The sequence below is a fragment of the Ramlibacter sp. genome (assembly GCF_036676645.1).
GTDB lineage: Bacteria > Pseudomonadota > Gammaproteobacteria > Burkholderiales > Burkholderiaceae_C > Ramlibacter.
Map to the genome: position 1 here is coordinate 1 of NZ_JAKFCM010000042.1, position 54,895 is coordinate 54,895.

General features: G+C 71.3%; 52 protein-coding genes, 1 pseudogene and 1 riboswitch (1 of these 54 cut by a window edge). Of the genes and pseudogenes, 26 read left to right on the forward strand and 27 right to left on the reverse strand.

The window, feature by feature from the left end; all coding sequences use genetic code 11:
• The 4 genes and pseudogenes from V6M57_RS06985 to V6M57_RS07000 all read left to right on the forward strand — a co-directional run.
• Window positions 1–134 (forward strand): annotated as a pseudogene (locus tag V6M57_RS06985) (ABC transporter ATP-binding protein); the annotation flags it as partial.
• A gap of 12 nt (window positions 135–146) precedes the next feature.
• A complete protein-coding gene (locus V6M57_RS06990; protein ID WP_332814270.1) occupies window positions 147–962 on the forward strand; it encodes an ABC transporter permease in 816 nt (271 codons plus the stop codon).
• Window positions 959–1,486, forward strand: a complete 528-nt coding sequence (locus tag V6M57_RS06995; protein WP_332814271.1) for a nitrous oxide reductase accessory protein NosL — start codon at window positions 959–961, stop codon at window positions 1,484–1,486. The genes V6M57_RS06990 and V6M57_RS06995 overlap by 4 nt, the downstream gene beginning before the upstream one ends.
• 93 nt (window positions 1,487–1,579) lie before the next feature.
• Window positions 1,580–3,106, forward strand: a complete 1,527-nt coding sequence (locus tag V6M57_RS07000) for a YifB family Mg chelatase-like AAA ATPase (protein ID WP_332814272.1) — start codon at window positions 1,580–1,582, stop codon at window positions 3,104–3,106.
• A gap of 18 nt (window positions 3,107–3,124) precedes the next feature.
• Here the strand turns inward: V6M57_RS07000 and V6M57_RS07005 are convergent, their stop codons facing one another.
• From V6M57_RS07005 to V6M57_RS07015, 3 genes are all read right to left on the reverse strand, one after another.
• Window positions 3,125–4,105 (reverse strand): YihY/virulence factor BrkB family protein, encoded by a 981-nt coding sequence (locus V6M57_RS07005; RefSeq protein WP_332814273.1) that lies wholly within the window; start codon window positions 4,103–4,105, stop codon window positions 3,125–3,127.
• Window positions 4,106–4,178: 73 nt separating this feature from the next.
• Window positions 4,179–6,902: a methionine synthase gene (gene metH, locus V6M57_RS07010; protein ID WP_332814274.1), complete on the reverse strand. Its 2,724-nt coding sequence runs from the start codon at window positions 6,900–6,902 to the stop codon at window positions 4,179–4,181.
• A 39-nt stretch (window positions 6,903–6,941) separates the two neighbouring features.
• Window positions 6,942–7,016, reverse strand: a riboswitch (S-adenosyl-L-homocysteine riboswitch).
• A 79-nt stretch (window positions 7,017–7,095) separates the two neighbouring features.
• Window positions 7,096–7,416, reverse strand: coding sequence for a hypothetical protein (locus V6M57_RS07015; protein WP_332814275.1), 321 nt, complete (start codon window positions 7,414–7,416; stop codon window positions 7,096–7,098).
• Between the two features lie 349 nt (window positions 7,417–7,765).
• Between V6M57_RS07015 and V6M57_RS07020 the strand changes: the two genes are divergently transcribed.
• On the forward strand, window positions 7,766–8,752 hold the full coding sequence (locus V6M57_RS07020; protein WP_332814276.1) for a Bug family tripartite tricarboxylate transporter substrate binding protein: 987 nt from the start codon (window positions 7,766–7,768) through the stop codon (window positions 8,750–8,752).
• Window positions 8,753–8,779: 27 nt separating this feature from the next.
• Here the strand turns inward: V6M57_RS07020 and V6M57_RS07025 are convergent, their stop codons facing one another.
• Complete coding sequence (locus tag V6M57_RS07025; RefSeq protein WP_332814277.1) at window positions 8,780–9,229, reverse strand: Lrp/AsnC family transcriptional regulator; 450 nt, start codon at window positions 9,227–9,229, stop codon at window positions 8,780–8,782.
• 188 nt (window positions 9,230–9,417) lie between these two features.
• The gene (locus tag V6M57_RS07030; RefSeq protein ID WP_332814278.1) at window positions 9,418–10,464 is read right to left on the reverse strand and encodes a homocysteine S-methyltransferase family protein; all 1,047 of its coding nucleotides are present in this window, start codon (window positions 10,462–10,464) and stop codon (window positions 9,418–9,420) included.
• A 61-nt stretch (window positions 10,465–10,525) separates the two neighbouring features.
• Here V6M57_RS07030 and recQ point away from each other — a divergent pair, with 61 nt between their 5' ends.
• Window positions 10,526–12,379 carry a DNA helicase RecQ gene (recQ, locus tag V6M57_RS07035; RefSeq protein ID WP_332814279.1) on the forward strand — a complete coding sequence of 618 codons (1,854 nt, stop codon included), beginning with the start codon at window positions 10,526–10,528 and terminating at the stop codon, window positions 12,377–12,379.
• Between the two features lie 13 nt (window positions 12,380–12,392).
• Here the strand turns inward: recQ and V6M57_RS07040 are convergent, their stop codons facing one another.
• Window positions 12,393–14,693, reverse strand: coding sequence for an ATP-binding protein (locus tag V6M57_RS07040; RefSeq protein WP_332814280.1), 2,301 nt, complete (start codon window positions 14,691–14,693; stop codon window positions 12,393–12,395).
• A gap of 119 nt (window positions 14,694–14,812) precedes the next feature.
• Between V6M57_RS07040 and V6M57_RS07045 the strand changes: the two genes are divergently transcribed.
• From V6M57_RS07045 to V6M57_RS07060, 4 genes are all read left to right on the forward strand, one after another.
• Window positions 14,813–16,012: a threonine ammonia-lyase gene (locus V6M57_RS07045; RefSeq protein ID WP_332814281.1), complete on the forward strand. Its 1,200-nt coding sequence runs from the start codon at window positions 14,813–14,815 to the stop codon at window positions 16,010–16,012.
• A gap of 51 nt (window positions 16,013–16,063) precedes the next feature.
• Window positions 16,064–16,468, forward strand: coding sequence for a PaaI family thioesterase (locus tag V6M57_RS07050; protein ID WP_332814282.1), 405 nt, complete (start codon window positions 16,064–16,066; stop codon window positions 16,466–16,468).
• 63 nt (window positions 16,469–16,531) lie between these two features.
• Window positions 16,532–16,684: a hypothetical protein gene (locus V6M57_RS07055; RefSeq protein ID WP_332814283.1), complete on the forward strand. Its 153-nt coding sequence runs from the start codon at window positions 16,532–16,534 to the stop codon at window positions 16,682–16,684.
• Between the two features lie 336 nt (window positions 16,685–17,020).
• Window positions 17,021–18,871, forward strand: a complete 1,851-nt coding sequence (locus tag V6M57_RS07060; protein ID WP_332814284.1) for a phosphoenolpyruvate carboxykinase (GTP) — start codon at window positions 17,021–17,023, stop codon at window positions 18,869–18,871.
• Window positions 18,872–18,931: 60 nt separating this feature from the next.
• Here V6M57_RS07060 and V6M57_RS07065 read toward each other — a convergent pair whose 3' ends face one another.
• Window positions 18,932–19,087: a hypothetical protein gene (locus V6M57_RS07065; RefSeq protein WP_332814285.1), complete on the reverse strand. Its 156-nt coding sequence runs from the start codon at window positions 19,085–19,087 to the stop codon at window positions 18,932–18,934.
• A gap of 5 nt (window positions 19,088–19,092) precedes the next feature.
• Window positions 19,093–19,536 carry a hypothetical protein gene (locus V6M57_RS07070; RefSeq protein ID WP_332814286.1) on the reverse strand — a complete coding sequence of 148 codons (444 nt, stop codon included), beginning with the start codon at window positions 19,534–19,536 and terminating at the stop codon, window positions 19,093–19,095.
• A gap of 118 nt (window positions 19,537–19,654) precedes the next feature.
• Here V6M57_RS07070 and V6M57_RS07075 point away from each other — a divergent pair, with 118 nt between their 5' ends.
• Window positions 19,655–20,614, forward strand: a complete 960-nt coding sequence (locus V6M57_RS07075; protein WP_332814287.1) for a LysR family transcriptional regulator — start codon at window positions 19,655–19,657, stop codon at window positions 20,612–20,614.
• A 60-nt stretch (window positions 20,615–20,674) separates the two neighbouring features.
• On the forward strand, window positions 20,675–21,487 hold the full coding sequence (locus tag V6M57_RS07080) for a metallophosphoesterase (protein ID WP_332814288.1): 813 nt from the start codon (window positions 20,675–20,677) through the stop codon (window positions 21,485–21,487).
• 3 nt (window positions 21,488–21,490) lie between these two features.
• On the opposite strand, the gene V6M57_RS07085 is transcribed toward V6M57_RS07080, so the two are convergent.
• Entirely contained in the window at window positions 21,491–22,405 is a 915-nt protein-coding gene (locus V6M57_RS07085) for a LysR family transcriptional regulator ArgP (RefSeq protein WP_332814289.1), read from the reverse strand.
• Window positions 22,406–22,480: 75 nt separating this feature from the next.
• On the opposite strand from V6M57_RS07085, the gene V6M57_RS07090 reads away from it, so the two are divergent.
• Together V6M57_RS07090 and V6M57_RS07095 are read left to right on the forward strand one after the other, a co-directional pair.
• The gene (locus tag V6M57_RS07090; RefSeq protein WP_332814290.1) at window positions 22,481–23,806 is read left to right on the forward strand and encodes a D-amino acid dehydrogenase; all 1,326 of its coding nucleotides are present in this window, start codon (window positions 22,481–22,483) and stop codon (window positions 23,804–23,806) included.
• Window positions 23,807–23,965: 159 nt separating this feature from the next.
• Complete coding sequence (locus V6M57_RS07095) at window positions 23,966–24,976, forward strand: metal-dependent hydrolase (protein ID WP_332814291.1); 1,011 nt, start codon at window positions 23,966–23,968, stop codon at window positions 24,974–24,976.
• 16 nt (window positions 24,977–24,992) lie between these two features.
• Here V6M57_RS07095 and V6M57_RS07100 read toward each other — a convergent pair whose 3' ends face one another.
• The 4 genes from V6M57_RS07100 to V6M57_RS07115 all read right to left on the reverse strand — a co-directional run bounded on the left by V6M57_RS07100 (window position 24,993) and on the right by V6M57_RS07115 (window position 30,576).
• Window positions 24,993–27,329: a xanthine dehydrogenase family protein molybdopterin-binding subunit gene (locus tag V6M57_RS07100; protein ID WP_332814292.1), complete on the reverse strand. Its 2,337-nt coding sequence runs from the start codon at window positions 27,327–27,329 to the stop codon at window positions 24,993–24,995.
• Between the two features lie 125 nt (window positions 27,330–27,454).
• Entirely contained in the window at window positions 27,455–28,711 is a 1,257-nt protein-coding gene (locus V6M57_RS07105) for an acyl-CoA dehydrogenase family protein (RefSeq protein WP_442968789.1), read from the reverse strand.
• A gap of 36 nt (window positions 28,712–28,747) precedes the next feature.
• Window positions 28,748–29,536, reverse strand: coding sequence for an alpha/beta fold hydrolase (locus tag V6M57_RS07110; RefSeq protein WP_332814293.1), 789 nt, complete (start codon window positions 29,534–29,536; stop codon window positions 28,748–28,750).
• Complete coding sequence (locus V6M57_RS07115) at window positions 29,533–30,576, reverse strand: peptidase M29 (RefSeq protein ID WP_332814294.1); 1,044 nt, start codon at window positions 30,574–30,576, stop codon at window positions 29,533–29,535. The genes V6M57_RS07110 and V6M57_RS07115 overlap by 4 nt, the downstream gene beginning before the upstream one ends.
• Window positions 30,577–30,612: 36 nt before the next feature.
• On the opposite strand from V6M57_RS07115, the gene V6M57_RS07120 reads away from it, so the two are divergent.
• The 3 genes from V6M57_RS07120 (at window position 30,613) to V6M57_RS07130 (ending at window position 32,575) form a co-directional block, all read left to right on the forward strand.
• Window positions 30,613–31,137: a flavin reductase family protein gene (locus V6M57_RS07120; RefSeq protein ID WP_442968790.1), complete on the forward strand. Its 525-nt coding sequence runs from the start codon at window positions 30,613–30,615 to the stop codon at window positions 31,135–31,137.
• Between the two features lie 6 nt (window positions 31,138–31,143).
• On the forward strand, window positions 31,144–31,572 hold the full coding sequence (locus tag V6M57_RS07125) for a MarR family winged helix-turn-helix transcriptional regulator (RefSeq protein WP_332814295.1): 429 nt from the start codon (window positions 31,144–31,146) through the stop codon (window positions 31,570–31,572).
• Between the two features lie 103 nt (window positions 31,573–31,675).
• Window positions 31,676–32,575 (forward strand): DMT family transporter, encoded by a 900-nt coding sequence (locus tag V6M57_RS07130; RefSeq protein WP_332814296.1) that lies wholly within the window; start codon window positions 31,676–31,678, stop codon window positions 32,573–32,575.
• Window positions 32,576–32,578: 3 nt separating this feature from the next.
• Here the strand turns inward: V6M57_RS07130 and V6M57_RS07135 are convergent, their stop codons facing one another.
• From V6M57_RS07135 to V6M57_RS07150, 4 genes are read right to left on the reverse strand one after another with little or no spacing between them, the layout of a single operon-like run.
• Window positions 32,579–33,307 (reverse strand): hypothetical protein, encoded by a 729-nt coding sequence (locus tag V6M57_RS07135; protein ID WP_332814297.1) that lies wholly within the window; start codon window positions 33,305–33,307, stop codon window positions 32,579–32,581.
• 60 nt (window positions 33,308–33,367) lie between these two features.
• A complete protein-coding gene (locus V6M57_RS07140; protein WP_332814298.1) occupies window positions 33,368–34,351 on the reverse strand; it encodes a Bug family tripartite tricarboxylate transporter substrate binding protein in 984 nt (327 codons plus the stop codon).
• 44 nt (window positions 34,352–34,395) lie between these two features.
• Complete coding sequence (locus V6M57_RS07145; protein ID WP_332814299.1) at window positions 34,396–35,361, reverse strand: PDR/VanB family oxidoreductase; 966 nt, start codon at window positions 35,359–35,361, stop codon at window positions 34,396–34,398.
• Between the two features lie 7 nt (window positions 35,362–35,368).
• Complete coding sequence (locus tag V6M57_RS07150; RefSeq protein WP_332814300.1) at window positions 35,369–36,481, reverse strand: aromatic ring-hydroxylating dioxygenase subunit alpha; 1,113 nt, start codon at window positions 36,479–36,481, stop codon at window positions 35,369–35,371.
• Between the two features lie 110 nt (window positions 36,482–36,591).
• Here V6M57_RS07150 and V6M57_RS07155 point away from each other — a divergent pair, with 110 nt between their 5' ends.
• Window positions 36,592–37,497: a LysR family transcriptional regulator gene (locus V6M57_RS07155; protein WP_332814301.1), complete on the forward strand. Its 906-nt coding sequence runs from the start codon at window positions 36,592–36,594 to the stop codon at window positions 37,495–37,497.
• 12 nt (window positions 37,498–37,509) lie between these two features.
• Here V6M57_RS07155 and V6M57_RS07160 read toward each other — a convergent pair whose 3' ends face one another.
• Complete coding sequence (locus tag V6M57_RS07160) at window positions 37,510–39,522, reverse strand: acetoacetate--CoA ligase (RefSeq protein ID WP_332814302.1); 2,013 nt, start codon at window positions 39,520–39,522, stop codon at window positions 37,510–37,512.
• A 108-nt stretch (window positions 39,523–39,630) separates the two neighbouring features.
• Here V6M57_RS07160 and V6M57_RS07165 point away from each other — a divergent pair, with 108 nt between their 5' ends.
• From V6M57_RS07165 to V6M57_RS07175, 3 genes are all read left to right on the forward strand, one after another.
• Window positions 39,631–40,233 (forward strand): TetR/AcrR family transcriptional regulator, encoded by a 603-nt coding sequence (locus tag V6M57_RS07165; protein WP_332814303.1) that lies wholly within the window; start codon window positions 39,631–39,633, stop codon window positions 40,231–40,233.
• 211 nt (window positions 40,234–40,444) lie between these two features.
• Window positions 40,445–41,335, forward strand: coding sequence for an alpha/beta hydrolase (locus V6M57_RS07170; RefSeq protein WP_332814304.1), 891 nt, complete (start codon window positions 40,445–40,447; stop codon window positions 41,333–41,335).
• A gap of 72 nt (window positions 41,336–41,407) precedes the next feature.
• Window positions 41,408–42,724, forward strand: coding sequence for a solute carrier family 23 protein (locus V6M57_RS07175; RefSeq protein WP_442968791.1), 1,317 nt, complete (start codon window positions 41,408–41,410; stop codon window positions 42,722–42,724).
• Window positions 42,725–42,733: 9 nt separating this feature from the next.
• Here the strand turns inward: V6M57_RS07175 and V6M57_RS07180 are convergent, their stop codons facing one another.
• Window positions 42,734–42,859 carry a hypothetical protein gene (locus V6M57_RS07180; protein ID WP_332814306.1) on the reverse strand — a complete coding sequence of 42 codons (126 nt, stop codon included), beginning with the start codon at window positions 42,857–42,859 and terminating at the stop codon, window positions 42,734–42,736.
• Between the two features lie 173 nt (window positions 42,860–43,032).
• The gene (locus V6M57_RS07185) at window positions 43,033–43,602 is read right to left on the reverse strand and encodes a cob(I)yrinic acid a,c-diamide adenosyltransferase (RefSeq protein WP_332814307.1); all 570 of its coding nucleotides are present in this window, start codon (window positions 43,600–43,602) and stop codon (window positions 43,033–43,035) included.
• A 158-nt stretch (window positions 43,603–43,760) separates the two neighbouring features.
• Here V6M57_RS07185 and V6M57_RS07190 point away from each other — a divergent pair, with 158 nt between their 5' ends.
• Window positions 43,761–44,507 (forward strand): hypothetical protein, encoded by a 747-nt coding sequence (locus V6M57_RS07190; RefSeq protein WP_332814308.1) that lies wholly within the window; start codon window positions 43,761–43,763, stop codon window positions 44,505–44,507.
• Between the two features lie 77 nt (window positions 44,508–44,584).
• A complete protein-coding gene (locus tag V6M57_RS07195) occupies window positions 44,585–46,009 on the forward strand; it encodes an FAD-binding oxidoreductase (protein ID WP_332814309.1) in 1,425 nt (474 codons plus the stop codon).
• Window positions 46,010–46,100: 91 nt separating this feature from the next.
• Here the strand turns inward: V6M57_RS07195 and V6M57_RS07200 are convergent, their stop codons facing one another.
• The 6 genes from V6M57_RS07200 to mnmG are packed head-to-tail and all read right to left on the reverse strand — an operon-like array spanning window position 46,101 to window position 51,709.
• Window positions 46,101–47,084 carry a ParB/RepB/Spo0J family partition protein gene (locus V6M57_RS07200; RefSeq protein ID WP_332814310.1) on the reverse strand — a complete coding sequence of 328 codons (984 nt, stop codon included), beginning with the start codon at window positions 47,082–47,084 and terminating at the stop codon, window positions 46,101–46,103.
• Window positions 47,074–47,634, reverse strand: coding sequence for an RBBP9/YdeN family alpha/beta hydrolase (locus V6M57_RS07205; protein ID WP_332814311.1), 561 nt, complete (start codon window positions 47,632–47,634; stop codon window positions 47,074–47,076). Before V6M57_RS07205 ends, V6M57_RS07200 begins: the two co-directional genes overlap by 11 nt.
• Before the next feature lie 52 nt (window positions 47,635–47,686).
• The gene (locus V6M57_RS07210) at window positions 47,687–48,457 is read right to left on the reverse strand and encodes a ParA family protein (RefSeq protein ID WP_332814312.1); all 771 of its coding nucleotides are present in this window, start codon (window positions 48,455–48,457) and stop codon (window positions 47,687–47,689) included.
• A 7-nt stretch (window positions 48,458–48,464) separates the two neighbouring features.
• Window positions 48,465–49,079, reverse strand: a complete 615-nt coding sequence (locus V6M57_RS07215) for a LysE family transporter (RefSeq protein WP_332814313.1) — start codon at window positions 49,077–49,079, stop codon at window positions 48,465–48,467.
• A gap of 39 nt (window positions 49,080–49,118) precedes the next feature.
• Window positions 49,119–49,763, reverse strand: a complete 645-nt coding sequence (gene rsmG / locus V6M57_RS07220; RefSeq protein WP_332814314.1) for a 16S rRNA (guanine(527)-N(7))-methyltransferase RsmG — start codon at window positions 49,761–49,763, stop codon at window positions 49,119–49,121.
• The gene (mnmG, locus tag V6M57_RS07225) at window positions 49,760–51,709 is read right to left on the reverse strand and encodes a tRNA uridine-5-carboxymethylaminomethyl(34) synthesis enzyme MnmG (protein WP_332814315.1); all 1,950 of its coding nucleotides are present in this window, start codon (window positions 51,707–51,709) and stop codon (window positions 49,760–49,762) included. Before mnmG ends, rsmG begins: the two co-directional genes overlap by 4 nt.
• 128 nt (window positions 51,710–51,837) lie before the next feature.
• Here mnmG and V6M57_RS07230 point away from each other — a divergent pair, with 128 nt between their 5' ends.
• Window positions 51,838–52,419, forward strand: a complete 582-nt coding sequence (locus V6M57_RS07230) for an NADPH-dependent FMN reductase (RefSeq protein WP_332814316.1) — start codon at window positions 51,838–51,840, stop codon at window positions 52,417–52,419.
• Window positions 52,420–52,510: 91 nt separating this feature from the next.
• Window positions 52,511–53,266 carry a class II aldolase/adducin family protein gene (locus V6M57_RS07235; RefSeq protein ID WP_332814317.1) on the forward strand — a complete coding sequence of 252 codons (756 nt, stop codon included), beginning with the start codon at window positions 52,511–52,513 and terminating at the stop codon, window positions 53,264–53,266.
• A 21-nt stretch (window positions 53,267–53,287) separates the two neighbouring features.
• Here V6M57_RS07235 and V6M57_RS07240 read toward each other — a convergent pair whose 3' ends face one another.
• Window positions 53,288–54,514 carry a hypothetical protein gene (locus V6M57_RS07240; protein ID WP_332814318.1) on the reverse strand — a complete coding sequence of 409 codons (1,227 nt, stop codon included), beginning with the start codon at window positions 54,512–54,514 and terminating at the stop codon, window positions 53,288–53,290.
• A gap of 101 nt (window positions 54,515–54,615) precedes the next feature.
• On the opposite strand from V6M57_RS07240, the gene gstA reads away from it, so the two are divergent.
• Window positions 54,616–54,895, forward strand: partial view of a glutathione transferase GstA gene (gene gstA / locus V6M57_RS07245; RefSeq protein ID WP_332814319.1) — the beginning only. The gene runs 329 nt beyond the window's last position; only the first 280 of its 609 coding nucleotides appear in the window; the start codon lies at window positions 54,616–54,618; its stop codon lies beyond the right edge, outside the window.

The following is a 54,895-nucleotide window of genomic DNA, read 5'->3' on the forward strand; positions in this document are numbered from 1 at the left end:
CGCTGCAGGCGCAACTGCCGCGCGAGGCCAAGATGCCGGTGCTGGCGGCGCTGGCTGCCCTGGGCAGCACGGTGGCCGACCTGCGCATCCACGAGCCCTCGCTCGAGGACGTCTTCTTCGGTTGTTCCGCTTGAAGGAGGTAGGCCATGGAATTGCGACAGATCGCCACCATCGCCGCCAAGGAACTGCGCGACCGCCTGCGCAACCGCTGGGTGCTGGCGGTGGCCCTGGTGTTCACCGCCTTCGCGCTGGTCATCGCCTACTTCGGCGGCGCGCAGCAGGGCGCGGTCGGCCTGCGCTCGATCGAGTTCACCATCACCAGCCTGGTCAGCCTGGTGATCTACCTGATCCCGCTGATCGCGCTGCTGCTCGGCTTCGACGCCATCGTCGGCGAGCGCGAGCGCGGCTCGCTCGACCTGCTGCTGGCGCTGCCGATCACGCGGCTGGAACTGCTGCTGGGCAAGTACCTCGGGCTGGCCGCCGCGCTGACCCTGTCCACCGTGGCCGGCTTCGGCCTGGTCGCCATCGTCCTCGCCACCCAGGCCGGCACGGCGGGGCTGGCGGCCTACGCCGGCTTCATGGGCAGCTCGGTGCTGCTCGGGCTGGCCTTCCTCAGCCTGGCGGTGCTGCTGTCGGTGCTGGCCAGGGACCGCACCCGCGCCTCGGGGCTGGCCATCGCCACCTGGTTCTTCTTCGTGCTGGTGTTCGACCTGCTGCTGCTCGGGCTGCTGGTGGGCACCGGCGGCGAACGGGGCGCCCAGGCTTTCCCCTACCTGCTGCTGCTCAATCCCGCGGACGTGTTCCGCATCCTCAACGTCTTCTCGCTCGACGACGTGCGCAGCCTGTACGGCCTCACCTCCATCGTGCCGGCGGCGCTTGCCAAGCCCTGGCTGATGGCGCTGGTCATGCTGGGCTGGATCGCCGCGCCGCTGGGCCTCGCCACCTGGAGATTCAAGCCATGAACCGCCGCCACCTCCTGCTCGCCACCTGCGCCGTGCCGTTCGCCGGCCTGCTCGCCTGCAGCCCGGAATCCGGCGGCAGCGCCGCCGTCGCTGCCCCGGTGGAAATCGATCCCGCCACCACCTGCGACCTGGACGGCATGCTGCTGGCCGACTACCCCGGACCCAAGGCCCAGATCCACTACGCGGGCGTGGCCGCGCCCGTGTTCTTCTGCGACACCACCGAGTTGTTTGCCCAGTTGCTGCGGCCCGAGCAGGTGCGCCCGGTGCGCGCCGCCTTCGTGCAGGACATGGCCAGGGCCGACTGGAACAACCCGCGTGGCCACTGGATCGACGCCCGCAGCGGGTTCTACGTGGTCGGCAGCAAGCGCCATGGTTCCATGGGCCCGACCTTCGCCAGCTTCGCCGCGCGCGACGCGGCCGAAGGCTTCGCCCGGGAATTCGGCGGCCGCGTCCATGCCTATGCCGAGATCAAGCCCGAGATGGCCGACCTGAGCGGCGGCGCCCAGCACGACCAGCGCATGTGAGCGCCAATTCCTGTGCGCTAGCGCACAGGAAGTCCGGCCGTCGTCGGCTCCGGGGGCGCGCGGCGCGTTGACGCGCCACGAAGGGAGTCCCGCATGAGCTTGTCGCTGGTGCGCAGCCGCGCGCTGCTCGGCCTGGAAGCCGCCCGGGTCGAGGTCGAGGTCCACCTGGCCAACGGGCTGCCCAATTTCTTCCTGGTCGGCCTGGCCGACACCGAGGTCAAGGAGGCGCGCGAGCGGGTGCGTGCCGCCCTGCTGACCAGCGGCTTCGACTTCCCACACAACAAGCGCATCACCGTCAACCTCGCGCCGGCCGACCTGCCCAAGGACTCCGGCCGATTCGACCTGCCGATCGCACTGGGCATCCTGGCGGCCAGCGGCCAGCTCGATGGCGAGCGGCTGGGCGCTTTCGAATTCGCCGGCGAGCTGTCGCTGTCCGGCGAATTGCGGCCGGTGCGCGGCGCGCTGGCCATGAGCCTCGCGCTGCAAGCGGCGGGCGCCGGCGCCGCCCAGCTGGTGCTGCCGCCGGGCAGCGCCGAGGAGGCCGCGCTGGTGCCCGACGCGCGCGTCTGGCGTGCCCGCCATCTCACCGATGTGGTGGCACAGTTCCAGCGCGGCGAACCGGCCGATCCGGGCGAGGGCTGGCAGCGGGTGCAGACGCAGCCACCGGTGGCGCCGGCCAGCTACCCCGACCTGGCCGACGTGAAGGGCCAGGGCGCCGCCCGGCGCGCGCTGGAGATCGCGGCGGCCGGCTCGCACAGCCTGCTGCTGGTCGGCCCGCCGGGTTCGGGCAAGTCGATGCTGGCGCAGCGCTTCGCCGGCCTGCTGCCGCCGATGACGGTGCAGGAGGCGCTGGAGAGTGCCGCGGTGGCCAGCCTGGCCGGGCGCTTCCACCTGGACCGCTGGGCGCTGCGCCCGACCTGTGCCCCGCACCATTCGGCCAGTGCGGTGGCGCTGGTGGGCGGCGGTTCGCCGCCGCGACCGGGCGAGATCTCGCTGGCGCACCGGGGCGTGCTGTTCCTCGACGAACTGCCGGAGTTTCCGCGCGCTGCGCTGGAGGCCCTGCGCGAACCGCTGGAGACCGGCCACATCACCATCGCGCGGGCGGCCCGCCGCGCCGAGTTCCCGGCCCGCTTCCAGTTCATCGCCGCCATGAACCCCTGCCCCTGCGGCTGGCTGGGCGCGCCGCACCACGCCTGCCGCTGCGGCCCCGAGCAGGTGAGCCGCTACCAGTCGCGCCTGTCCGGTCCGCTGCTGGACCGCATCGACCTGCAGGTGGAGGTGCCGGCGATCTCGCCGCAGGAGTTGCTCGCGGCCTCCGCCGGCGAGGGCACCGCCTCGGTACGAGCGCGCTGCCTTGCCGGACGCGAGCGCGCCCTCGGGCGGCAAGGCAAGCCGAACCAGGCGCTGGAAGGCGCCGAGGTCGACCAGCACGTGCAACTGCAGGCGGCCGCGACCGAGTTTCTGAACCATGCCGCCGCACGGCTGGCCTGGAGCGCTCGCGCCACCCACCGGGTGCTGAAGGTCGCCCGCACCGTCGCCGATCTGGCCGGTGCGCGCGAGGTCGAGGTGGCGCACGTGGCCGAGGCGGTGCAGTACCGGCGCGGATTGCCGGGACGCTAGCCGGAGCGTCCGCGCCGCTCAGCGGGCGCTGCGTCGCCCAGGCGCGGTGCCGGCCACCGCGCGCAGGTGCGGCTGGCCATTGGGCCGTTGCGGCAGCGGCTGTTCCTCCACCGGCTCGCCCGCCTCGCGCCGGCGCGTGTCCTCGGCGGCACGGGCCATCGCGGCGGCGAACAGCAACACCCCCGAGGAGAAGTAGATCCACATCAGCACCGCCACCAGCGAACCGGCCGCGCCGTAGGCCGAGACCACGGCTGCCGTCGACAGGTACCAGGCCAGCAGCTGCCGCCCCAGGCTGAACAGGATGGCACCGACCACCGCCCCCAGCAGCAGGAAGCGCGTCGCCGGCTTGGGTCCGGCGCTCAGGCGCATCAGGGCCACGAACAGCAGCGTCCACAGCCCGAGCGCCACGGCTTCGTTCAGCAGCCGCAGCAGCGTTTCCAGCAGGAAGAAGTCGCCCAGCCAGCCCGAAAACACCGACAACAGCGTGGAGGCGACCGTCGATGCCAGCAGCAGGAAGCCGAAGGCCAGGATGTAGGCCATGCCGCGCAGCCGCTGGCTGGCGGTGTGCCACCAGCCCGGAGGCGGCTGCTGCGGCCGCCCCTCGGCCCAGACGTCGGCGAAGGCCTGCTGCAGTTCGCCGAACACGCCGGTCGCGCCGAACAGCAGCACCGAGAAGCCGACCAGCGTGGCGACCAGCCCTTCGGCCGGCTGCTGCGCGCTGGCCAGGGCCTGCTGGACCACCGCGGCCGCCTGCGGGCCGACCATCGCACCGGCCTGCTCGACCATCGCCTGGCCGAGCGCCTGCCGGTCCATCCACCAGCCGAACAGGCCCACCAGCACCAGCACCAGCGGCGCGAGGCTGAGGATGCCGTAGAAGGACATGGCGGCGCTCATGCGCAACCCGCCGGCCTCGCTCCAGAGCCGGGCGGCGCGCCAGATGGGATACGCCGGGCGAATGGCGCGCCCGAGCCTTTCCGGAATGCGGTCCTGCCAAGCCATGCCGCAGCATCGCGGCGACTGTGGGCGAACGCTATCGGCGGCGAGTCGAACGCCGGGTCGGAATGCGCCGACGCTACAGGTTCGACCCCAGCAGCCGCTGCACCTCGCCCTGCTCGGCGCCACGGCGGCGCGCCAGGTCCTCCACCTGGTCGGCACCGATGCGGCCGACGTTGAAGTAGGTGCTCTGCGGGTGGCTCAGGTAGAAGCCGCTGACGCTGGCCGCCGGGGTCATGGCGCCGCTGTCGGTCACGTCCATGCCGACCTCCTGCGCGCCCAGCAGCCGGAACAGCGGCTGCTTGACGCTGTGGTCGGGGCAGGCCGGGTAGCCGGGCGCGGGCCGGATGCCCTGGTACTTCTCGGCGATCAGTTCCTCGCTGGCCAGCTGCTCGTCCGGCACGTAGCCCCACAGGTCGGTGCGCACGCGGTGGTGCAGGCACTCCGCGAAGGCTTCGGCCAAGCGGTCGGCCAGCGCCTTGAGCATGATGGCCGAGTAGTCGTCCAGGTCCTTGAGGAAGTAGTTCACCTTCTCGTCCACGCCCAGCCCGGCGGTGACGGCGAAGGCGCCGATGTAGTCCCTGGCGACGCCGCGCGGCGCGATGAAGTCCGCCAGGCAGCGGCTCGGCCGCACCACGCCGTCGATCACCTGCTTCTCGGTCTGCTGGCGCACGCCCCACCAGGTCAGCGCCACTTCGCGGCGCGACTCGTCGGTGTACAGCTCGATGTCGTCGTCGTTCACCGTGTTGGCCGGCCAGAAGCCCAGCACGGCGTTGGCGGTGAGCCAGCGGCCCTCCACCAGGCGCTTGAGCAGGCGCTGGCCGTCGGAGAACACCCGGACCGCCTCGCTGCCGACCACCTCGTCCTTCAGGATCTCGGGGAAGCGCCCGGCGAGGTCCCAGGTCTGGAAGAACGGGCCCCAGTCGATGTACCGGACCAGCTCGGCCAGGTCGAAATTGCGGAACACGCGCCGGCCGATGAATTTCGGAACCGGCGGCGCGTAGCCGGCCCAGTCGACCGGCGTCTTGTTGGCGCGCGCCTGCGCCAGCGGCCAGAGCGGCGTCTGCTTCTTGCTGGCGTGCAGTTGCCGCACCTTCTCGTAGTCGGCCTCGACCTCGGCAATGAATTTCGCCGCCTGGTCCGACAGCAGGTTCTGCGCGATGCCGACGCTGCGCGAGGCGTCCGGCACGTAGACCACCGGCCCCTCGTAGTGGCGCGCGATCTTCACCGCGGTGTGCACCCGGCTGGTGGTGGCGCCGCCGATCAGCAGCGGGATCTTCTTGACCCGGAAGTGCTCGTCCTTCTGCATCTCGCCGGCCACGTACTGCATCTCCTCCAGCGAGGGCGTGATCAGGCCCGACAGGCCGACGATGTCGGCGCCCTCGACCTTGGCACGCGCCAGGATCTCGTGGCACGGGACCATCACGCCCATGTTCACGACCTCGAAGTTGTTGCACTGCAGGACCACCGTGACGATGTTCTTGCCGATGTCGTGCACGTCGCCCTTGACGGTGGCGATGACGATCTTGCCCTTGCTGCGCACGTCCTGGCCGGCGGCTTCCTGCTGCTTCTTCTCCTCCTCGATGAAGGGGATCAGGTAGGCCACCGCCTGCTTCATCACGCGGGCCGACTTGACCACCTGCGGCAGGAACATCTTGCCGGCGCCGAACAGGTCGCCCACGATGTTCATGCCGTCCATCAGCGGACCCTCGATCACGTTCAACGCCCGGCCGCCGCCGGCCAGCACCTTGTTCAGCATCTCCTCGGTGTCGGGCACGATGTGGTCGGTGATGCCATGCACCAGCGCATGCGACAGCCGCCCTTCGACCGGCTGCTGGCGCCACTCGTTGCGCTTGCCTTCGTCGCGCGCCGCGCCCTTGGCGCGCTCGGCGATCTCGACCAGCCGCTCGCCGGCGTCGGGGCGGCGGTCCAGCACCACGTCCTCGACCCGCTCGCGCAGTTCCGGGTCGAGGTCGTCGTAGACGCCGACCATGCCCGCGTTGACGATGCCCATGTCCATGCCGGCGCGGATCGCGTGGTACAGGAACACGGTGTGGATCGCCTCGCGCACCGGATCGTTTCCCCGGAACGAGAAGCTGACGTTGGACACCCCGCCGCTGACCTTGGCACCCGGCAGGTGCTGCTTGATCCACTTCGTCGCCTCGATGAAGTCGACCGCGTAGTGGTTGTGCTCCTCGATGCCGGTGGCGATGGCGAAGATGTTGGGGTCGAAGATGATGTCCTCGGGCGGGAAGCCGACCTCGTCGACCAGGATGCGGTAGGCGCGCTGGCAGATCTCCTGGCGCCGCTGCAGGCTGTCGGCCTGGCCCTTCTCGTCGAAGGCCATCACCACCGCGGCCGCGCCGTAGCGCCGCACCAGCGTGGCCTGCCGCTTGAACTCGGCCTCGCCCTCCTTCATCGAGATCGAGTTGACGATGCCCTTGCCCTGCAGGCAGCGCAGGCCGGCCTCGATCACCTCCCACTTGGAGCTGTCGACCATCACCGGCACGCGGGCGATGTCGGGCTCGCTGGCGATCAGCCGCAGGAAGCGCACCATGGCCGCCTTGCTGTCCAGCATGGCTTCGTCCATGTTGACGTCGATGACCTGGGCGCCGTTCTCCACCTGCTGGCGCGCCACCGCCAGCGCCTCCTCGAACTGCCCGGCCAGGATCATGCGGGCAAAGGCCTTGGAGCCGGTGACGTTGGTGCGCTCGCCCACGTTGACGAACAGGCTGCCCGGCGCGATGGAAACCGGTTCCAGGCCGGACAGCTTGAGGGGGGGAACGGCGGGGGTGTCGGACATCTCGGGCTCACCTTCGTGGGGGTGCGGCAGTGCCGCGGTCGGAGGTGAGCGCCGTTGGAAAAAGTCTCAAGCCTGACGCTGGGCAGGGCCCGCGCTGCAACGCTCCTTGAGAACGGCCATTCTAACGAGACTGGCCAAGCTCTCGGCCCTCAGCCAGCCGGGACAAGGGCCGGCTGGGAGCGATGGCAGGCCCTCACGGGCTTGCCGGCGTCACGTTGATGAACGCGGTGTAGCGCGAGTCGCTGTAGCCCGGGATGCTCAGCTTGAATTCCGCGACCGTCGAGCAGCCGCCGGTCGTGCCCACCGACGTGCTCGTGCACACGAACGTCGGCGACGGCTCTCCTGAAATCACGCCGGTGGCCGAATCGATCGACAGGAACGAAGGTCCCTGGACGAGATTGAACGTCTTTCGCGCATCGCATGCCGGCGGCAGGCCGCTGAGCGCCGGCGCATAGGTAGTCGACTTGCCGATCGGGAACGCGAGCGCCTGGCCGCCTGCATAGGACCAGTGCACCCTCAGCGAGGAATCGGTCGCGCACGCGTCGTCCCCTCCACCGCCGCAAGCCGCCAGGGCTGCACATAGCAAGACCGCTCCTGCATTCAAGGCTGCTCCCACTCGTTCCTCCATTGATGTCGTGGTCCATGGCCCCTGCGGGCGGACTGCCGCGGGGAGCCACGCGATTCTTTGCGGCAATGCGTGCCGGCGGCAGGCCCTGGCGCGTCCCGTCCTCCTCCGGTCTGGGGGGGCCCTCGGGTTGCCGAGGCATCGCAATCGGTTGCCTGCCGCCACGCCGCCGCCGGCAGCTGCGGGTCCACAGGCGAAAATGGCGGCCCGCTTCATTCAGCCTTTCCCGGGAGTTCGCATGCTTCAGCCCGTGCACCGTCGTGCCGTCCTCGCCCTCGGCTCAGCCGCCCTGGTGGCCGGGGCCTGGCCGCTGCGCGCGCTCGCGCAGCGTGAGGCACCCCTGCGCATCCTGGTCGGGTTCCCGCCCGGCGGCGGCAGCGATGCCATCGCGCGCGTGCTGGCCGACCAGCTCAAGGATTTCCTCGGCCAGCCGGTGGTGGTGGAGAACCGCGCCGGCGCCGGCGGCCAGATCGCGGCACAGGCCCTGAAGGCAGCCGAACCCGACGGCCGGACGGTGTTCCTGTCGCACGACCACAGCATTTCGATCCTGCCGCTCGTGCTGAAGAACCCCGGCTTCGATCCGGCGCGCGACTTCGTGCCGGTGGCCGGCTTCGCCACCTTCGTCAACGCGCTGGCGCTGTCGCCCGGCACGCCGGCGAAGTCGCTGCCCGGGTACGTGCAATGGGTGCGCACGCAAGGCGGCGGCAAGGGCAACGTGGGCGTGCCCGCGCCTGCCTCGGTGCCCGAATTCCTGGTCCAGGCGCTCGGCAGGCGGTTCGGGCTGGACCTGCTGGCCGCGCCCTACCGCGGCAGCGCGCCCATGATGGCCGACATGCTGGGCAACCAGATCGGCGCCGGCGTGGGCTCGATTCCCGACTTCATCGAGAACCACAAGGCCGGCAAGATCCGGGTGGTGGCGGTGATGGGCCGCGCGCGGCAGGCCGCCGTGCCCGATGCGCCGACCTTCGCCGAGCTGGGCCTGAAGGGTTTCGAGGAAGTGCCCTACTACGGCCTGTTCGCGCCGGCCGGCACGCCGCAGGCGGCGATCGACCGCATCGGCGCCGCGCTCGCCAAGGTGGTGGCCTTGCCCGAGGTGCGCGAGCGCCTCACGACGCTGGGGCTGGCGGTGGGCTACATGCCGCAGCAGCAGCTGGCGAAGCGCGAGCGGGCCTACACGGCGGCCCTGGCGAAGATCATCGAGGCGAGCGGGTACCGGCCGCAGTGAGGCAGGATGCTGCGAGGCATCCCCGCGCTACAGCGGCAGCTCGGCCTTCTTCAGCGTGCGCAGCACGAAGCTCGACTGGCTGTGCCGGATGCCCTTGATCTTGTACAGCCGTTCGCGCAGCAGCCGTTCGTAGTCGCGGGTGTCGCGCACCGCCACCCGCAGCAGGTAGTCGTATTCGCCGGAGACCAGGTAGGCCTCGATCACCTCGGGGATCGCCGCCAGGGTCTCGCCGAAGCGCTCCAGGGTGTTCTCGGAGTGGCTGTCCAGGGTCACCTGCACCATGACGGTGTCGTTCAGCCCGAGCGCCGGCGCCGACAGCCGCACGGTGTAGCCCTCGATCACGCCGTTCGCCTCGAGCTTGCGGATGCGCTCCCAGCAGGGCGAGGTGCTCAGGCCCACCGCCTGGCTGATCTCCTGCAGGCTGGCGCGCGCGTTGGACTGCAGGACCCGGAGGATCTTTCGGTCGATCTGGTCCATGGACGGAGGATACCGGAGCGTTCGGCGGATCGGCCAGCAAGATTTCCTGCACAGCAGCTGGATAGGCCGAAAAACAGGAAACTTTCCGGCCCGGGCCGGCCCACACTGGCGGCCTCGGCCCGGCGCTTACCGGCGCGGGCCGGCCGACAAGGCGCCGGCGGGCCACCGCCTGCCGGCGCTGCCTCGCGTCAGGCCGCTTCCCGGTAGAAGAACTCGCGCTGGCGGCTGCGCGCCGGCAGCGGCGCCACCGCCTCGCCGATCGCCTGGATGTGCGCCGGCGTGGTGCCGCAGCAGCCGCCCACGATGTTCACCAGGCCCTCGGCCGCGAACTCGCGCAGCAGCCGCGCGGTGACCTCGGGCGTCTCGTCGAAGCCGGTCTCGCTCATGGGGTTGGGCAGGCCGGCGTTCGGATAGCAGCTGATGAAGGTGTCGGGCGCCGCCTTGGCCAGCTCCTGGATGTAGGGCCGCATCAGCGCGGCGCCCAGCGCGCAGTTCAGGCCCACGGCCAGCGGCCGTGCATGGCGCACGCTGTGCCAGAAGGCGGTGACGGTCTGGCCGCTGAGGATGCGGCCCGAGGCGTCGGTGACGGTGCCGCTGATGATGACCGGCAGGCACTGGCCGCTGGCCGCGAAGAACTCGTCGATCGCGAACAGCGCCGCCTTGGCGTTGAGCGTGTCGAAGATGGTCTCCACCAGCAGCAGGTCCACGCCGCCTTCGACCAGGGCTTCGACCTGCTCGTGGTAGGCGGCGCGCAGCTGCTCGAAGTCGACGTTGCGCGCGCCCGGGTCGTTGACGTCCGGGCTGATGCTGGCGGTGCGCGGCGTCGGGCCCAGTGCGCCGGCCACGAAGCGCGGGTGCTCCGGCGTGCCGAAGGTGTCGGCGGCCTCGCGCGCCAGGCGGGCGGCGGCCAGGTTCAGCTCGCGCGCGATCCCGGCCAGGCCGTAGTCCTCCTGCGCGATCGCGTTGGCGCCGAAGGTGTTGGTCTCGATGATGTCGGCGCCGGCGGCCAGGAAGCCTTCGTGGATGTCGCGGATCACCGCGGGGCGGGTCAGCACCAGCAGTTCGCTGTTGTTGCGCACGTCCTTCGGGTGGTCCTTGAAGCGCTCGCCGCGGTAGTCGGCTTCGGTGAGCTTCAGGCGCTGGATCATGGTGCCCATCGCCCCGTCCAGGATGAGGATGCGCTTGTCGAGCAGGGCCGGCAGGGCCTGGCCGCGGGTATAGGCTGGGGACTTCATGGTCCGGCGGATTGTAGGAACAAGGGCTTAGGCGCAGGCGCGCAAGGACAATCGCGGCATCTTGGACAACGCCCTTTCCATCCTCCAGCAGGTCTTCGGCTACCCGCAGTTCCGCGGTCCGCAGGCCGGCATCGTGGCGCACGTCATCGGCGGCGGCGACGCGCTGGTGCTGATGCCCACCGGCGGCGGCAAGTCGCTGTGCTACCAGATCCCGGCCATTGCCCGCCAGCGCGCCGGCCAGGGCGTGACGATCGTGGTGTCGCCGCTGATCGCGCTGATGCACGACCAGGTCGGCGCGCTGCACGAGGCCGGGGTCGAGGCGGCCTTCCTCAACTCGTCCCTCGGCTACGACGAAGCGATCGCCGTGGAGCGGCGGCTGGCGCGCGGCGATCTCACGCTGCTGTACGCCGCGCCCGAGCGGGTGACCACGCCGCGCTTCCTGGAACAGCTCGACGCGCTGCACCGGCGCGGGCAGCTGGCGCTGTTCGCGATCGACGAGGCGCACTGCGTCAGCCAGTGGGGGCACGACTTCCGGCCGGAGTACCGCGCCCTGACCGTGCTGCACGAGCGCTTCGCCGGCGTGCCGCGGATCGCGCTCACCGCCACCGCCGACGCCCTCACGCGCGCCGACATCGTGGAGCGCTTGCAGTTGCAGGATGCGCGCCGGTTTGTCAGCAGCTTCGACCGGCCGAACATCCGCTACCGCATCGCCGAGAAGAAGGAGCCCGCCGCGCAATTGCTGCGCTTCATCCAGCACGAACACGAAGGCGAGTCGGGCATCGTCTATTGCCAGACCCGCAAGCGGGTGGAAGACATGGCGCAGTCCCTGCAGCAGCAGGGCATAGCCGCCCTGCCCTACCACGCGGGGCTGGATGCCGGGCTGCGCCAGCGCCACCAGGACCGCTTCCTGCGCGAGGAGGGTCTGGTGATGGTGGCGACCATCGCCTTCGGCATGGGCATCGACAAGCCCGACGTGCGCTTCGTGGCGCACCTGGACATGCCCAAGAACATCGAGGGCTACTACCAGGAAACCGGCCGCGCCGGCCGCGACGGCCTGCCGTCCGAAGCCTGGATGCTGTACGGCCTGCAGGACGTGGTGAACCAGCGCCGCATGATCGACGAGAGCCCGGCCGGCGAGGACTTCAAGCAGGTGATGCGCGGCAAGCTCGACGCGCTGCTGGCGCTGGCCGAGGCCACCGATTGCCGGCGGGTGCGCCTGCTCGGCTACTTCGGCGAAGCCAGCCAGCCCTGCGGCAACTGCGACAACTGCCTGGCGCCACCGCAGGTCTGGGACGGCACCGACGCCGCGCGCAAGCTGCTGTCCACGGTCTACCGGGTGCAGCAGGCGAGCGGCATCGGCTTCGGCGCCGGCCACGTGATGGACATCCTGCGCGGACGCCGCACCGACAAGGTCGCGCAGCACGGCCACGACCAGGTCTCGACCTTCGGGCTGGGCGCCGATTTCAGCGAGGCGCAGCTGCGTGGCGTGCTGCGCCAGCTGGTGGCGATCGGCGCGCTGGCGGTCGACGCGCAGGCGTTCAACACCCTCAAGCTCACCGAGGGTTCGCGCGCCGTGCTGCGCGGCGAGCGGCCGGTGCTGCTGCGCGAATCGGTGGCACAGGGAGCGAACGGCCGCAAGCGGCGCGAACCGCGCGACCGCTCGGCGCTGCCGGCGGCCGCGGCGGGCCTGACCGAGGCCGGCCAGGCGCGCTTCGCGGCCTTGAAGGCCTGGCGCGGCGAAGTGGCGCGCGCGCACAACCTGCCCGCCTACGTGATCTTCCACGACGCCACGTTGGCGGCGATCGCGGCCCTGGGGCCGCAGTCGATCGAGGCCCTGGAGGGCGTCAGCGGGATCGGGGCGCGCAAACTCGAGGCGTACGGCGAGGAAGTGATGCGGGTGCTGCGCGGCGTGTGAAGTGCGCCGGGCGTCAGCCGGTAAAGCCGATAGTCCTCGCCTCGCGCACCTCGGGCTTGATGCGGTGCTCGGCCTCCAGCTGTTCCAGGAACTCCTGCGGCCCGTAGTCGGCCGCGGCGAGGATCTGCACCTGGCGCTTCACGGCGGCGAAGTCGCCGGGGCAGAGCTGGTCGAGCCGGGCCAGCCGCGATCGCATGTCCGGCGTCAGCGCCGACGCATCGCCGCCCAGCGCCTCGGTCACGAACATGGCTTCGCGCTGCGCCGGCAGCAGCGGCCGGAACCGGATCTTGAAGGTGAAACGCCGCAGCGCGGCCTGGTCGATGCGATCCATCAGGTTGGTGGTGCAGATGAAGATGCCGGCAAAGCGCTCCATCCCCTGCAGCATCTCGTTGACTTCGGTCACCTCGTAGGTGCGCTGGGCGCCGCGGCGGTCCTGCAGGAAGCTGTCGGCCTCGTCCAGCAGCAGCACGGCCTTCTCGGCTTCGGCCTCGCGGAACATGGCCGCCATGTTCTGCTCGGTCTCGCCGACGAACTTGCTCATCAGGTCGCTGGCCTGCCGGACCAGCAGCGGCTGGTCCAGGCTGCGGGCGATGTGCTCGGCCAGCGCCGTCTTGCCGGTGCCGGGCGGCCCGTGGAAGCACAGCGTGCCGTGGCCGCGTGCCTTCAGCGCATCGACGATGCGCGGCAGCTCGAAGCGACTCTCCACGTTCAGCATCGCCAGGTCGTAAGCGGTGGCCGCCGGCCGCAGCATGCCGGGCGCGCGGTTGCCCAGCGCCTGGTCGGCATTGCGCAACTGGCGTTCGATCAGGCTCTCGGCCGAGGCGCCCGCGCTGCCGGCCAGCGCCGCGAAGCGCACCGCCGTGCGGATCTGCGCCGGCGTCAGGCCCTTGCGCGAGGTGAGCCGGGCGACGAAGGCCTCCGACACCGCCACGCCTTCCAGCGTCTTGCGCACCAGCCCTTCGCGCGCGCCGGGCGGCGGCGACTTCAGCTCCAGGTGGTAGGCGAAGCGGCGCCGGAAGGCCGGGTCGATCTGCTCGATGCGGTTGGTCACCCACAGCGTGGGCACCGGGTTGGATTCCAGGATCTGGTTGACCCACGCCTTGCCGCTGACGCTGTGGCTGGCCGGCGCCGCCACCTGCTCGGCCCGGGCCATCAGCTGCGCCGCCTCCGAGCTGATCGGCGGGAACACGTCCTCGACCTCGTCGAACAGCAGCGCGGCGCGCGCGCTGCCCTTGAGGAACACCTGCGCGATCTGCAGCGAGCGGTAGCGGTCGCGGCCGGACAGCGAATTGCCGTCGCGGTCGGCGTATTCCACCTCGAACAGCTCCAGCCCCGCCGCCTGCGCCACCACCTTGGCCAGCTCGGTCTTGCCGGTGCCGGGCGGGCCGTACAGCAGCACGTTGACGCCCGACTCCTTGTGCTCCACGGCGTTGCGCAGCAACGCGCACAGCACCTGCGCGTCGTCCTGCACGAAGCCGAAGTCGGCCAGTGCCAGCGCGCTCTTGCTGCTCGGCCGCGTGAACACCGCCATCAGCTCGTTCTGGTCGCGGTATTCGCGCATCAGCACCGGCGGCAGCTTCTCGCTGACCTTCATCAGGTCGGCCAGGTCGGTGATGTTGTGCTCGGAGATCAGGTTCTCGACCAGCCCGATGCGCTCCAGCCGCGAGCCGGCGCGCAGCGCCTCGCCGACATCGGCGGCATTGACGCCCGCCAGTTCGGCGATGGCGGCGTAGGCCTCGGGGGCATTGTTGACCTTGAACTCCACCAGCAGGCTGCGCAGGTCGCGCTGGTAGCGCGCCAGCGTGCCGTACAGCAGCAGGGCGCGCTCGGCCTGGTTCAGCTGCAGCAGCCCGGAGAGCGCGTCGATGTTCTTCTCCACCAGGGTGGACTGCTTCTTGAGCGCGCGGGTCAGCCAGTCGCCGGTGGCGGCCAGCACCGACAGCAGGTCCTTGGGCTGGTCCTTGGCGTATTCATCGAGGTAGAAGAACAGCGTCCCCTCCTCGTAGGGCCCGCGCCAGGCGCCGTGCCGGTCCAGGAATTCGGCGGTGGGCAGCTGCTCGTGGCCGCGCCAGAACTCGTTGTCCTTGCAGCGGCGGCCCAGGAACTCGCGCAGGCGCGCCAGCGCCGGCGCCGGCCACACCAGGTGGCGCCCCGCCAGCGACAGCAGCCCATTGAGGTCGCGCCGGACATTGAACTTGCCGCCCTGCTTGGCCGCCAGCGTCAGCACGAAATGCGAGCACATCAGGTCCAGCACCGGCGCGTCCTTCAGCCCGGGTGACACCAGCCACTGCGCATCGACCGTTCGCTTGACCATGGGCGGCCTCCGTTGGATGTCCCGTCGAGACATGCGGCGCCTACGATAACCCGGGTTCATCCGCCATGGAAGGCATTGATGGGCGCGCGGGGATGTCGGCCGGAAGCCGACAATGCGCCATGCTCGAACTCGCCGACATCCGCGCCGCCGCCGACCGCCTGCAAGGCCACGTGCTGCGCACGCCCTGCGTGGCCTCCCAGACCCTGTCGCAGCTGACCGGCGCGCGGGTGTTCCTCAAGTTCGAGAACCTGCAGTTCACCGCCTCCTTCAAGGAGCGGGGCGCCTGCAACAAGCTGGCCCAGCTGTCGGCGGCCGAGCGCGCGCGCGGCGTGATCGCCATGAGCGCCGGCAACCACGCGCAGGGGGTGGCCTACCACGCGCAGCGGCTGGGGATCCGGGCGGTGATCGTCATGCCGCGCTTCACGCCGGGCGTCAAGGTGGAGCGCACGCGCGGCTTCGGCGCCGAAGTGGTGCTGCACGGCGACACGCTGGACGAGGCGCGCGGCCACGCGATGGAGCTGGCGCAGGCGCAGGGGCTGGTGTTCGTGCATCCCTACGACGACGAGTCGATCGTGGCGGGCCAGGGCACGACTGCGCTGGAGATGCTGCAGGACGTGCCGGGGCTGGACACGCTGGTGGTGTCGGTCGGCGGCGGCGGGCTGATCGCCGGCATGGCGCTGGCCGCCAAGGCGCTCAAGCCCTCCCTCGAGGTGGTGGGCGTGCAGACGGTGCGCTTTCCCAACATGTACAACGCGGTCAAGCACACCCGGCTGCCGCAGGGGCCCTCGACCATCGCCGAGGGCATCGCGGTCGGCACGCCGGGGCGGATCCCGCAGGAGATCATCGGCCGCTGCGTGGACGACATCCTGCTGGTCGACGAAGGCGACATCGAGCAGGCCATCGTCATGCTGCTGGAGATCGAGAAGACGCTGGTCGAGGGCGCCGGGGCGGCCGGGCTGGCGGCCATGCTCAAGCACCCGGACCGGTTCCGGGGCCGGACCGTGGGGCTGGTGCTGGGCGGCGGCAACATCGACCCGCTGCTGCTGGCGGCCATCATCGAGCGCGGCATGGTGCGCGCCGGCCGGCTGGCGCGCATCCGGGTCTGCGCGCGCGACGTGCCCGGCTCGCTGGCGAGGATCACCGCCACGGTGGCGGACGCCGGCGCCAACGTCGACGAGGTGCACCACCAGCGCGCCTTCACGGTGCTGGCCGCGCAGAACGTGGAGATCGAGCTGGTGATCCAGACCCGCGGGCCACAGCACGTGCAGGCGGTGCTGGACGCGCTGCACCAGGCCGGCTTCCAGGCCGAACGGCAATGAGCGGTCGGGCGGACCGGACCGCCCGCAAGGCCCGTCCGTATGATGCCGGCCATGACGCTCGACCAGCTGCAAGCCACCCTGCCCGAGTACTTCGCACCCTGGGTGCAGGCGCTGGGGCTGCAGGTGCAGGCCTTCGACGCCGACAGCGTCACGCTGAGGCTGCCGCAAAGCGCGCAGCTGGCGCGCACCGGCGGCATGCTGTGCGGCCAGGCCATGATGGCGGCCGCCGATACGGCCATGGTGCTGGCGCTGGTCAACCAGTTCGGCGAATTCCGGCCCTGCACCACGGTGCAGATGAACACCAGCTTCCTGCGGCCGCTCAGCGGGCAGGACGCGCTGGTGCAGGCCCGCGTGCTGCGCGCGGGCAAGGCGCTGGCTTTCGGGGAGATCGACATCCGGGGCGCGGCCGACGGCAAGAGCGCCTGCCGCGCCAGCACCACCTATGCCCTGCTGTAGGGTGGGCGGCACGCCAGCCGGTAGAATGACCGCTTCCGATCCCATCCAACACGAGCCAGAGCCATGTCGAGCACCGAACCGCGCCACAGCCACGGCGAAGCCGCCGAGCACCAGGACCCGATGGACGCCGTCGTCCATGCGATCCCGGTCGTGATTCCCGTCGTCGGCGGGCTGCTGATCTTCCTGCTGGCCTTCATCGCCGTCTACATGGCCTGACGCCCGCTTCGCTTTTTTCGTTTCTCTTCCGACAGCCCGGCCTGCGCTCGCAGCCGGGCTGTCTTGCTTGGGCGGCACCCGGCACCTTGCATAAAGTCATGAGTCTTTTGCATGGAATCGCCGGGATCGCCGGGCCAAGCGCGGCCGCCCCTCCCTAGAATTCCCTTTCCCCAGCCGACCCGCGGACCGCGCCGGATGGCCGCGCAGCGATGCCTGCCATCCACCACGCGCCGCACGCCGACTGAGCCAAGCCCGGTTTCAAAAAGGCGCGCTCGGCCCGTTGCAGAGCTCCACCTTTTTTGAAACCCGGTTTTTTGTTTCAGGAGCTTCGTGACGATGAATTCACCCGTGATGCAGGGGCTGAACCTCAATACCCCGGCGCATGTGCGCAACGCCCGGCTGGTCGCCTGGGTGGCCGACATGGTGGCGCTGTGCAAGCCCGACTCGGTGTACTGGTGCGACGGCAGCCAGCAGGAGTACGACCGCCTGTGCCAGCAGCTGGTCGATGCCGGCACCTTCAAGCGCCTGAACCCGGCCAAGCGCGCCAATTCTTACCTGGCCTGCTCCGACCCCAGCGACGTGGCCCGGGTGGAGGACCGCACCTTCATCTGCTCGCGCAAGAAGGAGGACGCCGGCCCCACCAACAACTGGATGGACCCGGCCCAGATGCGCGCCACCCTGCAGCCGCTGTTTGACGGCTGCATGCGCGGCCGCACGATGTACGTGGTGCCGTTCTCGATGGGCCCGCTGGGCTCGCCGATCGCCCACATCGGCATCGAGCTGTCCGACAGCCCGTACGTCGCGGTGAACATGAAGATCATGACCCGCATGGGCAAGGCCGTGTACGACGTGCTGGGCGTGGACGGCGAGTTCGTGCCCTGCGTGCACACCGTCGGTGCGCCGCTGCAGCCGGGCCAGCCGGACGTCAGCTGGCCGTGCAACAAGACCAAGTACATCGTGCACTACCCGGAGACGCGCGAGATCTGGTCGTACGGATCCGGCTACGGCGGCAACGCGCTGCTGGGCAAGAAGTGCTTCGCGCTGCGCATCGCCTCGACCATGGGCCGCGACCAGGGCTGGCTGGCCGAGCACATGCTGATCCTGGGCGTGACCAACCCGCAGGGCCGCAAGTACCACGTGGCGGCCGCCTTCCCCTCGGCCTGCGGCAAGACCAATTTCGCCATGCTGATCCCCCCCAAGGGCTTCGAGGGCTGGAAGGTCACCACCATCGGCGACGACATCGCCTGGATCAAGCCGCATGCCGACGGCCGCCTGTACGCCATCAACCCGGAAGCGGGCTACTTCGGCGTGGCCCCCGGCACCAACTACAAGACGAATCCGAACTGCATGGATTCGCTGCGGCGCGACGTGATCTTCACCAACGTGGCGCTGACCGACGACGGCGACGTCTGGTGGGAAGGCATGGACGGCGAGCCGCCGGCGCACGCCATCGACTGGCAGGGCAAGGACTGGACGCCGGAGATGGGCAAGGCCGGCGCCAAGGCGGCGCATCCGAATGCCCGCTTCACCGTGGCCGCCACCAACAACCCGGCGCTCGATCCCGCCTGGGACGACCCCGCGGGTGTCGCCATCGACGCCTTCATCTTCGGCGGCCGCCGGTCCACCACGGTGCCGCTGGTGACCGAGGCGCGCAACTGGGTGGAAGGCGTGTACATGGCCGCCACCATGGGCAGCGAGACCACCGCCGCCGCCACCGGCCAGCAGGGCGTGGTGCGGCGCGACCCGTTCGCCATGCTGCCGTTCACCGGCTACAACATGAGCGACTACTTCCAGCACTGGCTGGACCTGGGCCGCAAGCTGCAGGCCGATGGGGTGAAGCTGCCGAGGATCTACACGACCAACTGGTTCCGCAAGGGCGAGGACGGCAAGTTCGTCTGGCCCGGCTATGGCGAGAACATGCGGGTGCTCAAGTGGATGATCGACCGCATCGAGGGCCAGGCCGCCGGCCACGACCACGTGTTCGGCGTGAGCCCGGCGTACGAGGACCTGAACTGGACCGGGCTGGACTTCTCGCGCGAGCAGTTCGAGCGCGTCATCGGCATCGACAAGGCGGCCTGGCACAGGGAGCTGGAACTGCACGCCGAGCTGTTCCAGAAGCTGGCCTACCGCCTGCCCGCCGAACTGCGCCAGACCAAGGCGAGGATCGAGGAGCGGCTGGCCGCCTGATCGCCGCCGCGCCATGCGAAACAGCCGCCCGAGGGCGGCTGTTTCGCTGAGGCACGGGCTTCAGCGCTGGCGCGCGGCGGCCAGCAGCAGGCGCCGCCGGCGTTCGGCCCGGCGCTGGGCGCTGCGACGCGCCCAGGCATCGAGCCGGTCCAGCAGGGGCCGGGGGGTCGAGGCCAGGGTCCAGAGCCAGGCGCGACGGGCGGCGACCAGCAGCATGGCGCTTACCGGTAGCTGCGCAGGTCGACGGCCACGTCGGCCGAGGCCATCGCGCGGCTGATGTCGGCCATCACGCGCGGATCCAGCAGCGCAGCTTCCCAGTACTCGCGGTCGGCGCGGGCCTGGCGCCGGGTCGCGGCGATCTTCTCCCAGCGGGCGCCGAGCACGCGCCCGACGCTGCGGGCCGGGGTGGCGAGCAGTGCGATGGCGGCGAACGCGACCGTCCACAGCACGATCCACGCAGCCAGCAGGTGGCCTTCGGTCCAGGTCTCGACCACCTGGTTGGCCACCACCAGCAGCGAGGACACCAGGGTCGCCAGCAGCAGCGTGGCCGCGCTGCGGGAGCGGTCGAAGTCCTTGGCCGCCTGCTTGAGCGACTGCGCGGCGCGCTCCATGCGGGCGACGCCGGCATGCTGGACGGGGTAGTCGATGGGGGCGAAGCGGGTCATTTGTCTTTCTCCTGTCAGTCCCGCGAGCGGCGCTCCGGGATGGGGTAGAGATTAGGGTTTATCCTGATATCTTGCAAATCAATGTTGGCAATGCATACCATTCAGTAGGTGAATTGATATGGCGAACTTCCGGACCCTGGACCTGAACTTGTTGCGGGTCTTCGACCAGGTGATGGCCGAACGCAACCTGACCCGGGCCGCCCGCAACCTCGCCATGACCCAGCCGGCGGTCAGCAATGCGCTCAACCGCCTGCGCGATGCGCTGGGCGACAAGCTGGTGGTGCGCAGCGGCTACGGGGTCGAGCCCACCGCCCGCGCGCTAGCGCTCTGGCCGGCGGTCAGCGACGCCCTGCGCCAGCTGGAGAGCGCCCTGGTGCCCGGGCAGTTCGTCGCTTCCGAGGCCGTCCACACCTTCGTGCTGGCGATGGCCGACGCCACGGCCGCCGCGCTGATGCCGGGGCTGGTCGAGATCATCGAGGGCGATGCGCCGGGCATCACCCTGCGGGTGCTGCCGCTGACCACCCGCGATCCGCGCCGGCTGCTGGACGAAGGCACGATCGACCTGGCCGTCGGCTTCTTCCCCGCGGTGGTGGCGGACCTGACGGCGCAGGCGCAGGGCAGCGGGCTGGCCGCCTTCAACCACCAGCGGCTGTACGAAGGACGTTACGTCTGCGTCATGCGAAGTGGGCACCCGCTCGCCGGCCAGCCGCTGACCCTGGATGCGTTTTGCGCCGCCCATCACCTGCTGGTCAGCTTTTCCGGGCGGGCCTACGGCTTCATCGACGAGGCCCTGGCGGCGCTGCGGCGCAAGCGCCGGGTGGTACTGACCGTGAACCAGTTCTTCACCGCCGGCCGGGTGGTGACCGGCTCCGACCTGCTCACGGTGCTGCCGGAGCACTTCGTGCCGGCCACCGGCATGGCCGGCGAGCTGCTCATCCGGGAGCTGCCGTTCGAGGTCCCGCGCGTGCACGTCGAATCGCTCTGGCACCACAGGCAGGAGCAGCGCAGCGAGCATGCCTGGCTGCGGCTGGCGCTGTACACGGCGGCGCGCCGGGCCTTTGCCGCGGGCCACTTCTGAGCGCGCGCCGCCGGCAGGCCCGGGCCGGCGGGCCAGGCTCCGGCGGCCACAATCCCGGGCGTGAAATTCCAGCTTGCCTCCGACCTGCACCTGGAAACCCAGCCGCAGGCCCTGCTCACCCCCGCGCCGGGCGCCGACGCCCTGGTGCTGGCCGGCGACATCGGCTCCTACCAGCCCGGCAGCGCGCTGGCGGGCACCGATTTCGGGCTGGAGCGCTACTCGCCGCGCCACGGCTGGCCGGTGCCGGTGCTGTTCGTGCCGGGCAACCACGAGTACGACAACCTGGACTTCGACGAAACCCACGCCCGCCTGCGCGAGACCTGCGAGCGGCTGGGCATCACCTGGCTGGAACGCGAGGTGCGGGTGCTCGGCGGGGTGCGCTTCGTCGGCACCACCCTGTGGAGCGACTTCGACGCGCTGGCGAGGCAGGCAGCGGACACCGCCGGTGCGCTGAGGCAGCGCCACAAGGCCTTCCGTGCCGCCGACTTCTACCTGGCCAAGGCGGCGGCGCACCGCCGCGGCGAGCCGCTGCGGGCCGAAGGCTGGCGCGAACTGGGGCTGGAATGCCAGCAATGGCTGCGCCAAGCCTTGGCCCGGCCGTATCCGGGCCCGACCGTGGCGGTCACCCATTTCGCCCCCTCGCTGCGCAGTGCCGACCCGCGCTACGGCATCACGCCGGGCACGGCGGGCTTCTGCAACGCGCTCGACGAGCTGCTGCCGCTGGCCCGGCTGTGGGTGCATGGCCACCTGCATTGCCCGCAGGATTACCAGGTGGGGCCGTGCCGGGTGGTCGCCAATCCGCTGGGCTACGCGCGCAAGGGCGAACAGGACGGCTTCCGGCCCCAGCTGGTGCTGGAGGTGCCGGCGCCCTGAGCGTCAGGGTTGTCCGAGCGCCTGCCCGGCCGTGCCGCGCAGGGCCGCCGTCAGCGCATCCAGCACTTCCGACTGCAGGTTCCAGCAGTGCCAATAAAGCTGGATGGGCAGCCGCTGGCCGGGCAGGGCATCGACGAGCTGGCCCTGCTGCAGCAGGCCGCGCACCAGCAGCTCCGGCACCACGCTGACGCCCCAGCCGGCCAGCACCGCCCGCACCTGGCCTTCCGAGCTGGGCACGAACACCTGCCGCAGCCGGACCCGGCGCAGGCCGAACGCGCGCGCCACGAACTCGGCCTGCATGTCGTCCTTGCGGTTGAACGCGATGAAGGGCAGCTCGCGGAAGTTGTGCGGCGTCAGCCCGCGCGGGCACTGCGCCTGCAGCCAGCCGGGCGTGGCCACCGCCATGTAGTCCATCGCGCCCAGCGCGGCCACCCGGCAGCCGCGCAGCGCCTGCTTCAGCGTGGTGACGCAGCCCAGCACCTGGCCCTCGCGCAGCCATTCATGGGTGAAGTCCTGGTCGTCGGTGATCACCTCCAGCGGCAGGCCCTGGCGCGCCAGCCCGCCCAGCGCCGGCAGCGCCCAGGTGGCGATGCTGTCGGCATTGATCGCGATCGAGATGCGCTCCTCCTCGTGGTTGCCCCCGGCCATGCTGGGCGCCAGCTCGCCCAGGTCGCGCTCGAGGTCGGCGCGCAGCAGCCGCAGCTGCCGGGTGTGCTTGAGCAGCAGCTGGCCGGCGGCGGTGGGCCGCAGCGGCCGGCTGCGCACGATCAGCACCGTGCCGACCTGCGCCTCCAGCGCCCGCAGGCGCTGCGACACCGCCGACTGGGTGATCGACAGCCGGCGCGCGGCCCGCTCGAAGCCGCCCTCCTCGACGATGGCGGCCAGGCACTCCAGGGCGGCGGGATCGAAGGTGCTCATATAAGGAGGGCTGATGGACTGGCTTTCAGCTTAACTTTGCTTCATGTTTGCCGCAATCGGGCCGACACTGGCCGCATGAACGTCCTCGTCCTCGGCGCCGGCATCATCGGCGCCAGCACCGCCTGGCACCTGCTCGAGCGCGGCCACGATGTCACCGTGGTCGACCGGCAGGATGCGGCCGCGCGCGAGACCAGCTTCGCCAACGCGGCGCAGATCTCGGTCAGCTACTGCGAGCCCTGGGCCAACCGGCAGGCGCCGGCCAAGCTGCTCAAGTGGCTGCTGCGCAAGGACGCGCCGCTGCTGTTCCGCCCGCAGTGGGACTGGCAGCAGTGGCGCTGGGGCCTGCAGTTCCTGGCCCAGTGCAACGACGCCGCCTTCGAGCGCAACGTCGGCCAGCTGGTGGCGCTGGGCCGCTACAGCCACGCCGCCCTGAAGGACCTGGTGCGGGCCACCGGCATCGAGTACCAGCGGCTGCAGCGCGGCATCGCGCACTTCTACACCGACGACAACGCATTTGCCGAGGCCGACGAGGCGGCGCGCTTGATGCAGTCGTTCGGGGTCGCCCGCCGCGTGGTCGGGCGCGACGAGCTGCTGGCCATCGAGCCGGCCTTCGGCGCCTTTGCCGGCCGCATCGTGGGCGGCACCTTCACCGTCAGCGACGAGAGCGGCGACGCGCGCGTGTTCACCGAGCAGCTGGCGGCCCGCTGCGAAGCGCGCGGCGCCCGCTTCCTGTTCGGCCACGACATCACCCGGCTGGAGCAGGCCGGCGGCGCGATCGAGGCGGTGCGCGTGCGCGACCGCGGCACCGGCATCACGCGCCGGCTGCAGGCCGACGCCGTGGTGGTGGCCTGCGGCTCCTACTCGGCGCCGCTGCTGCGCTCGGTCGGCGTGGACCTGCCGATCTACCCGGGCAAGGGCTACAGCGCCACCTTCCGCATCCTCGACGCGAAGCGGGCGCCCACGGTGAGCCTGCTGGACGACTCGGTCAAGTGCGCCGTTTCGCGGCTGGGCGACGAGCTGCGCGTGGCCGGCACCATCGAGGTGGGCGGCTGGGACACCCGGCTCGACACGCCGGTGGCGCAGGCGCGCTGCGAGATGCTGGCGCGCCGCATCGAAGAAGTGTTTCCCGGCGCCTGCGACACGCGCAGCGAAGCCGGCGGCGGCAACCCGCGCTACTGGGCCGGCCTGCGCCCGGCCACGCCGACCAACATCCCGTTCATCGGCCGCACCCGCGTCGGCCGCCTGTGGGTGAACGCCGGCCACGGCACGCTGGGCTGGACCCATGGCGCCGGCTCCGGCAAGGCGATGGCGGCCCTGATCGACGGCGAGCGGCCGGACCTGGCGTTCGGCTTCCTCGGTTTCGACGCCCCGCGCGCGGAACTGCGCCCGCGCGCCGCGTAGGCGCTCGACGAGAGGAGGGCAGCGGAGCTGCCCTCCGGGCCGGACCGTGCAGAACAACATGCAGCACGGCTCCTCTGAGAAGGAGCCGGCTTGGCCGGGCCTTCTCACCCATGCTGGAGCCTCAAGGAACTCGCGCAGCGACTTCCTCCAGAATGCCCCATGGATTCGATCACCCAGTTCGGTTTGGGCGCGGCGGTCAGCGTGGCCGCCATGGGTCGGCGCACGGCCGTGTGGAAGGCAGCGCTGTGGGGCGGCATCGCCGGTACCCTGCCCGACCTGGACGCCTTCATCGACCATGGCAACGCGGTGGCCAACATGACTTACCACCGCGCCGAGAGCCACAGCCTGTTCTGGCTGACGCTGGCATCGCCGGCGCTGGCGGCGATCGCCAGCCGCGCCGCCGGCGAGGCCGACCGGTTCCGGCGCTGGTGGCTGGCGCTGTGGCTGGCCCTCGTCACCCATCCGCTGCTGGACACGCTGACGGTCTACGGCACGCAGTTGCTGCTGCCCTTCACCGACCACCCGTTCGGCGTCGGCAGCATCTTCATCATCGACCCGCTGTACACGCTGCCCCTGCTGGCCGGTCTGGCGATCGCCGTGGCGCGCGGGCGCGACCATGGGGGGCTGCGCTGGAATGCCGGGGCACTGGCGCTGTCCAGCGCCTACCTGGCCTGGAGCATGGCCGCGCAGGCGCACGTGCGCGCGGTGGCCGAGGACACGCTGGCTGCCGCGGGGCGGCCGGCGCAGCGCCTGCTGGTGACGCCGACCGCCTTCAACACCCTGCTGTGGCGCGTCGTGGCCATGCGCGAGGACGGCTACGAGGAAGGCTTCTACTCGGTGCTGGACGACGGCCGGACCCTGCGCTTCGAGCGCTTCCCGCGCGACCGCGCGCTGGCGCGCGAGCTGCAGTCGCTGTGGCCGGTGCAGCGCATGCAGTGGTTCACCCACGGCCTCTACAAGGTGCACCGGCAGGGCGGGCACGCCTACATCACCGACCTGCGCATGGGCCAGGAGCCGCACTATTCCTTCGACTTCCAGGTGGCGCGGCGCGCGGGCGGGCGCTGGGAGCCGGTCGTGGCAAGCAACGAGGGGGCGCGCGGGGACGTGGGCGCCGGATTGCGCTGGCTGTGGCGACGGATGCTGGGCGAAGACCTGCCGCCGCCGCGGTGAACGCGCCCGCCCCGCCTCAGGCCGGGGGCGTCATCAGCTCCCACAGCCGTCCCGGCGTCAGCGGCATCTGCAGCCTGGCGGCCAGCTCCGCGTAGCCGCCGCTCGCCAGCGCATCGGCCACCGCATTGACCGCGCACGGCGTCGCGCCGATGGTGCCGAGCTCGCCGACGCCCTTCACGCCCATCGGGTTGTTGGTGCAGGGCGTGCTCTCGTCCATGCGGGTGACGAACTCGCCGGCCAGCAGGTCGGCGCGCGGCGCGGCGTAGTCCATCAGGCTGCCGGTGATCGGCTGGCCGCTGCCGTCGTCGTAGACCATCTGCTCCAGCAGCGCCTGGCCCAGCCCCTGCACCGCGCCGCCATCGAGCTGGCCGCGCACGATGGTCGGGTTGACCACGCGGCCGACGTCGTTGACGCTGCTGTAGGCCACCACCTGCAGCTGCCCGGTGGCAGGGTCCAGCTCCACCTCGCTGATGTGGCAGGCGTTGGGCCAGCTGGGGCCGGCCACGGCGGTCGTGCTTTCCAGGTGGATGCGCTGCTGCGGCTGGCGGCCGGCCAGCGCGGCCAGGTCGATCGACAGGTCGGTGCCGCGCACGCTGAAACGGCCGGCGCGGTAGTCCAGGTCCTGTGCGCTCGCCTCCAGCGCCTGCGCCGCCAGGCGGCGCGCCTCGTCGAGCGTCTTCTGCGCGCCTTCGCGCAGCGCCGAGCCGCCAGTGAACAGCGAGCGCGAGCCGGCGCTGCCGAAGCCGTCGCCGCGGTCGGTGTCGCCCAGCACCACCCGCACCTGCTCGATGGCGACGCCGAACACGTCGACCACCAGCTGCGCCAGCGTGGTGGCGATGCCCTGGCCCATCGCGTTGACCGCCGAGAAGACCTCGATCACGCCGTCCGGCAGCACGGTGACGGTGACGCGCTCCTCCAGTGCGTTGCCGCCGGTCCATTCGAGGAAGGTGGCGATGCCCAGGCCGCGCAGTTTGCCGCGGGCATGGCTGTGCGCCCGGCGCGCTTCGAAGCCGGCCCAGTCTGCCTGCGCCAGCGCCTGGTCCATCACGTGCTCGAAGCGGCCGACGTCGTAGGTCTGCCCCATCGGGTTGGTGTAGGGCATCTGTTCGGGCCGGATGAAGTTGCGCCGGCGCAGTGCGATGCGGTCGATGCCGGTCTGCCGCGCGGCCTCGTCCATCAGCCGCTCCATGATGTAGATGGCTTCCGGCCGGCCGGCGCCGCGGTAGGCGCCGGTCGGCGCGGTGTTGGTCATCACCGCCCGGAAATGGAAGTCGACGACCGGGATGTCGTAAACGCTGGTCTGCACCCAGGGGCCGATCAGCAGCTGGATCGCCAACCCGGTGCCGGTGGCATAGGCGCCGACGTTGGCCAGCGAGCGCAGCCGCAGCGCGAGGATGCGGCCGTCGGCGGCCAGCGCCAGCTCGGCCTCGGTGCGCAGGTCGCGGCCATGGTGCGAGGACAGGAATTCCTCGCTGCGCTCGGCCGCCCACTTGACCGGCTTCGCCAGCCGCCGGGCGCACCAGGCCAGCGCGATGTCCTCCGGATAGGCGCCGGTCTTCATGCCGAAGCCGCCGCCGACGTCGCCCACGGTCACCCGCACCTGCTCGCGCGGCAGGCCGATGGCATCGCAGATCGAGTTGCGCACGCCCGAGGGCATCTGGGTGCTCATGCGCAGGGTCAGCCGGCCGTCGTCGGCCTGCCAGGCCAGCACCGTGCGCGGCTCCAGCGCCAGCGCCGCCACGCGCTGGTTGGCCAGGTCGAGCCTGACCCGGTGGGCCGCCCGCGCGAATGCTGCCTCGGTCGCGGCGGCATCGCCGTAGCGGGTCTCGGCGGCGACGTTGTCGGGCGCCTCCTCGCACAAGGCCACGCGGCCACCCTCGACGGCCTGGCGCACCTCGACCACGGACGGCAGATCTTCGTATTCCACGCCCACGGCCTCGGCGGCGTCGCGCGCCTGCTGCAGCGTGCCGGCGACCACGACCGCCACCGCCTCGCCGGCGAAGCGCACGCGGTCGAAGGCGAGCACCGGGCGCAGCGGCGAGGCACCGGGCGCGCCGCCGGCGCGCTTGAACCCGGCGTTGACGGGCAGCGTCTTCACGCCGTCCTGCTGCAGGTCGGCGCCGCTGGCCACCAGCGCGACCCCCGGCATGGCGGCGGCCGCCGCCGTGTCCACCGACACGATGCGCGCATGCGGATGGGGCGAGCGGACGAAGACCGCGTGCAGCAGGCCCTCGGGCTGCAGGTCGTCGGTGAAGCGGCCCTTGCCTTGCAGCAGGCCCTCGTCTTCGATGCGCGGCACCGCGCGTCCGCTGCCGAAGCGGGCGGCGATGCCAGGGGGATCGGATTCGCTCATGGGCTCCTCGCGTGGATGCGGCCCATTGTGCCGCCCGCGCGCCGCGGCTTCAGCGCGGCGCCGCGGCCGGGGCGGCCCGGCGGGCACCCCGCAAGGCAGGGCCGAGCACCGGGCGGCCTTGCGCCCTACTCATCCTTCTCGCCGGGCTCGTACAGGGTTTCCCGCCCCATGCGATCGAGCACCAGCTCGGCCGTCCACGGCAGCATCAGCGAGCCGCAGCGGCTGTCGCGGTAGATGCGCTCGATCGGCAGGTGCTTCATCATGCTCTGGCCGCCGCAGGTGCGGATGGCCAGGCGCGCCAGGTCGTTGGCGCCTTCCATCACCGTGTACTGGGCCGCGTACAGGCGCATGCGCTCGTCCTTCGACGGGTTGGGCCGGGCCTCCCGGATGGCGCGCAGGAAGACGCTCTTGAGGTTCTCCAGCTGGATGCGCATCTGCGCCACCGCCACCTGCTTGGTCGGGTACATGCGGCGCCTGACCGGCGGCTCGCCCGGCACCTCGCCGCGCAGGTACTGCACGGTGAAGTCGTACGCCGCATTGGCCAGCCCCAGGTAGGTGGGCGCCAGCGTGAAGAACATGGCCGGCCAGGTCTGCGCGCCCTTGAAGTAGACGCCGCGCGGCATCAGCTGCGCCTCGTCGGGCACGAACACGTCCTGGAAGGTCAGGTTGCGGCTGACGGTGCCGCGCATGCCCAGCGGGTTCCAGTCGCCGCTGATCGCGAAACCCTCGCTGGTGGCCGGCACGGCCAGGTACAGCGTGTCCCGGGGGTCGGGCTTGACGCCCTCCTGGTCCTCGGTGCACAGCACGCCGTAGTAGTCGGCGGCGCCCGACAGCGAGGCGAAGATCTTGCGTCCGTTGACCAGCCATCCCCCCTCGACCTTGCGTGCGGTGGTGCCGAACGGGGCGCGGCCGGCGGCGGCGGCGCTGCCTTCGGAGAAAGGCTGGGCGTAGATCGCGCCGTCGCGCACCACGCGGCGGAAGTGCAATTCGCGCCGCTTCCCATGCTCCTGGCGCTGCGCGTCGGTCATGGGAATGCCGTCGGCCAGCACGCCGGTCCACATCGTCGAGCAGATGTGCATGTTCCAGGTCAGCGCGGTGGCGCCGCAGAAGCGCCCGATCTCGGCGGCCACCATCATGTAGGTGGCGTAGTCGGCGCCCCCGCCGCCGTAGGCCGAGGGCACGCACATCGCCAGCAGGCCGGCCTCGCGCAGGTCCTCGTAGTTGGCGAACGGGAAGCTGGCCTGCTCGTCCCACTCGGCTGCGCGCGGCGCGAACCGCTTCTGGCCCAGTTCGTGCGCCAGCGACAGCAGCGAGCGCTGCTGCGCGGTCAGGTCGGTGTCGCCGACGGCGGGCGTGAAGCCCAGCGAGGTCATCGCGTCCATGGGTTCTTCGTCTCCTTTTGCGGCCGTCCGCCGCGGCTAGTGCAGCAGCTGCCCCGGCAGGGCCAGGAAATTCAGCACCGCGGCATCGAAGGCTTCCGGCGCCTCCAGGTTCTGCAGGTGGCCGACGCCGGCCATCTCGAGGAAGGTGCTGCCGGCAATCGCCTGCGCCATCTTCTTCATCACGGCCGGCGGGGCGTTGCGGTCGTGCTCGCCGGCCAGCAGCAGCGTGGGCACGTGGATGTGGGGCAGGTTGGCGCGGCGGTCGAAGGTGACCAGCGCTTCCAGCGCGCGCCGGTAGGTCGAGGGATTGACCAGCCCCATGCAGTGCTGCGCCAGCCGCACGCCTTCCGCCAGCGCCCCCGGCCCGATCATCTGCGGCACCAGCACCTCGGCCAGTTCGGCCATGGTCTTGCCGGCCTGCAGCGGCGCGGTGCGCTCGGCCACGAAGGCCTGCTGCCATTCGCCATCGGGCTTGCCGAAGGCCGGCGAGGTGCCGCACAGCACCAGCCGGCTGACCCGCTCGGGCCGGCGCGCCACCACCTCCTGCGCCACCATGCCGCCCATGCTGTGCCCCACCAGCACCACGTGCTCGCACCCGAGGGCTTCGATCAGCGCGAGGCAGCTTTCGGCCAGGCCCTTGAAGGTGTAGGGCTCGATCGGCGCGCTGTGGCCGTAGCCGGGCATGTCCCAGGCCACCGCGCGGTAGCCCGAGGAGGCGAAGCTCTCCACCTGGGGCGCGAACGCCAGGTGGCCGCCGCCGATGCCGTGCAGCATCAGCACCGTGGGGCCGGACCCCAGCGTGGTGAAGGTGGGCAGCACGCTCACGGCAGCAGGCGCCCCTGCTCGACCACCGGCGTGCCGTCGAGCGTGACCGTGCAGTGGCGCAGCGGCAGGTCGAAGTGCCCCAGGGTGTGGCGTCCGGCCACTTCGTTGGCGCCGGTGCTGTACAGGAAATTGCCGGCGAACGCGCGCAGCTCGGTGCCGTTGAAATCGCGCTTGTCGTACAGCGCCATGCTGTCCCAGCGCGCGGCGGCGTTCAGGCCGTAGCCGACGTGGCTGACGGCATAGGCCTCGCGATCGCCCCAGGCCGCGATGTAGCTGCGCATCAGGTCGGCATCGACCCCGCTGCCCTCGATGCGCGTGACGTAATCGGACTCGATGACCAGCGCGACCGGTTGCTCCAGGTAGCGCTTGAAGGTGAGGTTGACGTCGCCGGGCGCCAGCACCAGCCGGCCATTGACGCTGCCCGCCGCGGGGAAGGCCAGCGCCAGCCCGCCCGGCCAGTGCGTCATGGTGCCGGCGCGGGTGGTGTAGCCCCAGTTGCCGCCGGTCACGGCGTCCTTCAGCGAGATCGCCAGCTCGGTGCCGGCTTCGGAGCTCACGCGCATCTGGCGGGCCGACCGCAGGCGCCTGACGTGCTCCTTGACCAGCCGCTCGAGCGAGCCATCGTCGGCGGCAGCCAGCCGCGCCAGCGCCTCCGGGTGTTCGTTGCTCACGTACAGCACGCGCGCGCCGCCGCGCAGGATGGCGGGCAGCTCCGGCGCGTGCATCAGGCCCTCGACCGTGCAGTCGACCACCAGCGTGCTGCCGGCCAGCGCTGCCACCACCGGGGCCAAGTTCTGCAGCGCGTCGGAGGCGCCGGTGGAGCGGGCCGGCGGGATGCCGCGGGCAAGGACGGTGGGCATGACGAGGCCGAACACACGGGCCCCCAGCCGGGCCGCCGCGAGCCGGGCCAGTTCCACCAGGACGGGGCGGCTCTGGCTCTCGCTGAGCACGGCGACGGTGTCGCCGGGCTGGACGGCGCAGCGGCGCAGCACCCCCTCGAAGGCATCCAGCCAGGCCGGTTCGATTCTTTCCTGCAACATGGGTCGGGTGTCTTGGTCCATACTACATGAAAATTCATGCAAACCGTGCTGATGAGCCCGCCCCGCAAGGCCCGGACCCCGACGTTCTCGGCCAAGGAATTCCGCAACGCGCTGGGCATGTTCGCCACGGGCGTCACCATCGTCACGGCCATGACGGCCGAAGGCAAGCCCATCGGGCTGACCGCCAACTCCTTCAACTCGGTGTCGCTGGAGCCGCCGCTGGTGCTGTGGAGCCTGTCGCGCGCGGCCGCCTCGCTGGCGGCCTTCAGCACCGGCTCGCACTACGCCATCAACATCCTGGCCGCCGACCAGAAGCTGCTCGCCGAGCGCTTCGCGGTCAAGGGCGGCGAGCGCTGGAGCGGGGTGGATTTCACGCGTGGCTGCGGCGACGCGCCGCTGCTGGCCGGCGCCGCCGCCACCTTCGAGTGCTACAACCGCAGCCGCTACGAGGAAGGCGACCACGTGATCTTCGTCGGCGAGGTCGAGCGCTGCACCTGGCGTCCGGACGCCGCGCCGCTGCTGTTCCACGGCGGCCGCTTCTACACCGAGCTGCCGATCTGAGAAGCCATGGCCGAGCGCTTCGTCGACAGCTACCTGGGCTACCTGCTGGGGCAGGCCAACCACGCGCTGTACAAGGACTTCGAGGCGCAGGTGCGCGCGCGCGGGCTGTCGTCCATCGAGTGGCGCGTGCTGGCCACGCTGCACGACGGCGACCCGCTCACCGTCAGCCAGCTGGCGCAGGAGGTGCTGTCCAAGCAGCCCACCGTCACCAAGCTGGTCCAGCGCATGGCCGAGCAGGGCTGGGTGGCGCTGCACACCGACCCGGCCGACCAGCGCCGCACGCTGGTGGCGGCCACCGCCGCCGGGCGCCGGCTGGTCAAGCCGCTGGTGGAGGAGGCCCGGGTGCACGAGCAGCGGTTGTTGCGCGCGCTGGGCGCCACCGAGAAGAAGGCCCTGCGCCAGCTGCTCGGGAAGCTGATGGCGGTGCGGGCTTGAAGGGGCCGTCGCGCCGCCCATCGACCGCCTCCTGCCGCCATCCTCCGCCCCCTTCGCGAGGGCAGCCCCCGTCGCCATGGCCTGCCCGCTACGATTGCCGCCGATGAGGCAGAGAAAAGAACACCTCGACGGCCTGTCCGTCTCGCTGCTGCTGGCCTGTTGCCTGTTCTGGGGCTTCCAGCAGATCCTGATCAAGACCACGGTGCCCGAGGTGCCGCCGCTGTGGCAGGCCGCGCTGCGCTTCATGGGCGCCACCGCGATGCTGTGGATCTGGTGCCTGCTGCGCGGCATCCGGCTGTTCGGCCGCGACGGCACCCTGCGCGGCGGCCTGCTGGCCGGCGTGCTGTTCGCCGCCGAATTCGCCTGCATCTACCTGGGGCTGCGCGACACCACGGCTTCGCGCCTGACCGTGTTCCTCTACACCTCGCCCTTCGTGGTGGCGCTGCTGACCCCGCGCTTCGTGCCCAGCGAGCGCCTGGGCGCGGTGCAATGGGTCGGGCTGGCGATCGCGTTCGGGGCGGTGGCGGTGGCCTTCGGCGAGGGCTTCACCGGCCGGACCACCGCCACCCAGTTGCGCGGCGACGCGCTGGCGCTGGCCGCCGGCACCTTGTGGGGCCTGACCACGCTGGTGATCCGCGCCTCGCGCCTGGGCAGCGCCTCGGCCGAGAAGATCCTGTTCTACCAGGTGGCGGTCACCGCCGTGGTGGCCCCGCTGCTGTCGCTGGCCTGGGGCGAGCCGTGGTCCCTGCAGTACTCGGCCTACGCCTGGGGCTCGATCGCCGCCCAGACCGCGGTCGGCGCGTTCGCCAGCTACCTGGCCTGGATGTGGCTGCTGCGCTACTACCCGGCCACCCGGCTGTCCTCGTTCACCTTCCTGACGCCGGTGTTCGCGCTGGTGTTCGGGGTGGCGCTGCTGAAGGAGCCGCTGACGCTGCAACTGGTGCTGGCGCTGGCGGCGGTGGCAGTCGGCATCGTGCTGGTGAATCGCCGCAGGGCGGCCTGAAGCTCAAGCCGGCGCCGGGCTCCAGTCGGGCCGCTGGTCGCGCTGGGAATCCACCACCAGCATCAGCCGGCCGGCATGAGGCAGCCGGCGGGGCGCGACCGGCGCGCCGCCGTCCAGCAGGCCCAGCTCGTCGATCAGGTTTGCCAGGCCGGTGGGCAGCAGCACGCAGCCGTCGGAGCAGTTGCGGCCCAGCGTGCGCCGGGCGCCACCCAGCGCGGGGCGCGCCTGCAGCCGCGTGGGCACCAGCGGGCCCTGCCCCGAAGCCCGGCGGGCGCGCTGCCAGCCGAAGTCGAACACCCGCGGGCCCGGGCCCTCGGGCGGCGGCCGCAGCTGTTGCTCGAAGGCCCCCAGCGGGGTCTCCAGGTGGCCCGGCCCGGCGGGCCCCCCGGTCGAGACCGGGGCGGCGCCCAGCAGCTCATGGGAGCGGCCGGACAGGCGCCAGTAGAGCAGCGCCGCCTGCACGTGCGGATCGCGGTCCACCACCAGCAGGTACTGGGGTTCCCAGAGGCCGCGCTCGCCGGTCTGCAGTTGCGACTCGGCCAGCCAGGCGTACAGCGCCTGCTCGGCCGCCGGCACCGACAGCCGCAGCGGCACGGCGGCGCGGAACGCCTCGGCCACGTCGTGGGGCGTGTAGATGGCCGGTGCGCGGGCCGCAACCGGCCCCGCCGCCGCTGCGGCGGCCGCCAGCAGGAAGGAACGTCGGCCGAGGCCGCCGCGCATCGGAGCACCCATGCCGCTGCATTGTTCGCAGCCGGCGCGGGCGCGCCTTGAAGTGCGTCAAGAACCGCGCGATCAGGCCGGCGAGAAGCCGACGGTCTTCACCAGGCCGGCCCAGAACGCGGTTTCCGTCCTGAGCATGGCGGCCAGCTGCTCGGGCGCGGTCGGCATCGGCTCCATGTAGGCGGCCGCCAGACTCTCCACCACCTCCGGCGCGGCCAGCGCCGAGCGGATGCCGGCGTTCAGGCGCTGCACCACTTCGGTCGGGGCCTTGGGGGGCAGGAAGAATCCGTACCAGCCGACGTAGGCCAGGTCCTTGATGCCCTGCTCGACCATGGTGGGCACGTCGGGCGTGAACTTGCCGCGCTTGGGTCCGCTCGTGGCCAGCAGCCGGATCTTGCCGGCCCTGACGTTGGACATGAACTCGCCGGTCGGACCGACCACCGCGGCGATCTGTCCGCCGATCATGTCGGCCAGCGCCGGTTGCGAGCCGCGGAAGGCCACGTGGCGCAGGTCCGCGCCGCCCGCGCGGCCCAGTCCGCCGCCGATCATGTGGGCGGCCGACCCCTGGCCGGCCGAACCGAAGTTGGCCTCGTTCGGGTTGGCCTTGCACCAGGCCAGGAAGTCCGGCAGCGTCTTCACGCCGGCCGGCACCAGGGGGCCGACCGCCAGCGCGTAGTCGAACATGGCGGCGCCGGACACCGGCGTGAAATCGGCGGCCGGGTCGTACGGGAGCTTGCGGTAGGTGTACAGGTGCAGGCTCATCGGCGAAGTCGGCGTCAGCAGCACGGTGCCGCCGTCGGGTGCCGCCAGCTTGACCGCCTGCACCGCGATCTGGCCGCCGGCGCCGGTCCGGTTCTCGACGATGGCGGTCCGCGCCACGCTGGGCTGCAGCTTGTCGGCAACGCGGCGGCCCACCAGGTCGATGGTGCCGCCCGGGGCGAAGCCGATGATGACCTTGGTGGTCTCGAGTGCCTGGGCGGCCGCCGGGAACGCCGCGGCGCCGAATGCCAGCGCAGCGGCCGAGCCCTGGATGAACTGGCGGCGGTCTAGGGTCATGCTTCTTGTCTCCTGGTAGGGGGTCGATGAAAGGGAAACGAGGCTCACAGATCGAGCGCGAGCCGCTCGCTGCGGGCGCGGCTCACGCACACCAGCATGGTCTTGAGGCCGGCGCGCTGGGATGGCGGGTAGACGTAATCCAGGTGGTCCGGCTCGCCGCCGCACACGCCGGTCTCGCAGGTGCCGCACAGGCCTTCGCGGCAGGAGAACGGGATCTCGTGCCCGTTCTCTTCGAGCACCTCCAGGATGCTGCGGTCGGCCGGCACGTGGTAGCTGGTGCCGCTGCGCTGCAGGTCGATCCAGAAGCCGTCGGCCGCGCCCGCAGCCGCCGCTTCGGCGGCTGCGGCGGCGGGCGGCGCATTGAACCACTCGAAATGCAGCGCGTCGGCGGGCAGCACGGCGGCGCCCTGCTCCTGCACCGCGGTCATCAGCGGCGCGGGGCCGCAGCAATAGACCTCGGTGCCGGGCTGCACGCCGGCCAGCATGGGACCCACCTGCAGCGGCGCGCCGGCCTCGTCGTCGCAATGGAACTGCACGCGATCGCCGAAGGCGCGCAGTTCCTCGTAGAAGGCCAGGCGCTGGCGGCTGCGGGCCGCGTAGACCATGCGCCAGTCCTTGCCCTGCGCCTCGCACCAGCGCGCCATCGCCAGCAGCGGCGTGATGCCGATGCCGCCGGCGACGAACAGGTAGCGGCCGGCGTCGACCAGGCGGAAGTTGTTGGCCGGCGTGCTGCAGCGCAGGTCGGCGCCCAGGCACAGCGAGCCGTGCACCCAGGCCGAGCCGCCACGGCTGGCCGCGGCCCGCCCGATGCCCAGCACGTAGCGCTGCCGGTCGCGCGGGTCGCCGCACAGCGAGTAGTGGCGCACCAGCCCGCCGGGCAGGTGCACGGCCAGGTGGGCGCCGGGCTCGAACGGCGGCAGCTCGCCACCGTTCGCATCCACCAGCTCGAGGCGCAGCACCTCCTTCGCCTCGGCCTCCAGCCGGGCGACCTTCAGGAGCAGGTCGGGCATTGCGGGCCTAGGCGCTCATGCCGGCCTGGTGCGGCGGCTTGATGGCGGGGCCGGCCGGTGCCGCGGCCTTGCTGGTCGCCTCCTCGGCCCGCTCGGCGGCAACCAGCTTGTCGAAGGTCCAGCGGAAGTGCGACAGCGCGGCGTCGGCCGCGACGGCCAGCATCTTGAACCCGGGGTCGTCGTCCAGCACCTTCTGCTGCGCCTCGATCAGGTGCTTGTCTTCCAGGAAGCCCTCGATCAGGCTCTGGTGCAGCGAGCGCGAGATGTTGTGGTCGTTGCCTTCCCAGTTGTTCAGGTAGACCCAGAAGAAGTGCGTGGTGCGGCGCGTCTCCGGCGTCATGAACTGGCAGTTGCGGTACTCCTTGGTGCCCTCGCGGTTGCCCTGCTCCGAGCCGCTGCCGGCCGGCGAGAACATGGACTCCAGGAAGAAGATGCCGGGGATCTGCATGTGGCCGATGTTGCGGCGGTCCACGTGCCGGCCCTTCAGATCGGTCGGCAGCACCTTGTTGTGGAACGGCGGCGGCGGCGCATCCATGTGCCAGCGCTCGACGCGGAAGCCGCGCGGCAGCCGCTCGATCGCCACCGGCTTGGTGACGTAGGCGTACTCCTCCGAGCCGCCCAGGGTCTTGGTGTGCACGAAGGCCAGGTGCGCGAAGTCGGACAGGTTGTCGACGATCAGCAGCCAGTTGGCGTCGTAGTGCATGTAGTCGGGGATGCCCTTCCACTGCGGGTCGCGCAGGTAGGGGTAGTCGATGATGTCGGCCGGGTCGGCCTTGGCCGGGTCGCCCATCCAGATCCAGACCAGGCCGTCCTTGGACACCACCGGGTAGCTGCGCACCCCCAGCTTGGGCGGGATGACCTCCTGCCCCGGGATCTGGATGCACTTGCCGCTGGCGTCGAACTTGAGGCCGTGGTACATGCAGCGCACGTCGTCGCCCTCGCGCCGGCCGGTGTGCAGCGGCACGCCGCGGTGGCAGCAGCGGTCCTGCAGGGCCACGACCTTGCCGCTGTCGCCCTTGTAGAGCAGCACGGCCTCTTCCAGGATGGTGCGGGCCACCATCTTGCCGTCGATGAGCTCGTGGTCCCAGGCGGCCACGTACCAGCAGTTCTTCAGGAACATCGCGTTCTCCTGCGGGCACGGCCCGCGTGACAGGGAATGGGAGAATCCTAGGAAGCACCTTGATCTGGATCAAGGTGGCGCCGTGGCTACTGTGTTCCGAATCCTGAACAATGAACTGGGACGACTTCGATGCCTTCTGCCAGGTGGTGGACCACGGCGGCTTCACCGCCGCGGCGCGGGCGCTGGACCGTCCCAAGTCCAGCCTGAGCGCATCGGTGTCGCGGCTGGAGGAGCAGCTGGGCGCCCGGCTGCTGGAGCGCACCACCCGGCGCCTGCGCCTGACCGACGCCGGCGAGTCGCTCTACCGTGACATCTCCAAGCCCTTTTCGCTGCTGCGCGAGGTCGCCGTGGACGCGTTGGCGCGCGGCGAGCAGGTGCACGGCACCCTGCGCATTGCCGCGCCCTACGAGTTCGGCGCCCACCACCTGGCCTCGGTGACCTGCCGCCTGCTGGCGCAGCACCCGCAGCTGAAGGTGCAGATGGACGTGGAGCACGACCAGGTGCCGCTGTTCGACCGCCACTACGACCTGGTGTTCTCGGCGATCGAGCACAACTTCGCGCCGTCCTCGGTGGTGGCCCGCCGGGTCTACTCGCTCGAGCGCGGGGTGTTCGCCTCGCCGGAGCTGATGGCGCGCTTCCCCGACTTCGCCTCCGCCGAGGACCTGAACGCGCTGCCCCTGCTGGCGGGCGCCGAGGACAACGCCTGGTCGTTCTCGGGTCCGGACGGCGTGCTGAAGGTGGAGGTGCGCAACCCGCCGCTGCGCAGTGGCAATGCCGAAGTGCGGCTGAAGGCGGCCATCGCCGGGCTGGGCGTGGCGCGCATCACCGCGACCTTCTGCGCCCCGGCGGTGGCCGAGGGCCGGCTGGTGCGGCTGCTGCCGCAATGGACCTGCGAGCCGCTGCGCATGTACGCGCTGCTACCCGGGCGCCGGCTGGTGTCGGCCAAGGTGCGGGCCTTCCTGGACGGGGTGGAGCAGGAGGCGGCGCAGCGGGGAAACGTGGCGGAAGCGCCGTGATCCGGCGCGCGGTCAGGCCCGCGCCGCGTGGCGCTCCTGCGCCAGCCGCACGAACCAGTCCAGGCTGCCCGGATTGGCCATCGCATCCTTGTTGACGACCTTCTCCAGCGGCTGGCCGAGCAGCAGCTTCTTGACCGGCAGTTCCTGCTTCTTGCCGGAGAGCGTGCGCGGGATTTCCGGCACCGCGTAGATCTGGTCGGGCACGAAGCGCGGGCTGAGCGCCGCGCGCACCGCGCCGTTGATCGCCGCGCGCAGCGCATCGTCGAGCACGACGCCGGGCCGCAGCACCACGAACAGCGGCATCCAGCTCTCGCGGCCCAGGTACTCCAGGTCCACCACCAGCGAATCCAGCACCTCGGGCAGCGCCTCCACCGCGCTGTACAGCTCGCTGGTGCCCATGCGCATGCCGTGCCGGTTGATGGTGGCGTCGCTGCGGCCGTAGATGATGCAGCCGCCCCCCGGGGTGATCTTCAGCCAGTCGCCGTGCCGCCAGACACCCGGGTACATGTCGAAATAGCTGGAGAGGTAGCGCTGCTGGCCCGGGTCGTTCCAGAAGTACAGCGGCATCGAGGGGATCGGGCGGCTGCACACCAGCTCGCCGACTTCGCCGATGACCGGCTGGCCCTGCTCGTTCCACGCTTCGACGGCGCAGCCCAGCAGCCGGCACTGCATCTGGCCGGGGACCTGGGGCAGCTCGCGGTTGCCGCCGATGAAGGCGCCGGCGAAGTCGGTGCCGCCGGAGATGTTGCACCACCAGATGTCGTGCACGCCGAGGGCCTCGAACTGCTGCGTGCCCCAGCGCTGCACCTCCTCGGACAGCGGCGAGCCGGTGGTGCCGAGTGCCCGCACGGACTTCAGGCCCGGGTAGTCGGACAGCTGCACGCCCGCCTTCATGCAGTTGGCGAAGTAGGCCGCACCCGCGCCGAAGAAGGTGACGCCCAGTTCGGCGGCAAAGCGCCACAGCACCGTCCAGTCCGGCCGGTCCTTGCTGCCGCCGGGGTTGCCGTCGTAGATGCAGCAGGTGGTGCCCAGCGCCAGCCCGGCCATCTGGGCGTTCCACATCACCCAGCCGGTGGAGCTGTACCAGTGGTAGCGCTCGCCGAAGCTGTTGGCGTCGTAGCTGCAGCCGATGTCGTTGTGCAGCGCCATCAGCAGCAGCATCGTCAGCAGGATGCCGCCGTGGCCGTGCACGATCGGCTTGGGCAGCCCGGTGGTGCCGCTGGAATAGACGATCCACAGCGGGTGCTCGAACGGCAGCCAGAGCGGCTCGAAGGCGGCGACCTCCGGGCCGCTGCGTGAAGTGGCTGCGGCGAAGTCCGCATGCGGCGGCAGGCCGGCGCCGGCCGCGCCGCCCAGGTTGCGCAGCACCAGCAGGTGCGTGACGCTGGGCAGCGCCGACTGCAGTTGCGCCACCACTGCGCCGCGGTCGTGGTCCTTGCCGCCGTAGGTGACGCCGTCGCAGCCGATCAGCACCTTGGGCTCGATCTGCCGGAACCGGTCCAGCACCGCGTTCGTCCCCATGTCGGGCGCGCACAGGCTCCACACGCCGCCCAGGCTGACCACCGCCAGGAAGGCCACGATGGTTTCCGGCACGTTGGGCAGGTAGGCCGCGACCCGGTCGCCGGGCTGCAGCCCCTGGGCCTGCAGGTGCAGCGCCAGCGAAGCCGCCTGCCGGCGCAGTTCGGGCCAGTCCAGTTCGCGGTCGCGCCCGCGCTCGTTGCGGCTCAGGATGGCCGGCAGTCCGGCGGCCTGGGCCGGCTCGACATGCCGGAACACCTGCCGCGCGAAGTTCAGCCGTGTGCCTTCGAACCAGCGCGCGCCCGGCATCTTCTCCTCGGCCAGCACCCGGGTCGGCGCGGCGGGCGACTGCAGCTCGAAGTAGTCCCAGAGGCTCTGCCAGAAGCCGGCCAGGTCGGTGACCGACCAGCGCCAGAGCGCGTCGTAGGAGTCGAAGGACAGCCCGCGCTCGCGGCGCAGCCAGTCCTGGTACAGCCTCAGCCGGGGTACGAAGGGGGGCTTGCTCATGGGCGCAAGGGTAACGCGGACCGAAGGGCCAGCCGGACCGAAGGGCGCGTGCGCCCGGCCATCGGCCGTCGGCTTGCGACTTCGCACGATCGTGCTAAACTGCGCTCCATGGAAGCCAAGACCGCCCGCAGCGAGCTGACCCGCGCCGCCATCGTCGGCGCGGCGCTGGACCTGGCCGCGGCCGAAGGGCTGGAGTCCATCAGCCTGCAGGCGGTCGCCGACCGCATCGGGCTGTCCAAGAGCGGCGTGTTCTCGCGCGTCGGCTCGCGCGAGACGCTGCAGAAGGCGGTGGTCGAGGAGTTCGGCCGCCGCTTCATCGACGAGGTGTTCGTGCCGTCCATGCAGCAGCCCAAGGGCCTGCCCCGGCTGCAAGCGATCGTCCAGCGCTGGGTCGCCCGCACGCGGGATGTCGACGCGCGCACCGGCTGCATCTACTCGGCCGGCGCCTTCGAGCTCGACGACCGGCAGGGCGCGCTGCGCGACCAGCTGCATGGCGAGGTGGTGCGCTGGCGCGCGGCCTTGCGGCGCACCGTGCTGCAGGCCGTCGAGGCCGGGCACCTGAAGGCCGACACCGATCCCGACCAGCTGGTCGCCGAGCTCTACGCGCTGGTGCTGGGACTGGTGCACGACACGCGGTTCCTGCGCGACGGCCGGGCCGCCGAGCGCACCCTGGCCAGCTGGCAGCGGCTGCTGGCCAGCTACCGGGCCTGACCCTCCCTTCAAGACACCCATGCAGACATGACCTGCCGCCTTCCCGTCGACCGATTCCGCACGACCGTGCGGAGAAAGGACCTGCCATGTTGATGATCCTGACCCTGGCGCTCGGCTGGGGCGCCTACGAACTGCTGCGCGCGGCCATCGAGTCGGTGCGCGCCCTGCCGCGCCGCAACGAAGACATGGTCTTCTGGTGACGGGGGCCGCCATGACGACCCGCACCGCCTTGCAGGCGACTTCCGCCTTCTACCAGGCCAGCCCCGGGCTGCGACTGTTCCGGCTGGCGCTCGGCGCTTCGCAGCGCGTCTGGCCGGCGCTGGCCGTGCGCGGCGCCTTCCGTCTGTTCTGCACGCCGCTGCCCCCGCGCTGGCTGCAGCGCGCCGCGTCCTGGAGCGCGGACTGGGACACCGAAAGCTGGCCGTTCGAGGACGGCAGCCTCACCGTGTATTCGCGGCCGGTGGCGCCGCACGCGCCGCTGGTGCTGCTGGCGCACGGCTGGGGCGGCCATGCCGGCCAGCTGCTGCCGCTGGCCGAGGCGGTGGCGCGGACCGGCCTGCGCCCGGTGCTGCTGGAAATGCCGGCCCATGGCGCGAGCGCCGGATCGACCAGCAACCTGCCGCAGTTCGCGCGCGCGCTCGAGTACGCCAGCGCACGGCTGCAGCAGCAGGGCCACCGTTTGCACGCCGTGGCGGCGCATTCGCTGGCCGCCAACGCCGCCGCCTACGCCGCCAGCCGCGGCCTGCCGGCGCAGCGGCTGGTGCTGCTGGCGCCGCCCTCCTCGCCGCTGGAGTACACCCGCCTGTTCGCCGCCGTGTTCGGCCTCTCGGAAGGCACCCGCTCGCGCATGCAGGCCCGGATCGAGGCGCGCGAAGGCATCCTGATGCGCCAGTTCGAGCCGGCCCAGGTCGGGCCTCGCATCGCCCGGCCGACGCTGGTGGTGCACGACCGCGGCGACAGCATCAACCGCTATGCCGACGGCGAGGCCTTCGCCGGCGCGATCGCCGGCGCGCGGCTGCTGCCCACCGAGGGCCTGGGCCATCGCAGGATCCTGCGCGATCCCGGCGTGCTGGAGCAGGTCGCCGCCTTCCTGCACCCCTGAAATTCCGCTGCGGGATCGGCCACGTTCCCGCTAGCATCGCCGCACCTCGACAACAAAGGAGCGGAGATGGGAATGTTCAGCTGGGCCGAGCGGCCCGCGCAGGTGCTGCAGCAGGGCGGCGTGATCGGGCCCGACGAGCGCCTGCCGTGGCCGCAGACCGCGGCGATGGGCGTGCAGCACGTGATCGCCATGTTCGGCGCCACGGTGCTCGCGCCCATCCTCATGGGCTTCGATCCGAACCTCGCCATCCTGATGAGCGGGATCGGCACGCTGATCTTCTTCGTGGTCACCGGCGGCAAGGTGCCCAGCTACCTGGGCTCCAGCTTCGCCTTCATCGGCGTGGTGATCGCCGCCACCGCCTATGCCGGCAAGGGCCCCAACGCCAACATCGGCGTGGCGCTGGGCGGCATCATCGCCTGCGGCATCGTCTACATCGCGATCGGCGCCATCGTGCATGCGATCGGCACCGGCTGGATCGAACGCCTGATGCCGCCGGTGGTCACCGGCGCCGTGGTCGCGGTGATCGGCCTGAACCTGGCCGGCATCCCGGTCAAGAACATGGCGTCCAGCAACTTCGATTCCTGGATGCAGGCCGTCACCTTCGTCAGCGTGGCGCTGGTGGCGGTGTTCACCCGGGGCATGGTGCAGCGCCTGCTGATCCTGGTCGGCCTGCTGGTCGCCAGCCTTGTCTACGTCGTCCTGGCCAACGGCCTGGGCCTGGGCAAGCCGATGGACTTCTCCGGCATCGCCGCGGCCGCCTGGTTCGGCGCGCCCACCTTCGTCGGGCCGGTGTTCAGCGGCCCGGCCATGCTGCTGATCGCGCCGGTCGCGGTGATCCTGGTGGCCGAGAACCTGGGCCACATCAAGGCGGTGACGGCCATGACCGGCCGCAACCTCGACCCCTACATCGGCCGCGCCTTCATCGGCGACGGCATCGCCACGGTGGTCAGCGGCGCCGCCGGCGGCACCGGCGTCACCACCTACGCCGAGAACATCGGCGTGATGGCGGCCACCAAGATCTATTCGACCGCGGTGTTCGTGCTGGCGGCCGTGATCGCGCTGCTGCTGGGCTTCTCGCCCAAGTTCGGCGCGGTGATCCAGGCCATCCCGCTGCCGGTGATGGGCGGCGTGTCCATCGTGGTGTTCGGGCTGATCGCCGCGGCCGGCGCCAAGATCTGGGTCGACAACCGGGTGGACTTCTCCGACAACCGCAACCTGATCGTGGCGGCGGTCACGCTGGTGCTGGGCACCGGCGACTTCACGCTCAAGTTCGGCGGCTTCGCGCTGGGCGGCATCGGCACCGCCACCTTCGGCGCGATCCTGCTCTACGCCCTGCTCAGCCGCGGGCAGCGGCCGTCCATTCCGGCCGCCGCCACCGCTTCGCGCTGAACGCGAGGCTCAGCGCTGGGGCGGACGCTCCAGCGCGATGGCCAGCACCTGCACCGGCGGCTTGCCGCTGGCCTTGGCCACCTCGGCCAGGCTGGTGGCGCCGGGCGCCGGGCTCCTGCGCGAGCACCGGCGCAACGCTGTCCAGCGGCGCGGCCAGCAGGGCCTGCGCCGCCTGCTTGCCGGGCGAGCCTTTCGAGGCCCCCGCCGGCTGCCAGAACAACAGAGCGAGCAACAGCACGCCCAGGCCGATCAGCACCCGACCGCGCGGGCGGTCAAGGCGCGGTAAATGCGGGAACCGCGGCGCCGCCTCAGCCGCGGGACTCCGACCGGGCCAGCTTCTCGCTCTTCCAGTACACGTCGTCGCCGCCGTCCATGCGGTTGAGCACGCGCGCAAGCACGAACATCAGATCCGACAGGCGGTTGAGGTAGCGGCGTGGCGTGTCGTTCAGCGTCTCGGACCGCCCCAGCGCCACCAGCGCGCGCTCGGCACGGCGCGCCACGGTGCGGCACACGTGCGCCTGCGCCGCCGCCCGGGTGCCGCCCGGCAGGATGAACTCCTTCAGCCGCGGCAGCTTCGCGTTGTGCGTGGCCAGCGCCTCGTCCAGCACGGCCAGGGCCTCGGCCTTGAGCAGTTCATAGCCGGGGATCGACAGCTCGCCGCCCAGGTTGAACAGCTGCTGCTGCACCTCCACCAGCAGCCCGCGCACTTCGTCGGGCAGCGGCTCGCAGAGCAGCACCCCGACGTGCGAGTTGAGTTCGTCCACTTCGCCGAGCGCCTGCACCCGCAGGCTGTTCTTGGGCACCCGGCTGCCGTCGCCGAGGCCGGTGGTGCCGTCGTCGCCGGTGCGGGTGGCGATCTGGCTCAGGCGATTGCCCATGGGGTGCTCCTTCGCTGCTTGGGTCTGCTGCCGGGCATTGTCCCATCCCGGAAAGACCCGCTCGCCAGCCCGGTGCGAAGCGTCCTACGCGCACTGGCGCGTGCGCACGACAGCGCGCCGGAACGGCCGCGCCACCATCGGGGATCGGGAGCGCCGCGATGAAACCCTTGACCTCCTTCCCTCCGCGACCGCCGGCCACGCTGGCGGCCGTCGTGCTGGCCCTGGGCACGACCCTGGCCTTCGCGCAACTGCCCGCGCGCAGCTCGACTTCGCCGCCGGCCGCATTCACGCCCCGGCCGGCCGCCGGTCCGGTGGCTGTGCCAACGGCGCCGGTCACTGCGGTCCCCGGCGCGGGTCCTGCGGTGCTGCCGGCGGGGGCACCCTCGCCCGCGGGACTGGCGCCGCCCTCGCCCTTCCCGGCCGGCTTGCCCTCGCCCACGCCCGTCCCTGCCGGAACGGTGACCATCGTGCCGCCCGGCACGCGCGGCGTGGTCGTCGTGCCCGGACCGACGACGACGGCACCGGTCGCCATCGATGGCGCACCCGCGGCGGTCGTCCCCGCCGGCCCGATGGCGGACCCGGGCACGGTCAGCGCGGGCTCGGCCACCGTGGACGCCGGCGGCGTCGTGGTGGTCCCGGCACTGCCGTCCGCGCCGGGCGGCATCGCCGGCGGCCTGACCGGCGGGGTGCCGTCGGTCGCCCCGCAGGCGAGCGTGGCCGTGCGCGGCCCGCTGACGGCGCTGCAGGTCGCCCAGTTCTTCCAGCAGGCCGACGGCGATCGCGACGGCCTGCTCAGCCGGGCCGAGGCGCTGCGACTGCCGGTGGTCACCATGACCTTCGAGGACATGGACCGCAACCGGGACGGCAGCATCTCCCGCTCCGAGTACTCGGACAGCCTGCAGTAGCCCGCGCGAGCGCAGGCCGCGGCGCGGCGCCGGCACGCCTGCGCGCTTAAACTGGCCGCTTGCTGGAGAGCCTGCCCATGAACGCGCCCACCGCCGTGTCCCACCTGATCCCCGAGTTCCACCCGCGTCCGGTGCCCCAGGCGCTGCTGGACGCGCTGTCGGCGCGCTTCGGCGCCCGGTGCTCCACCGCCGCCGCGGTGCGCGAGCAGCACGGGCGCGACGAGTCTTCGTTCGAGGTGCCGCCGCCGGCGGCCGTGGTATTCGCCGAGAGCACGCAGGATGTCGCCGATGCGGTGGCGCTGGCGGCGCAGCACGAGGTGCCGGTGATCCCGTTCGGCGTGGGCTCCTCGCTGGAGGGCCACCTGCTGGCCGTGCAGGGGGGCATCAGCATCGACGTCTCGCGCATGGGCCAGGTGCTGTCGGTGAACGCCGAGGACCTCACCGTCACCGTGCAGGCGGGCGTCACCCGCAAGCAGCTCAACGAGGAAATCAAGAGCACCGGGCTGTTCTTCCCGATCGACCCGGGCGCCGACGCCACGATCGGCGGCATGAGCGCGACCCGCGCTTCGGGCACCAACGCCGTGCGCTACGGCACCATGCGCGAGAACGTGCTGGCGCTGGAGGTGGTCACGGCCAGCGGCGAGGTGATCCGCACCGGCACTCGCGCCAAGAAATCCTCCGCCGGCTACGACCTGACGCGCCTGCTGGTGGGCAGCGAAGGCACGCTGGGCATCATCACCGAGGTGACGCTGCGCCTGTACCCCATCCCCGAAGCGATCTCGGCGGCGGTGTGCTCCTTCCCCAGCATCGAGGCGGCGGTGCGCACCGTGATCCAGGTGATCCAGCTGGGCGTGCCGATCGCGCGGGTGGAGCTGATCGACGCCAACACCGTGCGCATGGTCAACAAGCACAGCAAGCTCACGCTGCGCGAGGAACCGATGCTGCTGATGGAATTCCACGGCTCGCCGGCCAGCGTGAAAGAGCAGGCCGAGACCGTGCAGGAGATCGCCGGCGAGCACGGCGGCAATGCCTTCGAGTGGGCCACCACGCCGGAGGAGCGCACCCGCCTGTGGACGGCACGGCACAACGCCTACTTCGCCGCCATCCAGTCACGCCCCGGCTGCCGGGCGATCTCCACCGACACCTGCGTGCCGATCTCGCGGCTGGCCGACTGCCTGCTCGACTCGGTGGCCGAGGCGGATGCCGGCGGCCTGCCGTACTTCCTGGTCGGCCACGTCGGCGACGGCAACTTCCACTTCGGCTACCTGCTGGACCCGAACGATGCGCGCGAGCGCCAGGTCGCCGAGGAGCTGAACCACAAGCTGGTGGCGCGCGCCCTGGCGCTGGGCGGCACCTGCACCGGCGAGCACGGCGTCGGCCTGCACAAGATGGGCTTCCTGGTGGACGAAGCCGGCGCCGGCGCGATCGACATGATGCGCACCATCAAGCGCGCGCTCGACCCGAAGAACATCCTCAATCCGGGCAAGATCTTCGCCCTGTAGGCGGCGCGCAGGCGGCGATCCGGCCATCCGACCGGGTCCGGAATCATTCGGGGGACTCCCTCCTGCATTGGCCGGGCGGGAATCGCCAGCCTCAGGCGGCGCGCAGCCGCTCGATCAGTCCGTTCAGTTCGTCCAGCGAGCCGAAGCCGATCGCCAGCTCGCCGGCCTCCTCGCTGCGACCGCCCCGCTTGACCCGCTTCTTGACCCGGACCTCGACCTGCGCGGTGAGCAGGTCCGACAGCTCCTCCTCCAGCCGGCGCAGGTCGCGCGACTTCTCCTTCTTCGGCTTGGGTGAAGTGAGCTGGAACTCGGCGCCGAGCTTCCTGGCCAGCGATTCGGCCTCGCGCACCGAGAGCTTGCGGGCGGTGATCTGGTTGGCGGCCGTGATCTGGGCGGCCCGCTCCAGCGCCAGCAGCGCGCGCGCGTGGCCCATGTCCAGGTCGCCGGCCATCAGCATGGTCTGCACCGGCTCGGCCAGGTTCAGCAGCCGCAGCAGGTTGGACGCGGCGCTGCGCGAGCGGCCGACGGCCTGCGCCGCCTGCTCGTGGGTCAGGCCGAAATCGCGGACCAGTCGCTGCAAGCCCTGCGCCTCCTCGAGCGGGTTGAGGTCCTCGCGCTGGATGTTCTCGATCAGCGCCATCGCGGCAGCGGCCTCGTCGGGCACGTCGCGCACCAGCACCGGCACGCTGTCCAGGCCGGCCAGGCCGGCGGCGCGGAAGCGGCGCTCGCCGGCGATGATTTCGTACACCGGCCGCCCCGCGGAGGGCTCCGTCGCAGGGGCGGGTCCGTGCGACGCTCCATTGCGGCGCAGCCGAGCTTGTTCGTCGCTCAAGCGACGAACAAGGATCGGCTGCATGATGCCCTGCGCCTTGATGCTCTCGGCCAGCTCGTACAGCGCGCCCTCGTCCATCCGGGTGCGCGGCTGGTACAGGCCGGGGACCATGTCCGACAGCAGCAGCGAGGCGGGCTGGCCGGGGCTGGTGCCCTGCGTGTCGGCGCCGCCGTCGTTGCCGGCGGTGGGGCCGAGCAGCGCTTCGAGGCCGCGGCCCAGGCCTTTGGGTTTCCTAGTCACCATGTGTGTTCTCTCGAGTGTTCATCAGGTCCCGCAGCAGCGCGTGGCCGCGCGGCCAGCTGCCCAAACCGGAGTCGGCATTGAGGTGGCCGGCCCCGCCGTGATCGACGAGGCGGCTGCGCCAGGCCTGCGCCAGCTCGCCGGCGCGGTCGAACGTGCAATACGGGTCGTTGCGGCTGGCCACCAGCACGCTGGGAAAAGGCAGCGGCTGTCGCGCGATCGGCGCCCAGCCGGGCAAGCGCTCGCGCAGCTCCACCCGCTCGGTGTCGGCGGGCGCCACCAGCAGGGCGGCCGCCACCCGCGCCGTGTTGCGCGACACGCCGGCCCAGGCGGTGACCAGGATGCAGCCCAGGCTGTGGGCCGCCAGCACCAGCGGCCGGTCGCCCGCCAGCACCACCTCCTCCAGCCGCGCGATCCAGTCGCCGCGCAAGGGCCGCATCCAGTCGTGCTGCTCGACGCGCCGATAGCCGTGCTGCGCCTCCCACAGCGATTGCCAGTGCTGCGGCCCGCTGTTCTCCCAGCCGGGCAGCAGCAGGACCTCGGCCGCCTTCATCTGCTATCGAATGAAGAGCAGAAGAGCCAGGATTGGCGCGACATCCGCCTCATCACATCTTCGCCACGCGGGCGACCATCTCGTTGGCGAAATCGACGAAGGCCTGGCTGCCGCGGGCCGAGGGGTCGAACACCACGCCGGGCAGGCCGTAGCTGGGCGCCTCGGCCAGCCGCACGTTGCGCGGGATGACGGTGTCGAACACCTTCTCCTTGAAGTGCGCCTTCAGCTGTTCGCTCACCTGCTGCTGCAGCGTGATGCGCGGATCGAACATCACGCGCAGCAGGCCGATGATCTGCAGGTCCTTGTTCAGGTTGGCGTGCACCTGCTTGATCGTGTTCACCAGGTCGGTCAGGCCTTCGAGCGCGAAGTACTCGCACTGCATCGGCACGATCACGCCATGGGCGGCGCACAGGCCGTTGAGGGTGAGCATGGACAGCGAGGGCGGACAGTCGACCAGCACGAAGTCGTATTCGCCCTGCACGCCGGCCAGGGCCTCGCGCAGGCGGCGCTCGCGCCGCTCCACGTCGACCAGCTCCACCTCGGCGCCGGCCAGCTCGCGGTTGGCGCCCAGCACGTCGTATCCGCACTTCTCGCTGCGAACCCGCGCTTCGGCCACGCTGGCGGACTCCAGCAGCACGTCGTAGACGGTCAGCGCCAGCTTGCGCTTGTCCACGCCCGACCCCATGGTGGCATTGCCCTGCGGGTCCAGGTCGACCATCAGCACGCGCTGGCCGACCTTGGCCAGGCCGGCCGCCAGGTTGACGGTGGTGGTGGTCTTGCCGACGCCGCCCTTCTGGTTGGCAACGCAAAAGATCCTGGCCATGGCCCGCCTACTTCGACAGGGCCAGCTTGACGCCGAAGCCGAGCAGGAACAGCCCGGCCAGCTTTTCCAGGGTGCGGCCGATCAGCGGGTTGGCCCGCAGCCGCTCGGCCAGGAAATGGGTCAGCAGCACGGCGACCAGGCCGTAGGCCAAGGTCAGGACGGCGATGGTGCCCGCCATCACGCCGAAGGTCAGGACACCCTGGTGGCGCTGCGGATCCACGAACAGCGGAAAGAAGGCCATGTAGAACACGATGGCCTTGGGGTTGAGCAGCGTGATGGTGGCGGCCTGCCGGAAGTAATGGCCGGGGCGGATGGTCAGGATCGGCGCCGCGCCCGCCTTGGCCAGCAGCATCCGCAGGCCCAGCCAGGCCAGGTAGGCCGCGCCCAGCCACTGCACCGCATGGAAGGCCGTCGGGTAGGCCAGCAGCAAGGCGGCCACGCCTGCGACGGCCGCCCACATCAGGACCTGGTCGCCGGCGATGATCCCGAAGGTCGCCGCCATCCCGCCGCGCAGGCCGCCCTTGCCCGTGGAGGTGATCAGCGCCAGGTTGCCGGGGCCGGGGATGGCCAGGAAGATGATGATGGCGGCGACGAACGCGCCATAGTCCGCGACCCCGAACATGAATCCCCCGGTGTTGTCCTGTAGAGCGGCGAGTGTAAGTCAGCCGCCGTGGCGCGCCGGCCGCATCCAGACGATGCAGCGCTCCGCGCCCAGCCCCGGGACGGTGAGCTGTTCCACGTGGAACACTTCAATGTCCTCGGGCAGGGCGTCCATTTCCTCCTGGGGTCGGCGGCCCTTCATCGCCAGCCAGACCCCCTGCCCCGCCAGCGCCTGGCGCGAGCCTTGAACGAAGTCGGCCAGGGACGAGAAGGCGCGCGAGCTCACCACCTCGTAGGGGCTGCGCACCGCTTCCACCCGGGCGTGGATGCCGCGCAGGTTGGGCAGCTTCAGGGCCGCCGCAACCTGCTGGATGAAAGCCGCCTTCTTGCCGACGGCGTCCACGCAATCGACCTGCCAGCCGGGGCAGCCGATCGCGACCACCACGCCCGGCAGGCCGGCGCCCGAGCCGACATCCAGCAGCCGCCCCGAGTCGCCGCCCTGCCGCCGCAGCGGGGCAAGCACCGCCAGGCTGTCCAGCAAGTGGTGGGTCAGCATCTCGCCCGGGTCACGCACGGCCGTCAGGTTGTAGACGCGGTTCCACTTGCCGATCAGGTCCAGGTAGCCCAGCAGCTGCTCGACCTGCGCAGGCTGCAGCGACAGGCCCAGCGCCGCCAGGCCCGCATCCAGTCCGGCGCGCAGGCTCATGCCGCCTGCTTGCGCTGGTTGGCGGCGTCGGCGAATCCCTGGAACCGGCTCTTCTTCAGGTGGATCAGCAGCAGCGAGATCGCCGCCGGCGTCACCCCCGAGATGCGCGAGGCCATGCCCAGCGTTTCCGGCCGATGCTGGTTGAGTTTCTGCCGCACCTCGATCGACAGCGCCGCCACCTGCATGTAATCCAGCTCGGCCGGCAGGCGCAGGTTCTCGTAGTGGGCGGCACGCTCGACCTCGTCCTTCTGGCGCTCGATGTAGCCGGCGTACCTGGCGCCGATCTCCAGCTGCTCCAGCACCGGGCCGTACAGGTCGCCCAGTGTTTCACGTGAAACAGCCGGGCTGGCATGGCGGCCGCCGTCCAGCGACATCAGCTGCTCGTAGCCGACGCCCGGCCGGCGCAGCAGGTCGGCCAGGTTGTGCTCGTGCTCGATCGCCTTGCCCAGCACCCGCTCCGACTCGGCGGCCGGCAGGTTGCGGGGGCTCACCCAGGTCGAGCGCAGCCGCTCTGTTTCACGTGAAACAGCGTCGCGCTTGCGATTGAAGCGGTCCCAGCGCTCGTCCGGCACCAGCCCCAGGCTGCGGCCGGCCTCGGTCAGCCGCATGTCGGCGTTGTCTTCGCGCAGCTGCAGCCGGAACTCGGCCCGGCTGGTGAACATCCGGTACGGCTCGGTCACGCCCTTGGTGATCAGGTCGTCCACCAGCACACCCAGGTAGGCCTGGTCGCGACGCGGCAGCCAGGGCTCGCGCCCCTGGCACTGCAGTGCCGCATTGATGCCGGCGAACAGCCCTTGCGCCGCCGCCTCTTCGTACCCGGTGGTGCCGTTGATCTGCCCGGCGAAGAACAGGCCACCGATCTGCCGCGTCTCGAAACTGCTCTTGAGCGAGCGCGGGTCGAAGTAGTCGTACTCGATCGCATAGCCCGGCCGCAGGATGTGGGCGTGCTCCAGCCCCGGCAGGGTGCGCACCAGCGCGTACTGGATGTCGAACGGCAGGCTGGTGGAAATCCCGTTGGGGTAGAACTCGCGGGTGGTCAAGCCCTCCGGCTCCAGGAACACCTGGTGGCTGTCCTTGCCGGCGAAGCGGTTGATCTTGTCTTCCACGCTCGGGCAGTAGCGCGGCCCCACCCCTTCGATCCGGCCGGTGAACATCGGACTGCGATCGAAGCCGGAGCGGATGATCTCGTGGGTGCGCTCGTTGGTGTGCGTGATCCAGCAGGGCAGCTGGCGCGGGTGCATGTCGGCCCGTCCCATGAAGCTGAACACCGGCAGCGGATCGAGGTCGCCCGGTTGCTCCTCGCATTTCGAGAAGTCGATGGTGCGGCCATCGATGCGCGGCGGCGTGCCGGTCTTCAGCCGGCCCTGCGGCAGCTGCAGCTCTTTCAGCCGGGACGACAGCGACACCGCCGGCGGGTCGCCCGCCCGCCCTGCCGCATAGTTGTTCAGCCCGACGTGGATCTTGCCGTCCAGGAAGGTGCCGGCGGTCAGCACCACCGTGCGCGAGCGGAAGCGGATCCCGATTTGCGTCACCGCGCCGACCACGCGGTCGCCCTCCACCATCAGGTCGTCCACCGCCTGCTGGAACAGCGTCAGGCTGGGCTGGTTCTCCAGCCGGCGCCGGATCGCCGCCTTGTAGAGGATGCGGTCGGCCTGGGCCCGGGTCGCCCGCACGGCCGGCCCCTTGGAACTGTTGAGGATGCGGAACTGGATGCCCGCCTCGTCGGTGGCAAGGGCCATCGCCCCGCCCAGCGCATCGACTTCCTTGACCAGGTGGCCCTTGCCGATGCCGCCGATCGAGGGGTTGCAGCTCATCTGGCCGAGCGTCTCGATGTTGTGGGTCAGCAGCAGCGTCTTGCAGCCCATGCGGGCGGCCGCCAGCGCCGCTTCGGTGCCGGCATGGCCGCCGCCGACCACGATGACGTCGAATTCTTCTGGATAAAGCATGGGGAGGCGCCGGTTCCGGGGCGCAGCGGTCGCTGGGGAAGGCCGCGATTTTACGGTCGGCGTGCGATTCGCGCGCCAGCAAGCGCTTACTGGCCGTGCGGCCCGCATGGATGTGGTGCAATCCCGGGATGCGCCTACTCGTCTTCGCCGGCAGCACCCGCCAGCACTCCTACAACCGCCGGCTCGCCGGCGTCGTCGCCCGCATGGCCCGGCAGCAGGGCGCCGAGGTCACGCACCTCGAACTGGCCGAGTTCGAGGTCCCCATGTACAACGCCGACCTGGAAGCCGGCGGTACGCCGCCGGACGTCATGCGCCTCAAGCAGATCGCCTGGGAGCACCCGGCCTGGATCATCTGCGCCCCGGAGTACAACGCCAGCTACCCGGCCCTGCTGAAGAACACCCTGGACTGGCTGTCCAGCCCGGTGAAGTCCGATCCGCTCTGGAGCGACGGCTTGCGTTCCACGCGCGGCAAGGTGGTCGGCCTGCTCAGCGCATCGCCGGGCGCGCTGGGAGGCCTGCGCTCCCAGGGCCACCTGGCGCCCCTGCTGCTCAGCCTGCACTGCTGGCTGGCGCCCGAGCACTACGCGCTGGGCCGCGCTGCCGAGGCGTTCGATGCCGCCGGCGAACTGGTCGACGACGGCGCGCGCCGCCGGGTGCAGGCCGTGCTCGGGCAGGTGCTCTGGGCCGCGGCCCGGCTGCAGCCGGGTTGACCCGCGGCCCCGGGCGCTGTCCCGGCGCGGACAAGCGCACCGGCCGCCGCCGGTGAACAATGCCCGTTCCACCTGCCGCCCAGGAGCCGCCATGAACATCGCATCGATGAAGGAAGTGGTCAGTGCCGAGGAATGGGAGCTGCGCGTGCAGCTCGCCGCCTGCTACCGGCTGGTGGCCCTGTACGGCTGGAGCGACCTGGTGTTCACGCACATCAGCGCACGCGTGCCCGGCCCCGAGCACCACTTCCTGATCAATCCCTACGGGTTGATGTTCGACGAGATCACCGCATCCTCGCTGGTCAAGGTCGACCAGCGCTGCAGCAAGGTGATCGACTCGCCCTTCCCGGTCAACCCCGCGGGCTTCACCATCCACAGCTGCATCCACGATGCGCGCCCCGACGTCGGCTGCGTGCTGCACACGCACAGCCGCGCCGGCGTGGCCGTCAGCGCGCAGAAGTGCGGCGTGTTGCCCATCAGCCAGCAGAGCACCTTCGTGCTGGCCTCGCTGGCCTACCACGACTACGAGGGCGTGGCGCTGCGCGACGACGAGAAGCCGCGGCTGGTGGCCGACCTGGGCGACCGCAACTTCCTCATGCTGCGCAACCACGGCCTGCTGGTGGTCGGGCCGACCGTCGCCGACGCCTTCCTCTCGATGTACATCTTCGAGAACACCTGCCGCATCCAGATCGACGCGCAGGCGGGCGGCGAGCTCGTGCAGGTGAACCCGGCCATCCTGAACGGCCTGGCGCAGGTGATGAAGACGGTCACCACCGGCCAGGGCGCCCAGATCGCCTGGCCGGCGCTGCTGCGCAAGCTCGATCGCGCCGACCCTTCGTACCGGACTTGAGAAGCGGGTTTCCCCGCGCCCTCAGCGGCCGAACAAGCCGCGCAGGCCCTTTTCCACCGTTTCGCCCAGCTGCGACGCCGCCCCGGACCCCGGCAGCGACACCCCCACCGGCGTCACCGCCGGCTGGTCCAGCGTGCCCGCCACTTGCAGCGGCACGCCGGCCAGCGAGCCCAGCGCCCCCGCCACCAGCTTTGCGTCCACCCGGCCACTGAGCGAACGGTCCGCCGCCAGCGTGACATGGCCGGTGGCCGACAGCAGCCCCGAACTGGCGACCAGGTTCGTCAGGTGCACGACGCGGCCCTGCGTGGCCACGTTGCCGGTCAGGGTGTCGAGCGCGGTCTGGCCGGCCCGGCTGGCACCCAGCGTGCGCACGGCCTGCGCCAGGTCGACGCCCTGCAGCACCGCATCGCGCACCGTGAAGCGGGTCTGGCTGCGCAGCGCATCGGCCAGCGCCGAGGGATCGCGGAAGTCCGCCTGCAGGCTGCTGCGCGCCTCCAGCCGGCCGGTCAGCGTGCGGCTGGGCGCGGTCAGCGCGGACACCTCGACCCGGTCGGTCGCCAGCTCGCCCGTCAGGCGCCATGCCCCGTTGCGCTGCGGCTGCAGGCGCAGCGGCCCGCTGACGGTGCCGCCGCCGATCTCGGCGCGCAACCTCCAGGCATCCGCCTCGCGCTGCAGGCGCGCCCTGGCGCCGGCGAAGCGACCCGCCACCACTTCCACGCGCAGGGACTGCGGCAGCGGCTCGCTCTCGAACGCGACTTCCGCGTCGACCGTCATCCGCTGCGACTTGGCATCGACCCAGGTCACGCGCTCGAGCACGATGCGCCGCGGCAACGCGGGCGCCGCCGCTTCACCGCCGGCAGGCCGGGCGCCGGGGGCGGACGACTCCTGTTTCTGCAGCCGCGTGGCCAGCGCCACCAGGCCCTGTTGCGGCAGCACCGCATTGCGCACCACCAGCGCGTCCAGTTCCGGCCGCCCGGCCAGCAGCGAGGACCAGACCGGGCGCGCCTCGACCCGCTCCAGCGTGAGCGCCGGCCGCGTTTGCACCCGCACGTCGTTCACCGCCACCGAGGGCGCCGGCCAGACGGCCAGCTGGATGCCCCCCAGCTGCACCGGCACGCCCAGCGCCTGCGAGGCCTGCTGCTGCGCGCGCTGGCGGAAGTCGTCGCTGGCCGTCCAACGCCACAAACCGAACAGCGCCGCCGCCACCAGCAGCACCACGCCGAGCCCCAGGCCCAGCAGCCATTTCATCCAGCTCCGCATGCATGGATTCTCGCAAGGCCCGCGGCAGCAGGGAATCCGCTGCCGGGCTAGCATCGCGGTTTTCCGCTCCCCAACCGCCTTTTTCCAACATGAAGCTTTACTACTCACCCGGTGCCTGCTCGCTGTCCCCGCACATCGTGCTGCGCGAGGCCGGCCTCGCCTTCGAACTGGTGCTGGCCCCCACCAAGACGCACAAGCTGCCCGACGGCACCGACTACTACGGCATCAACCCGCTCGGCTACGTGCCGCTGCTGGAACTGGACGACGGCACCCGCCTGCGCGAAGGACCGGCGATCGTGCAGTACATCGCCGACCAGGTGCCGACCCGGAACCTGGCGCCGGCCAACGGCACCCTGCCGCGCTACCGCC

Coding starts and splice junctions, on each gene's coding strand:
- V6M57_RS06990 (WP_332814270.1), top strand. CDS start 147: ATGGAATTGCGACAGATCGCCACCATCGCCGCCAAGGAACTGCGCGAC.
- V6M57_RS06995 (WP_332814271.1), top strand. CDS start 959: ATGAACCGCCGCCACCTCCTGCTCGCCACCTGCGCCGTGCCGTTCGCC.
- V6M57_RS07000 (WP_332814272.1), top strand. CDS start 1,580: ATGAGCTTGTCGCTGGTGCGCAGCCGCGCGCTGCTCGGCCTGGAAGCC.
- V6M57_RS07005 (WP_332814273.1), bottom strand. CDS start 4,105: ATGGCTTGGCAGGACCGCATTCCGGAAAGGCTCGGGCGCGCCATTCGC.
- metH (WP_332814274.1), bottom strand. CDS start 6,902: ATGTCCGACACCCCCGCCGTTCCCCCCCTCAAGCTGTCCGGCCTGGAA.
- V6M57_RS07020 (WP_332814276.1), top strand. CDS start 7,766: ATGCTTCAGCCCGTGCACCGTCGTGCCGTCCTCGCCCTCGGCTCAGCC.
- V6M57_RS07025 (WP_332814277.1), bottom strand. CDS start 9,229: ATGGACCAGATCGACCGAAAGATCCTCCGGGTCCTGCAGTCCAACGCG.
- V6M57_RS07030 (WP_332814278.1), bottom strand. CDS start 10,464: ATGAAGTCCCCAGCCTATACCCGCGGCCAGGCCCTGCCGGCCCTGCTC.
- V6M57_RS07040 (WP_332814280.1), bottom strand. CDS start 14,693: ATGGTCAAGCGAACGGTCGATGCGCAGTGGCTGGTGTCACCCGGGCTG.
- V6M57_RS07045 (WP_332814281.1), top strand. CDS start 14,813: ATGCTCGAACTCGCCGACATCCGCGCCGCCGCCGACCGCCTGCAAGGC.
- V6M57_RS07050 (WP_332814282.1), top strand. CDS start 16,064: ATGACGCTCGACCAGCTGCAAGCCACCCTGCCCGAGTACTTCGCACCC.
- V6M57_RS07055 (WP_332814283.1), top strand. CDS start 16,532: ATGTCGAGCACCGAACCGCGCCACAGCCACGGCGAAGCCGCCGAGCAC.
- V6M57_RS07060 (WP_332814284.1), top strand. CDS start 17,021: ATGAATTCACCCGTGATGCAGGGGCTGAACCTCAATACCCCGGCGCAT.
- V6M57_RS07065 (WP_332814285.1), bottom strand. CDS start 19,087: ATGCTGCTGGTCGCCGCCCGTCGCGCCTGGCTCTGGACCCTGGCCTCG.
- V6M57_RS07070 (WP_332814286.1), bottom strand. CDS start 19,536: ATGACCCGCTTCGCCCCCATCGACTACCCCGTCCAGCATGCCGGCGTC.
- V6M57_RS07075 (WP_332814287.1), top strand. CDS start 19,655: ATGGCGAACTTCCGGACCCTGGACCTGAACTTGTTGCGGGTCTTCGAC.
- V6M57_RS07085 (WP_332814289.1), bottom strand. CDS start 22,405: ATGAGCACCTTCGATCCCGCCGCCCTGGAGTGCCTGGCCGCCATCGTC.
- V6M57_RS07090 (WP_332814290.1), top strand. CDS start 22,481: ATGAACGTCCTCGTCCTCGGCGCCGGCATCATCGGCGCCAGCACCGCC.
- V6M57_RS07095 (WP_332814291.1), top strand. CDS start 23,966: ATGGATTCGATCACCCAGTTCGGTTTGGGCGCGGCGGTCAGCGTGGCC.
- V6M57_RS07100 (WP_332814292.1), bottom strand. CDS start 27,329: ATGAGCGAATCCGATCCCCCTGGCATCGCCGCCCGCTTCGGCAGCGGA.
- V6M57_RS07105 (WP_442968789.1), bottom strand. CDS start 28,711: ATGGACGCGATGACCTCGCTGGGCTTCACGCCCGCCGTCGGCGACACC.
- V6M57_RS07115 (WP_332814294.1), bottom strand. CDS start 30,576: ATGTTGCAGGAAAGAATCGAACCGGCCTGGCTGGATGCCTTCGAGGGG.
- V6M57_RS07120 (WP_442968790.1), top strand. CDS start 30,613: ATGCAAACCGTGCTGATGAGCCCGCCCCGCAAGGCCCGGACCCCGACG.
- V6M57_RS07125 (WP_332814295.1), top strand. CDS start 31,144: ATGGCCGAGCGCTTCGTCGACAGCTACCTGGGCTACCTGCTGGGGCAG.
- V6M57_RS07130 (WP_332814296.1), top strand. CDS start 31,676: ATGAGGCAGAGAAAAGAACACCTCGACGGCCTGTCCGTCTCGCTGCTG.
- V6M57_RS07135 (WP_332814297.1), bottom strand. CDS start 33,307: ATGGGTGCTCCGATGCGCGGCGGCCTCGGCCGACGTTCCTTCCTGCTG.
- V6M57_RS07140 (WP_332814298.1), bottom strand. CDS start 34,351: ATGACCCTAGACCGCCGCCAGTTCATCCAGGGCTCGGCCGCTGCGCTG.
- V6M57_RS07145 (WP_332814299.1), bottom strand. CDS start 35,361: ATGCCCGACCTGCTCCTGAAGGTCGCCCGGCTGGAGGCCGAGGCGAAG.
- V6M57_RS07150 (WP_332814300.1), bottom strand. CDS start 36,481: ATGTTCCTGAAGAACTGCTGGTACGTGGCCGCCTGGGACCACGAGCTC.
- V6M57_RS07155 (WP_332814301.1), top strand. CDS start 36,592: ATGAACTGGGACGACTTCGATGCCTTCTGCCAGGTGGTGGACCACGGC.
- V6M57_RS07160 (WP_332814302.1), bottom strand. CDS start 39,522: ATGAGCAAGCCCCCCTTCGTACCCCGGCTGAGGCTGTACCAGGACTGG.
- V6M57_RS07165 (WP_332814303.1), top strand. CDS start 39,631: ATGGAAGCCAAGACCGCCCGCAGCGAGCTGACCCGCGCCGCCATCGTC.
- V6M57_RS07170 (WP_332814304.1), top strand. CDS start 40,445: ATGACGACCCGCACCGCCTTGCAGGCGACTTCCGCCTTCTACCAGGCC.
- V6M57_RS07175 (WP_442968791.1), top strand. CDS start 41,408: ATGTTCAGCTGGGCCGAGCGGCCCGCGCAGGTGCTGCAGCAGGGCGGC.
- V6M57_RS07185 (WP_332814307.1), bottom strand. CDS start 43,602: ATGGGCAATCGCCTGAGCCAGATCGCCACCCGCACCGGCGACGACGGC.
- V6M57_RS07190 (WP_332814308.1), top strand. CDS start 43,761: ATGAAACCCTTGACCTCCTTCCCTCCGCGACCGCCGGCCACGCTGGCG.
- V6M57_RS07195 (WP_332814309.1), top strand. CDS start 44,585: ATGAACGCGCCCACCGCCGTGTCCCACCTGATCCCCGAGTTCCACCCG.
- V6M57_RS07200 (WP_332814310.1), bottom strand. CDS start 47,084: ATGGTGACTAGGAAACCCAAAGGCCTGGGCCGCGGCCTCGAAGCGCTG.
- V6M57_RS07205 (WP_332814311.1), bottom strand. CDS start 47,634: ATGAAGGCGGCCGAGGTCCTGCTGCTGCCCGGCTGGGAGAACAGCGGG.
- V6M57_RS07210 (WP_332814312.1), bottom strand. CDS start 48,457: ATGGCCAGGATCTTTTGCGTTGCCAACCAGAAGGGCGGCGTCGGCAAG.
- V6M57_RS07215 (WP_332814313.1), bottom strand. CDS start 49,079: ATGTTCGGGGTCGCGGACTATGGCGCGTTCGTCGCCGCCATCATCATC.
- rsmG (WP_332814314.1), bottom strand. CDS start 49,763: ATGAGCCTGCGCGCCGGACTGGATGCGGGCCTGGCGGCGCTGGGCCTG.
- mnmG (WP_332814315.1), bottom strand. CDS start 51,709: ATGCTTTATCCAGAAGAATTCGACGTCATCGTGGTCGGCGGCGGCCAT.
- V6M57_RS07230 (WP_332814316.1), top strand. CDS start 51,838: ATGCGCCTACTCGTCTTCGCCGGCAGCACCCGCCAGCACTCCTACAAC.
- V6M57_RS07235 (WP_332814317.1), top strand. CDS start 52,511: ATGAACATCGCATCGATGAAGGAAGTGGTCAGTGCCGAGGAATGGGAG.
- V6M57_RS07240 (WP_332814318.1), bottom strand. CDS start 54,514: ATGAAATGGCTGCTGGGCCTGGGGCTCGGCGTGGTGCTGCTGGTGGCG.